Source organism: Sphingomonas sp. CFBP8993 (assembly GCF_034044895.1).
GTDB lineage: Bacteria > Pseudomonadota > Alphaproteobacteria > Sphingomonadales > Sphingomonadaceae > Sphingomonas.
In genome coordinates, this window is sequence record NZ_JAXCWU010000012.1 from 1 (window position 1) to 44528 (window position 44528).

General features: G+C 63.5%; 37 protein-coding genes, 1 tRNA gene and 2 pseudogenes. 18 read left to right on the forward strand and 22 right to left on the reverse strand.

Going from position 1 to position 44528, the window contains the following annotated elements; translation table 11 throughout:
* Positions 1 to 15: 15 nt before the first annotated feature.
* Positions 16 to 92, forward strand: a tRNA-Met gene (locus tag SOM26_RS17325).
* A 189-nt stretch (positions 93 to 281) separates the two neighbouring features.
* Complete coding sequence (locus SOM26_RS17330; RefSeq protein ID WP_320453958.1) at positions 282 to 1325, forward strand: tyrosine-type recombinase/integrase; 1044 nt, start codon at positions 282 to 284, stop codon at positions 1323 to 1325.
* 217 nt (positions 1326 to 1542) lie between these two features.
* Here SOM26_RS17330 and SOM26_RS17335 read toward each other — a convergent pair whose 3' ends face one another.
* The 12 genes and pseudogenes from SOM26_RS17335 to SOM26_RS17390 form a co-directional block, all read right to left on the reverse strand.
* Positions 1543 to 2055 carry a Ros/MucR family transcriptional regulator gene (locus SOM26_RS17335; RefSeq protein WP_320453959.1) on the reverse strand — a complete coding sequence of 171 codons (513 nt, stop codon included), beginning with the start codon at positions 2053 to 2055 and terminating at the stop codon, positions 1543 to 1545.
* 194 nt (positions 2056 to 2249) lie between these two features.
* Positions 2250 to 2831 (reverse strand): cell wall hydrolase, encoded by a 582-nt coding sequence (locus SOM26_RS17340; RefSeq protein WP_320453960.1) that lies wholly within the window; start codon positions 2829 to 2831, stop codon positions 2250 to 2252.
* 316 nt (positions 2832 to 3147) lie between these two features.
* Positions 3148 to 3399 (reverse strand): annotated as a pseudogene (locus SOM26_RS17345) (IS481 family transposase); the annotation flags it as partial.
* Between the two features lie 154 nt (positions 3400 to 3553).
* On the reverse strand, positions 3554 to 4273 hold the full coding sequence (locus SOM26_RS17350) for a DUF6796 family protein (RefSeq protein WP_320453961.1): 720 nt from the start codon (positions 4271 to 4273) through the stop codon (positions 3554 to 3556).
* Positions 4274 to 4282: 9 nt separating this feature from the next.
* The gene (locus SOM26_RS17355) at positions 4283 to 5881 is read right to left on the reverse strand and encodes a PepSY-associated TM helix domain-containing protein (protein WP_320453962.1); all 1599 of its coding nucleotides are present in this window, start codon (positions 5879 to 5881) and stop codon (positions 4283 to 4285) included.
* Positions 5882 to 5887: 6 nt separating this feature from the next.
* Positions 5888 to 6184 carry a hypothetical protein gene (locus SOM26_RS17360; RefSeq protein ID WP_320453963.1) on the reverse strand — a complete coding sequence of 99 codons (297 nt, stop codon included), beginning with the start codon at positions 6182 to 6184 and terminating at the stop codon, positions 5888 to 5890.
* Positions 6181 to 6456, reverse strand: a complete 276-nt coding sequence (locus SOM26_RS17365) for a hypothetical protein (protein ID WP_320453964.1) — start codon at positions 6454 to 6456, stop codon at positions 6181 to 6183. Before SOM26_RS17365 ends, SOM26_RS17360 begins: the two co-directional genes overlap by 4 nt.
* Entirely contained in the window at positions 6453 to 7271 is an 819-nt protein-coding gene (locus SOM26_RS17370; RefSeq protein ID WP_320453965.1) for an alpha/beta hydrolase, read from the reverse strand. The genes SOM26_RS17365 and SOM26_RS17370 overlap by 4 nt, the downstream gene beginning before the upstream one ends.
* Positions 7272 to 7273: 2 nt before the next feature.
* Complete coding sequence (locus tag SOM26_RS17375) at positions 7274 to 9436, reverse strand: TonB-dependent siderophore receptor (protein ID WP_320453966.1); 2163 nt, start codon at positions 9434 to 9436, stop codon at positions 7274 to 7276.
* Positions 9437 to 9746: 310 nt separating this feature from the next.
* Positions 9747 to 9998 (reverse strand): helix-turn-helix transcriptional regulator, encoded by a 252-nt coding sequence (locus tag SOM26_RS17380; protein ID WP_320453967.1) that lies wholly within the window; start codon positions 9996 to 9998, stop codon positions 9747 to 9749.
* Positions 9999 to 10621: 623 nt separating this feature from the next.
* Complete coding sequence (locus SOM26_RS17385) at positions 10622 to 10873, reverse strand: hypothetical protein (RefSeq protein WP_320453968.1); 252 nt, start codon at positions 10871 to 10873, stop codon at positions 10622 to 10624.
* Positions 10874 to 10928: 55 nt separating this feature from the next.
* The gene (locus SOM26_RS17390; protein ID WP_320453969.1) at positions 10929 to 12020 is read right to left on the reverse strand and encodes an alpha/beta hydrolase; all 1092 of its coding nucleotides are present in this window, start codon (positions 12018 to 12020) and stop codon (positions 10929 to 10931) included.
* 209 nt (positions 12021 to 12229) lie between these two features.
* Between SOM26_RS17390 and SOM26_RS17395 the strand changes: the two genes are divergently transcribed.
* Positions 12230 to 12895 carry a Crp/Fnr family transcriptional regulator gene (locus tag SOM26_RS17395; RefSeq protein WP_320453970.1) on the forward strand — a complete coding sequence of 222 codons (666 nt, stop codon included), beginning with the start codon at positions 12230 to 12232 and terminating at the stop codon, positions 12893 to 12895.
* Between the two features lie 228 nt (positions 12896 to 13123).
* On the opposite strand, the gene SOM26_RS17400 is transcribed toward SOM26_RS17395, so the two are convergent.
* Positions 13124 to 14020 (reverse strand): AraC family transcriptional regulator, encoded by an 897-nt coding sequence (locus tag SOM26_RS17400; RefSeq protein ID WP_320453971.1) that lies wholly within the window; start codon positions 14018 to 14020, stop codon positions 13124 to 13126.
* 148 nt (positions 14021 to 14168) lie between these two features.
* Between SOM26_RS17400 and SOM26_RS17405 the strand changes: the two are divergent.
* Positions 14169 to 14881: pseudogene (locus SOM26_RS17405) on the forward strand (SDR family oxidoreductase).
* 270 nt (positions 14882 to 15151) lie between these two features.
* Complete coding sequence (locus SOM26_RS17410) at positions 15152 to 16261, forward strand: alkene reductase (RefSeq protein WP_320453972.1); 1110 nt, start codon at positions 15152 to 15154, stop codon at positions 16259 to 16261.
* An 837-nt stretch (positions 16262 to 17098) separates the two neighbouring features.
* Here SOM26_RS17410 and SOM26_RS17415 read toward each other — a convergent pair.
* Positions 17099 to 19426: a S9 family peptidase gene (locus SOM26_RS17415; protein ID WP_320453973.1), complete on the reverse strand. Its 2328-nt coding sequence runs from the start codon at positions 19424 to 19426 to the stop codon at positions 17099 to 17101.
* Positions 19427 to 19653: 227 nt separating this feature from the next.
* Between SOM26_RS17415 and SOM26_RS17420 the strand changes: the two genes are divergently transcribed.
* A complete protein-coding gene (locus SOM26_RS17420) occupies positions 19654 to 22500 on the forward strand; it encodes a TonB-dependent receptor plug domain-containing protein (protein ID WP_320453974.1) in 2847 nt (948 codons plus the stop codon).
* A 247-nt stretch (positions 22501 to 22747) separates the two neighbouring features.
* A complete protein-coding gene (locus tag SOM26_RS17425) occupies positions 22748 to 23068 on the forward strand; it encodes a hypothetical protein (protein ID WP_320453975.1) in 321 nt (106 codons plus the stop codon).
* A 605-nt stretch (positions 23069 to 23673) separates the two neighbouring features.
* Here SOM26_RS17425 and SOM26_RS17430 read toward each other — a convergent pair.
* The gene (locus SOM26_RS17430; RefSeq protein ID WP_320453976.1) at positions 23674 to 24252 is read right to left on the reverse strand and encodes an NAD(P)H-dependent oxidoreductase; all 579 of its coding nucleotides are present in this window, start codon (positions 24250 to 24252) and stop codon (positions 23674 to 23676) included.
* A 15-nt stretch (positions 24253 to 24267) separates the two neighbouring features.
* A complete protein-coding gene (locus SOM26_RS17435) occupies positions 24268 to 25446 on the reverse strand; it encodes an epoxide hydrolase family protein (RefSeq protein WP_320453977.1) in 1179 nt (392 codons plus the stop codon).
* A gap of 92 nt (positions 25447 to 25538) precedes the next feature.
* On the opposite strand from SOM26_RS17435, the gene SOM26_RS17440 reads away from it, so the two are divergent.
* Positions 25539 to 26429: a LysR family transcriptional regulator gene (locus SOM26_RS17440; protein ID WP_076715707.1), complete on the forward strand. Its 891-nt coding sequence runs from the start codon at positions 25539 to 25541 to the stop codon at positions 26427 to 26429.
* A 167-nt stretch (positions 26430 to 26596) separates the two neighbouring features.
* Here SOM26_RS17440 and SOM26_RS17445 read toward each other — a convergent pair whose 3' ends face one another.
* Positions 26597 to 27691, reverse strand: coding sequence for a Gfo/Idh/MocA family protein (locus SOM26_RS17445; RefSeq protein WP_320453978.1), 1095 nt, complete (start codon positions 27689 to 27691; stop codon positions 26597 to 26599).
* A 31-nt stretch (positions 27692 to 27722) separates the two neighbouring features.
* On the opposite strand from SOM26_RS17445, the gene SOM26_RS17450 reads away from it, so the two are divergent.
* From SOM26_RS17450 to glsA, 6 genes are all read left to right on the forward strand, one after another.
* The gene (locus tag SOM26_RS17450) at positions 27723 to 28616 is read left to right on the forward strand and encodes an aldo/keto reductase (protein ID WP_320453979.1); all 894 of its coding nucleotides are present in this window, start codon (positions 27723 to 27725) and stop codon (positions 28614 to 28616) included.
* Positions 28613 to 29683: an LLM class flavin-dependent oxidoreductase gene (locus SOM26_RS17455; protein ID WP_320453980.1), complete on the forward strand. Its 1071-nt coding sequence runs from the start codon at positions 28613 to 28615 to the stop codon at positions 29681 to 29683. The genes SOM26_RS17450 and SOM26_RS17455 overlap by 4 nt, the downstream gene beginning before the upstream one ends.
* A gap of 66 nt (positions 29684 to 29749) precedes the next feature.
* Positions 29750 to 30982, forward strand: a complete 1233-nt coding sequence (locus tag SOM26_RS17460) for an MFS transporter (protein ID WP_320453981.1) — start codon at positions 29750 to 29752, stop codon at positions 30980 to 30982.
* Positions 30983 to 31070: 88 nt separating this feature from the next.
* Positions 31071 to 33368 carry a TonB-dependent receptor gene (locus SOM26_RS17465; protein WP_320453982.1) on the forward strand — a complete coding sequence of 766 codons (2298 nt, stop codon included), beginning with the start codon at positions 31071 to 31073 and terminating at the stop codon, positions 33366 to 33368.
* Positions 33368 to 34915 carry a sulfatase family protein gene (locus SOM26_RS17470; RefSeq protein ID WP_320453983.1) on the forward strand — a complete coding sequence of 516 codons (1548 nt, stop codon included), beginning with the start codon at positions 33368 to 33370 and terminating at the stop codon, positions 34913 to 34915. The genes SOM26_RS17465 and SOM26_RS17470 overlap by 1 nt, the downstream gene beginning before the upstream one ends.
* Before the next feature lie 370 nt (positions 34916 to 35285).
* On the forward strand, positions 35286 to 36194 hold the full coding sequence (glsA, locus tag SOM26_RS17475) for a glutaminase A (RefSeq protein WP_320453984.1): 909 nt from the start codon (positions 35286 to 35288) through the stop codon (positions 36192 to 36194).
* An 804-nt stretch (positions 36195 to 36998) separates the two neighbouring features.
* On the opposite strand, the gene SOM26_RS17480 is transcribed toward glsA, so the two are convergent.
* The gene (locus tag SOM26_RS17480) at positions 36999 to 38102 is read right to left on the reverse strand and encodes a S8 family peptidase (RefSeq protein ID WP_320453985.1); all 1104 of its coding nucleotides are present in this window, start codon (positions 38100 to 38102) and stop codon (positions 36999 to 37001) included.
* Positions 38103 to 38195: 93 nt separating this feature from the next.
* Between SOM26_RS17480 and SOM26_RS17485 the strand changes: the two genes are divergently transcribed.
* Together SOM26_RS17485 and SOM26_RS17490 are read left to right on the forward strand one after the other, a co-directional pair.
* Entirely contained in the window at positions 38196 to 38891 is a 696-nt protein-coding gene (locus SOM26_RS17485; RefSeq protein WP_320453986.1) for a hypothetical protein, read from the forward strand.
* Positions 38891 to 39127, forward strand: a complete 237-nt coding sequence (locus tag SOM26_RS17490) for a helix-turn-helix domain-containing protein (RefSeq protein ID WP_320453987.1) — start codon at positions 38891 to 38893, stop codon at positions 39125 to 39127. Before SOM26_RS17485 ends, SOM26_RS17490 begins: the two co-directional genes overlap by 1 nt.
* 295 nt (positions 39128 to 39422) lie before the next feature.
* Here SOM26_RS17490 and SOM26_RS17495 read toward each other — a convergent pair whose 3' ends face one another.
* Both SOM26_RS17495 and hchA read right to left on the reverse strand, forming a co-directional pair.
* Positions 39423 to 40142, reverse strand: coding sequence for a PA1136 family autoinducer-binding transcriptional regulator (locus SOM26_RS17495; protein WP_320453988.1), 720 nt, complete (start codon positions 40140 to 40142; stop codon positions 39423 to 39425).
* A 2-nt stretch (positions 40143 to 40144) separates the two neighbouring features.
* The gene (gene hchA / locus SOM26_RS17500; protein ID WP_320453989.1) at positions 40145 to 41014 is read right to left on the reverse strand and encodes a glyoxalase III HchA; all 870 of its coding nucleotides are present in this window, start codon (positions 41012 to 41014) and stop codon (positions 40145 to 40147) included.
* A gap of 221 nt (positions 41015 to 41235) precedes the next feature.
* Here hchA and SOM26_RS17505 point away from each other — a divergent pair, with 221 nt between their 5' ends.
* The gene (locus tag SOM26_RS17505) at positions 41236 to 41955 is read left to right on the forward strand and encodes a carbon-nitrogen hydrolase family protein (RefSeq protein WP_320453990.1); all 720 of its coding nucleotides are present in this window, start codon (positions 41236 to 41238) and stop codon (positions 41953 to 41955) included.
* Positions 41956 to 41999: 44 nt separating this feature from the next.
* Here SOM26_RS17505 and SOM26_RS17510 read toward each other — a convergent pair whose 3' ends face one another.
* Positions 42000 to 42728 (reverse strand): 3-keto-5-aminohexanoate cleavage protein, encoded by a 729-nt coding sequence (locus SOM26_RS17510; protein WP_320453991.1) that lies wholly within the window; start codon positions 42726 to 42728, stop codon positions 42000 to 42002.
* A gap of 192 nt (positions 42729 to 42920) precedes the next feature.
* On the opposite strand from SOM26_RS17510, the gene SOM26_RS17515 reads away from it, so the two are divergent.
* Positions 42921 to 43616, forward strand: coding sequence for an aspartate/glutamate racemase family protein (locus SOM26_RS17515; RefSeq protein WP_320453992.1), 696 nt, complete (start codon positions 42921 to 42923; stop codon positions 43614 to 43616).
* Positions 43617 to 44376: 760 nt separating this feature from the next.
* On the opposite strand, the gene SOM26_RS17520 is transcribed toward SOM26_RS17515, so the two are convergent.
* On the reverse strand, positions 44377 to 44528 hold a 152-nt coding region (locus SOM26_RS17520; RefSeq protein ID WP_320453993.1), incomplete at its 5' end, for an integrase core domain-containing protein.

A 44528-nucleotide genomic window follows, 5' to 3' on the forward strand; every position in this document is an offset into this window, starting at 1 on the left:
CAATTTCCCCCTTCTCGCGGGGTGGAGCAGCCCGGTAGCTCGTCAGGCTCATAACCTGAAGGCCGCAGGTTCAAATCCTGCCCCCGCAACCATTACGCCGCATATACCATACGCCGCCCGGATAACCCCGTGGCGGCTTTTTTGTGTCTTTTTTTCGTGGCTTAGCCCTCGTTCAGGGTCTCTCATCGTGTCCCAGTCGAGGCCTCCCGATGCCAGGACGTCGATTTGCCTTTGGGGGTATTTTCGTGGGTATCATCCCAGCCTCGGCAGGAGATACCCCCATGGCCCTCAAGGAGCTCGAAGTCCGCTACGCCACCAAGCGGGCAAAAGACTATAAACTCACCGATGGCGAAGGCCTCTACCTTCTCGTCCGCCCCAACGGCTCCAAGCTGTGGCGGATGAAGTACCGGTTCGGCGGCAAGGAAAAGCTCTTGAGCTTTGGTGCCTATCCCGGCGTGTCGTTGGCGGAGGCGCGGCTGCGCCGCGCCAAGGCGCGCGTGGTACTGGGCGAGGGGGGTGATCCAGGGGCGGCCAGTAAGCCCAGGACCCAGATGACCTTTGAGGAAGCGGCGCGCAAATGGCATGGCCACCGCCTCGACGCGCTCGATGCCGGGCATGCCACGAGGCTGCTGACCCGACTCGAGCGTGACGCCTTTCCCGTGCTCGGCAAGCTGGGGTTGTCCGTCATCACTCCGGCCGATGTGCTGGCGATGGTGCGGCGGGTCGAGGCGCGCGGCGCGCTCGACGTCAGCCGCCGCCTCAAGCAGCATGTCAGCCAGGTCTACCGTTTTGCCATCGCCCATGACTGGGCCGAGCGTGATCCGGCCGAGCATCTCGGCCAACTGCTCAAGCCCAAACCGCGCACCCGGCATATGCCGCGTATTGGCCGCAGCGATGGGCTGGCGCAGATCCGGGCGATTGACGGCTATGATGGCGAGGAGACGCCGCGGCGTCGCGCGGTGACCCGCGCAGCGCTGCTATTCACGCTGCTGACCTGGGCGCGGACCAACGAGACGCGTCATGCCCGTTGGGCGGAGTTCGAGGATTTCGATGGGCCTGCGCCGCTGTGGCGGGTGCCAGCCGAGCGCATGAAGATGGCGCGCGAGCATGTCGTGCCGCTGGCGCCGGCGGTTGTCGCGCTGCTCAAGGACGTGCTGGTCTATAGCTCGCCGCACTATGTCTTTGCCGGGGAAAAGCCCGGCCAGCCCATCTCGCAGAACACGATGATCTATGCCTGCTACCGGATGGACTATCGCGGCCGCCAGACCGTGCACGGCTTTCGCGGGCTCGCCTCGACCTGGGTCAATGAGGCCGAATGCTATTAGGCCGACTGGATTGAGATGGCGCTCGCCCATGTCGAACGCGATGAGGTGAGGGGGGCCTATAACGTCGCGCTCTATCTTTCTCCGCGTCGGCGCATGCTCGAGGACTGGGCCCGGTTCATCCAAAGCCATCTGAACGCCGTGCCAGCAGTCGATGAGGCCTTGGGCCTAGTGGAGAGTGATAGGCAGGGCTGTCTTGAAGGCAGCCCTGCCTGACCAGTTATTCGCCCGACAGATGCGCCTGAGCGGCGCTCTTGGCGGCGCGGGCGCCCATGGGCTTGGCGGTCGTTGCCACCTTGGCACCCGGCTTGCGGCCGAGGCCGATCTTCTTGGCCATCGCCCGGCGGCTCTCCGAATAGCTCTCGGCGACCATCGGATAGTCGGCCTTGAGGTTATAGCGCTCGCGATATTCCTCCGGCGTCAGGCCGTTGGTCGCGAGGTGGCGGCGCAGCGTCTTGTAGGGCTTGCCGTCGATCATCGAGATGATGTGGTCCTTCGAGGCCAGCGACTTCCGCACCGACACCGCAGGCGTGTATTCGGTGGTGTCTACGGCATCCGTTGCCGCCGCCTCGCCGCCGCCGGCCAGCTTCAGGATGGCGCTGTGCATGCTGCCCAGAAAGGTCGGGACCTGCTCGGCATCGATGCGCGTGTTGGGATTGCCCAGCCAGGCAATGGTCAGTTCGGTCGCGAGTTCGACCGCATGCGCGGGATCGGTGATGGTTTCGTCAGCCATGGTTAATCCAGATGGGAGTGGCAGGAGTGTTAAACGCTGCGCGGTTCCGGAGAACCGTAAACGGCCATGTCACAGCATACGGTCTTGCAGCAGCAATAACGACGCGGCGTCAAGCAGTGATTTCTTTCGATAGACGGCAGATGTGTTTCATCATGTCCCCACGTAAAATGATGGCACAGAAATAGCCAAGCCGCTCAGAGGCGTACGTAGAAGAGGTGGGTGTCGACCTTTGCCACCTTGGTCATTGTGTCGCGCCAATACGGCACCATCCAGTCGGCATGATAGTGCGTGGCGCGGCCAACATCGGTGAAGACGTGGCCGGCAAGCGCTTCGCTTGCCACGCGTCGCGCCGCGGACCAGCCCAAATGTTTCGTGCGCCGCTTGATCGAGCCATCGCAGGTAAACGAGAATTGGCAGCCCGTGGTCCGGTCGAAACCTTGGTAGACGACGCCGCAAATGGTGCGCGGAAAGCCAGGGGCTCGCGCGCGGTTGAGAATGACCTGAATGACGGCGCGCTGGCCCCGCGGGTCATCACCCACTTCATAGAGGGCTGAGGTGGCCAAGCAGTCGACGGCTTGTGCGCGTTCGGCGGGGCCGCCACGAAAGCGATAGGGCGCTGAGCGGACACGCGCAGCAACGACGGGAACCCTGGCGTTCGAGGCGCGGGCCTGCGCCATCGTCATCCTCCCGGGCGGCTTCGTCTCCGGAGCAACGCCGACCTTATCTAGAAGGCCAGCAGCGATTGCGATGGCTGCCACGACGAAGAGCAGCAGCAACCAGCGCTCCGCGGCAACGTCGCGCCGTACCGGGCGGCTCCTGGAGGCATATGGGGTTCGTCGGGATGCCATCACCGACATGCTAGCGCAGCGCGCGGTGCAAGGCAGCGTCGATCGCGCTCGCTGCGCTTGATAACGTACCCAGGCTTCGGCGGGAGCGAACGCTGGCAGAGGAACGAGCTTGACCCATTCCACCAAGCCGCTGCACGGCAGTGGTGTTAACGGTGAGATAGTGAGGCAACTCCCGACCAAAATGTGTCGTTCGCGTTCACCCCGGCGAACGTCTGGTCTCAACGGTAGCTGCCGTTCGCACTGATTAGGTGTTCAGGCCCGGCATCTGATGGATCGGGTTGACTATGTACCGGTCCGGCTCTGACGTCCAGATTTTGCGATGTGCTCGTGGGGCGTGAGGCCGCTGAGCGTCTTCAGCCACGGGCGAAGCATAGGCGGCGATGAAGTCGGCGAGGTGCGTCCGCAGCTGGTCATGGCTGCCGTGGTGGAAGCGCTTGACGGTCGCCTCCTTGATCATCCGGTTCATCCGCTCGAACTGGCCGTTGGTCCACGGGTGGTTCGGTTTGGTGACCTACAAGGAGCGACGCTCCGCCGCACTAACTGAGTGGAAGTCGCTCGTCAGCTGAGCGGCGACATCATAGACCGAACTGCGGCGACCCGAGATCCGTCCGCCTTTGTTTGACAGTTCCCTCAGTAGCGATCCTCTTTCATCATCGCGCAACAGTCCTGCCGCCATTCCACAGCAGGACCGTCGACAGGGCATAGACGATGAAGAACCCGACATTGAGGACGGCGGCGAAGACCCATGGCCCGACCGGGGGCGGTAACGCCGCGCCGATAGCGGCGAGCAGCAGCGGCGCGACCGGGTTGAGGATCACCGCTGACCAGCGGGGATAACGGGTCCGGCGAGCCAGGATCGTCGCACATAGCAGTGCCATGCCGAGTCCAAGCGGGATCACCGCCAGAAACCATGCGGTCGATTGCATCCAGCTGAACTGCGCACCCAGTGTCAGCAGCGCTGGATGGGCAGCGGCGGGAAGCGTCGGGATCGTCTTGTACACCATGGCGGGGTAGTAAAAGGACGCATGGCCGAGCGGCGACCAGGCATTGGCGCAGAAGAGCAGCAAGAACGCGGCGAAGGGCAGGATGCCTCCGGCCGGTTTCACGCCTTGATACAGATGCCAGCTCCCGGCCAGATATAGCGGAATCGACAGGTCGGCGATCATCGCCCCCGCGGCGAGCCTTGGCTCGTCGAATGGCAGCATCCACGCCAGCGCCTTGAACGGAATGCGGTCGGCATAGTCGCGCAACAACAGCGGGAATTGATCGGGTGACGCCGTGCCGCCCACCAGCAGGACATCGCCGATCGCCCAGCAGATCGCACCGAGAATGCCGGCAATCCCGGCGGCCCGGATCGCAAAAAGGTTCATGTCGCGCTCCTATATCGTTGCAGTGGCAGGATCGGCCCAGACGCTGTCGCGCGGCCCAGCCACGGACCGCCGCCAGGCGGCGCGCGCCATCATGGCGAAACCGCTCGCGCCGAGAATCGCGACCAGGTCGACCAGTCGGCTCGCGCCGGCATGGCTCCAGCCTTGGGCCAGCACAGGCGACAATAGCGTGGTAAGCGGAATGGCGGCGGTCGCCGCCGCAGCTAGCCACAGCAACTCCGACCCGCTGCGCGCCGCACCGCGTACCAAGGCCCATATAACGGCGGCGACAAACACCAGATGATAGATGCGGCTATGCCATGCGGCGAGATCGCCCTCGTCGGCGGGAAGCCATTTGGCGGCAGCGATCGTCAGCGAGATGCCGGCGATACAGCCCAGCGGCACGCCTACCGTCAGGCTCCCCAAAACGCGGGTGGCGCGGGTCTGCGTCACTGCACCCGCCTTGCGCTCCTTGCGGCGGCGGCTCTCGATCCAGAGAAGATTGCCCGAGTAGAACAGGAACGCACCGGCCAGACCCAGCAGGAAATAGGACCAGCGCACGGGCGCGCCACCGAAGCTGCCGAAATGCAGCGTGAAGAACGATGTCACCGCCGCGAACCACGGCCCCTGACGCCCCGGCATATAGTCCGCCCCGGTTATCGCGCCGGTGCGGGTGTCGATCTCCGCCCGACCATAGGTCGGCGCACGCATCCCATAGCGGGGATCGACCCCGGTGATGTCGCCGTGCGCGCCGTTCTTCGCATCGTAACGATAAGTGATCGAGCGGAGCGCGAAGCCGGGCGCCTGCGTCTCGATGCGTCGCTGCAGTTCGGCGGGCGACAGCGTGCCGTGCACCGCTTCGAACGCTGGCGGCTTCGGTGGACCGGGCGGTGGCGGCGCTCGCCGCTCGACCTTGGCCGCACCGACCTGATGCACCGCGCCCTGAGCCTCGTAGATTTGGTCGTGAAAGGCGAAGATGACGGCGGTAATCGCCATCACGATGTGGAACGGCAGGCTGAACAACCCGAGCAGATTGTGCAGGTCGAGCCACATCCGCTTGACGTTCTTGCCGAAGCGCAGCGCGAACAGGTCCTTCACCAGACTGGGCAGCAGACAGATGACGCCGGAGATGATCGCCACGGCATAGAGCAGCGCAATCACGCCCATGACCGGCATTGCCGCGCTGCGACCGAGCGGGAGGCCGACCTTCTGGTGGAGTACATCGACGAACTCCGCGACCGGTGACGCGTCTTGCCGCACCACTTGTACCGTCCCATCGGGCGCCAGCGCGGCGAGGAAGGTCGGGCCCGGCGCGCGGCGGTTGCCGGTGGCCCAGCTCAGCCGCGCGGGCTCATCGGGCCCGGTTTCGAAATGCACCGTATAGGCCGCGCGCGCGTCGGGCCGCGCGCGCAACACTTTCTCGATCAACTCGGGCGTGCGATCGAGCGCCGGCGGGGTTGAGATGTTGGTCGGCGCGGACGCCCAGCGGTTCAGCGGCTCGGCGAACATCGTGATCGCCCCCGCATAGAAGGCGATGAACAGCGCCAGCCCCGCGATGATCCCGACCCAGCTATGCACGTCCTTATAGGTCTTTATGACATCGGTCCGCATCGGCGATCATCCGAGAAGAAGGCGAGTGGCGACGTAAAGCGCCCAGGCCAGCAGATTGGCGAACGCGAGCCAGCCCCATGCCCGCGCGCCGCTGCGGAACAGGAAACAGAGGCCGAGGATCGCGCACCAGATCGGTGACGCCAGCCACATGGCAAGCTGTCGCTGCGCGCTGAAGACATCATCGTCGGTCGCGCATAGCGCCGCGAAGGTGCAGGTCAGCGCCATGGTCAGGGTGAAGCCGAGAATGGTTGCGGCGGAGGCCTTGCCGAGCCAGTCGCGACTGGTGAGCGGCGCGCGGCTCATCGCACCGCCTCCCGCCGTAACCGCCACCAGCGGACGATGGCGGGCACGATGCTCCACACCAGCATTGTGCCGGTCGCCCAGGTGAAGACGGCGGTCGCCGGTCCTTCTATCGTCAGCAGCAGGACCAGCGCGATCAGCACGAGCAGCGCTCCGGCCATCCGATAAGGACGTCTGTCGACATGGTGACGTACCAACGCCTGATGCGGGGTACCGACATAGAGGCTCAATGCCCCACCGACCGTCGCAAACGCCGCGCACCACGCCACGATCATCGTTCCACTCCCGAGAAGGCGAAGCGGATCGCCGGAGCCATCGCCGCCAACATGGTCGTCCCGTGCGACTGACCCGGCAGTGACAGGAAATGCACCCGGCCAGGGTTCTCACCGCCATCCAGCGATCGGGCCAGTTCAGCCGGAGAGGCGGCGGCTCCGTCGCCTTCGGCGATCAGTATCCGGGGCGATCTCCTGGCGACCGCGGCCTCGTGCGCGATCAGACCATCACCGAACCACAGCGACGGACTGACCGCGACGACGCCACCGAACATCGCCGGTCGCGTCAGTGCCGCATGGAGAGCGAGCAGGCCGCCGAAACTATGCCCGAGCAACGTCTCCCGCGAGCGATCGACCCGCCAGCGCTGCCGGACCAGCGGCTGCACCTGCCGCTCGACGAAGTCGAGAAACGCTTCGGCCCCGCCCGTCGCCATGCCGCTGGCAGGCCGGTTCGCAGGGATCGTCCAGCCCGGCGTGGCGGGCGTATAGTCGCGGGTGCGGCGCGGCAAAGGCCCGGCCGCGATCCCGACGACGATGCCCTCGGATATGCCCGTCCGCGCACCGGCCCGCGCCAGCCGACGGGCAGTGAGCGCCGCGATCGCGAAATTGTCCTCGCCGTCCAGTACATACAGGACCGGGTAGCCAGCGGGCGGTGGAGGTCCCTCCGGCCAGGCGATCATGACGCGATAGGCCTCGCCGTTTTCGGCATGGACGACCTGCTCGACGCTGTTCGACAGCGTGTAAGGCGTCGCCGCCAAAGGCTCTTTCGTGACCGGCGCACCGGGCGCCCCCAAGGCGAGCATGATGGCCGCGAACATGCTCACCACCGGTATTGCAGTCGCAGGTTCAGCGTCCGCCCCGAACCATAGTAACAGGATGACGCCGACGAACAGAGCGCGACATAGCGATGATTGGTCAGGTTGCGTGCATTGACCGACAGGATGATGCCGCTGGCAAAGGCCTTGCGCAGGAACAGGTCGTATAAGGTGTAGCTGGGTACACGATACGCATTGGCGGTGTCGCCGTACGAGACGCCGACATAGCGCACCCCGCCGCCCAGTCCGACGCCGCCCAGCGGACCGTCCTCGGCAAAGCGATAGTCGGCGAACAGTGATCCCATCCATTCGGGCACCTGAGTCAGCCGGTTGCCCTGCTGCCCCGGCGCGGCGCGCGTGATCTCGCTATCCATATAGGTGCCGGTCGCGATCATGCTGAGCCCGCCTATCAGCGTCGCCTTGCCCTCCAGCTCGATCCCCCGGATGCGGCCCTGTCCGGTCTGGACCTGGCAGATCGTTCCCGCGCAGACATGGCTTTCGTCCGGGTCGGGACTGGCGAGGTTGTTCTGGGTGAGCTGGTATAGCGCGGCGGTGAGCAGCGCGTTGCTGCCGCGCGGCTGGTATTTGACGCCGACCTCATATTGCTCGCCGGTCGTCGGCTTGAACGGCGTGCCGTCGAAATACTGGCCGGTGGTCGGCTGGAACGAGGTGGAATAGCTGGCATAGGGCGCAAGGCCGCTTGGCGAGACCCAGGTCGCGCCCGCCCGCCATGTCAGTTTGTCCGCCTTGGTCAGCGTCACCGGATCGGTGCTGCCGGTCGCCAGTTCGTTGACCTGATGGTTCTTCGCCCAGTCATAGCGCGCACCCAGAGTGACATGAAGCTGGCCAAGCGTGATCTGGTCCTGGCCATAGGCGCCGACCTGCTCCAGTCGTGCATTCAGATGGACTTGCGGCGCAAGCGTCTGCAGCACTCTCCCGATGCCCTGCGACACGGGGTTGAAGATGTCGGGCATCGGCGGAACGTTCGTCGACAGGTCGCGCAGGTGCCGCCATTCGGTATCGAGCATGTCGACGCCGACCAGCACACGGTGCTCCAGCGCGCCAGTGTCGATGCGACCTTCGAGCCGCGTATCCAGGCCATAGCCATCGGAATGGCCGATGCCCTGTACCGCGCGACGATTGATCGTCTGCCCGTTGGCGAGCGTTCCCCCGCGCAGCACGGTTCCCCGGAACAGCGTCTCCACGCGGGTGTAGCGGCCATTCTGTCGCAGCTCGAGCCGACCGGAAAAGGCATGGCGCAATTCGTATCCGAGCAGATACTCGTTGCGATCATAGGTGTTGAATTGCGGCTCGCCCAGGAACGCGTCGAGGCGGATATGGCGGCCGCCCGCGCCCGGTTGCTGCGATCCGACATAGGGAAGGAACTGGAAAGTCGATCCGCCCTCGTCGCGCTGATACTGGCCCATGAGCGTGATGCTGGTGGCGGCATCGGGCACCCAGGAGAGGCTGGGCGCAATGTAATAGCGCCCGGTCTTGATATCATCGATCTGGGCATCGCCGTAGCGCGCAAGGCCGACGAGCCGCGCCCGGATCGTACCGTCGGCGGTGATCGGCCCCGACACGTCCGCCGCGCCCTGATATTGCCATTTGCCGAGGTTGGTGAATCCTGCCCCCTGCAGCATGATCTCCCCGCGCGGCTGCGCCGTCGGGCGCTTCGTCACCAGATTGACGATGCCGCCGGGCGCCACCTGCCCGAACAGCACCGCCGACGGGCCTTTCAGCACCTCGATCTGCTGGAGCGCAAAAGGATCGAAGGCGGTTCGCGTCCATTGCCCACCGGCAGGCAGGCGAATGCCGTCGAGGAACAGATTGTCGCTGAAGCTTCCCGCAGCAAAGCCGCGTACCGAAAAGCTGTCGGCGCGGCTGTCGATGCCGTCCTGCTCGGCCTGGACGCCGGCGGTATAGGCGAGCGCCTCGGTCACGCTGTGGACCGCGCGGACGTCCAGTTCCTCGCGCGTGATGACCGAGATCGACTGTGGCACCTCGATCAGCCGCGTGGCGGTCTTCGTGCCCGACGTCGCCTGGGTCTGTCCCGTCGCGGTCACGACGATATCCGTATCGCGCAACGCGTCGCCGTTATTCTCCTGCGCCGCCACCGGCGAAGCCGCCGACGACAGCAGCAATCCAAGGCCCCAATGTATCTTCATAGGTCTCCCGCCCCTGTCTCCGCCGTCCCCGACGGTGCCTTTCCTGAAAGATTTCGAGGGGCGTCTAATAGCACAAGATAATGCGAGTCAATCGCATCTGATAAGCAACTGCGATGACAGGGAAGTCTGATACAGCGCCCGCCTTGCTGAATCGCGACGCGACCGCCATTGCTTGACGGCTGCCTTGTGTCCGTTCCCTGCCGGAAGCCGTCCATCGCCGCCGAGCGCACGAATGACGGCTTTGTCCTACATCACGCCAGTTGGGGTAACAAAGCATCTTCGCGGTACAAGCGTCTCGGGGCGGCAGATTTTAGGTAATTTCTGAAACCAAGTTGGAACGCTGCGATGGTTCGCAAATGCGCTTATCCGGCGAAATGATGAACATAGGGTTGCGCAGCCAATCGTCGATCGCCGATGCCCGCCAGCCCACGCAGCGGGTGCTGAGCCGGATGTTCTTCGGAAAGGTGCCGTTGGCCATCTTGCGGTAGAGGGTGGATCGGCAAAGCCCGGTCTGGTCGAGGACGGCCTTCAAACGCAGGATGCGGTCGGGGTTGGTGGACATGACATCACCTCGCGGTTCTTGGGAAGGGAGCCGCCAAGGTCCTGCTTTTGCATGATTAGTAGTAGGGCTTCGCTGAGGTCCTGACGGCACTGTCGAGGGACATTCAGACAGTAGAGCGATGCCGTCTCCTGCGATGTCGCAGGACCGGGCTCTACGCCGCTGGCGCGGCGCCGAGCCGTGCCGTCTCGGCCCATGCGGGTTGCGATCCCTGACGGGTGACGGTGCGGCCTCCGCACCGTCAGCGGACAGCGCGGGGTGCCCCCACGCTGGCGTGACGCGCCGGGCGCGTCTGGCGAGGGTGACGCGCAACCCTTCCACGGCCAGAGCGGGTGCCACCTGATCCCACGTCGACGCGTCATCCGGCCAGCCATGGATGAGGAGCAGCGGCTGCCCCTCTTCCGCGCCGTAAAGCGACACCTCCATGTTGAGGTCGCCAGTGGTAATCATCGGCATTCGTCAGCCTCCTGGCGGTGCGACCTTTTGCGTGCGGTGGTGGACTCTGCCGTTCTATCAATGCTTTGGATGCGCCGACAGGACCACGGCCAGAACGGCCAGCGCACCGTTAATCTCCACGCCGACCTGCCAACGTTGAGTGTCCAAGGATCGCACGTCACCTTCGCCGGTCAGGCACGACCGCCAGCAGGCTCGTGGTAGGGGCAGCCGTTCACGCGAGCCCGGAAATCGGCGGAGCGTCGGTAGGTCCCCTCGAGGAAGCCGTGCGCCTTGGCGTGGACCGAACGGACCGCATGACCGTAATCCTCCGCCGTCGTCTCGAGGATCTTGTCGAACGTCTCGTTGAGCTTCGTGATCGTCTCGGCTTCGTCGGGTTTCACATCCTCGGCGTCGGGAGAATAAAGGACGGGGGTTTGGGTCATGGTCGGTGGTCCTCTCCAGCAAGGAGGCGGCGGCTCGGTGCCGCCGCCGTCACGTTCAGCGGCGGGATGCAGGCGCTTCGAACGCCGTCTTCAGCCGTGCGACTGCGAGATCGTTCGCCTGCCTGGCGCCGTTCACGACCTTGGCCATGCCAAAGAACTCATGCGTCACGCCGGGGAAGGTCTTCTGCTCGACCTTGTCACCGGCCGCCCGCATCGCCGCCGCCAGGGTCTCGCCATCCGAGCGCAGCGGATCGATCTGCGCGTTGATGATCGTCGTCGGCGGCAGACCACGCAGGTTGGCGGCGACCAGGTTGAGACGCGGATCCTGCGCATCGGCGTTGCTCGTCTGATAGTAGTAGCCGAACCACGGCAGCATCGCGGTGTTCAGCGGCTTCGCGTTCGCCGAATCCTTCCGCGAGGGCAGCGTCATGCTGCTGTTCGCGATCGGATAGACCGAGACGATGTGTCGCGGCACCGTCAGGCCGTTGTCACGCGCGTAGATCGCGGTCGCGATCGCAAGGTTGCCGCCGGCGCTCTCGCCGACTGTCGCGATCCGTGCGGAGTCGCCACCCCAGCTTGCCGCATTCTGCAGCGTCCAGCGATAGGCCGCGGCCGCATCGTCATGCTGCGCGGGGAACTTGAATTCGGGTGCATGGCGGTATTCGACCGAAACGACGATCGCGTTGAGCGCCTTGGCCATGGCCCGCGGCGCGGCATCGTAGGTGTTGACGTCGGCGATGACCCAGCCGCCGCCGTGATAGTAGACGATGACCGGCATCGGCTTGCCACCTGCGGGCGCACCGGTAGGCTTGTAGATGCGTGCGAACTGCTTGGGGGCGCTGCCGTACGGCAGGTCCTGCGTCGTCACCGACGGATCGGGCGCGGTCGACATACCCTTCTTCTGCATCGCCGCCTTGGCGCCGTCTGCGGCCGACGGCTGCATGCGAGCTTCCACAGGCGTGAGCGTCTCGATCGGCTTGCCGCCGAGCGACGCGAGCGCGTCTAGGACCGACTGCATTTCGGGTGCGGCCTTTGGGGGCTGCACGGATGTCGCGGGCGGCGGTGGCGGGGGAGGGGCGGTAATCGAGCGGGCTGACTGAGCCAGAGCTGGAACGCCTGCGATCACGGTCGACGCAGCGATCAGCATGGAAATGGTTCTGCGCAAATATCCCTCCCGTAACTATCCGTTTCACAACCATCGGGCGACCTTCAGCGTTTCGGTACGAAAGTAGACCCAAGCGTTTGGGCAGTGAGGTTGGGCAGTATGGGCGGCGGCATGGATGATCGGGCTTCGACGGCGGATGGTACGCACAGGCCAAATGCACTGCCGTGTGAGGCGAATGCACTGTTGCGTCTTTGGACGACGCTGACCGTGCCGCCCTTGCGCCGCATCTGGAACTGGTGCCGTTCCACAACGGCGACATGATTGCGCGCGCCGGCGATGCGGCTGACAGCATCTGCTTCCCGTTGACCGGGATCGCCGCGATACTTGACTCGCTTGAGGGTGACCGCCGCTACGCGGTCGCGCTGTTCGGGAATGAGGGGTTTATCGGTTGGCAGTTGCTGCTCGGCAACGGGCGCTGGTCGCATGACGTGGTGATGAGGGCCGAACACGGCACGGCGATGAGGCTATCGGCCGCAGCGTTGCACGGGATACTCGCCGAACGTCCCACGATCCGAACCGTCCTGCTCCGTTTCGTCGACGTGGTCATGACCCAGATGTCCAAGACGATCGTTTCGTCGCTCGCGCATTCGACTGAACGGCGGATGGCGCGATGGATTCTTCTCTACCACGACCGAGTACGCGAGGACGACATCTGCATGACGCATGAGGAGTTCAGGCTAATGCTCGGCGTCCGTCGCAGCAGCGTGACCGACGCACTCCACAAGCTTGAAGAGGATGAGGCTGTCCGCTCCGTACGCAGGCGCGTCATCGTGCGTGATAGGGAGCGGCTGCTGCGGCTTGCTGGCGACACCTATGGGTTCGCTGAGGCGGAATACCGACGCTTACTCAGCCTCTGATCCTATAGATTTGTGGACGATGGCGCCTGGGGCGACCTCAGTGGCTGCTTGCACAGTCCTCATCGCCAGCGGTTCGTCCTTAGAATTGGATGAGCAGTAGCGATTGAGATGAACGAATGACCGCAGCTGGGGAGCGATAAATATGTCGCGAACGGCCGGGATTGGATCGTCTTGCCAGCCTCAGCCGATCCCAGTAGTCCGCAGCACCGGTCGCCACCCAGGCCATCGTCACAGCGCCATGGCGGCTGCTGGCGCAGCGTGGAGCCGTTCGATGTCGGCACGTGGAGGCGCACCGAATAGTCGCCTGTATTCGCGGCTGAATTGCGATGGGCTCTCATAGCCGACAGCAAAGCCTGCCGTGCTCGCCGTGGCACCCTCGGACAGCATCAGGCGTCTGGCCTCCTGCAACCGCAGCTGCTTCTGATATTCCAGCGGCGTCATGCCGGTGATCGCCTTGAAGTGTGCGTGAAGAGAGGAGGAACTCATCCCGGCCTCGGTTGCGACGTCGTCGATGCGGATCGGCGCATCGAAACGGCGGCGGATGGCGGCGATCGCGCGGCTGACCTGATTGAGATGGCTGCCAGCGGTCGCAACGTGACGAAGCATCGGACCGTGCGGTCCGGTGAGCAGACGATAGAGGATCTCGCGCTCGATCAGCGGCGCTAACGCGCGGATCGTGTCGGGTCGGTCGAGCAGCCCGACCAGCCGGCATGCCGCGTCAATCAGGTCGGGATTGCCGGGGTAGACGCCGAGCACCGGCAAATCCGTACGGGCCACCCCGCCGCCTTCGCTCGCCATGAGATCGGCCAGCATCGCGGCATCGAGATCGATCTTGCAGCAGAGATAGGGTCGCTCGGGACTTGCATCGAGCACATGGCCGACCAACGGCAAGTCGACCGAGACCAAGAGGTAATGAGCCGCATCATAGACGACGCTGTGCTCGCCGATCGACACCCGTTTCGACCCCTGGGCTATTATGCAAAGGGAGGCCTCGTAGACGGCAGGCGTGGGGGTGCTCGGCGCGTCGGCTCGGATCAGCGACACATGCGGCATCGCCGTGTTGCAAATGCCTGTGTCCACGACGTGTCGATCGATGAGGGCGGAGAGTTCGGCGATCCGGTCCATGGTGACGATCCTTCCTGACTCGCGCGTCATGGGCAAGCACCCGGCGCTAATTCTGGAGGATCGTGCAAGCCATTCGGGCGATCGCTCTACCGCCCGACACGGGCGATAGACCATCTGCGTCCCGTCACCACAACGGAAGGACCCCATCATGGCAGGAAATATCGACAAGGTCGTCCTCATCACTGGCGCGTCGAGCGGGATTGGCGAGGCAACTGCGCGCGAACTGGCTGAGACCGGCGCCCGGCTGTTCATCGGCGCGCGTCGCGGAGAGCGTCTGAAGGCACTGGCGGAGAAACTGGGCGAGGCCGTCGCCTGGCGCGAACTCGACGTCACCGACGGCGCCGATTTCGACGCGTTCGTGGAGGCCGCTGAAGCGCGCTTCGGACGTGTTGACGTGCTGGTCAACAATGCGGGTGTGATGCCGCTTTCGCCGCTGGCTGCGAATGGAAGCGGATGGTCGACGTCAACATCCACGGCGTCCTTAACGGCATCGCCGCGGTCCTGCCGCGGTTCGTGGCTCAGCGAAGCGGCCATGTCGTCAATGTCGCCTCGGTCGCCGCGCACATGGTGATGCCGACCGCCGCGGTTTATTGCGCCACCAAACATGCCGTACGCGCCATCACTGAAGGGCTGCGGCAGGAGCATGACGAGGTCCGTTCGACGTTAATCACGCCGGGCGTAGTCGCCACCGAACTGGGTCATGATATCACCGATCCTGAGGTTGCGGTGGCCCTGACCGGATGGCGCAAGAAGTCGCTGACGCCGGATGCGATCGCGCGAGCCGTTCGCTATGCCATCGAGCAGCCGGATGGTGTCGACATCAATGAGGTGATCGTTCGCCCGACCGCAGCGGACATGTGATTGCTTGGGCGTGCCGGTGCCGAAGCGGGGACGCCCAAACGACGGGTTCGTACACATTGACGAGCGCTGAGATCAGGTAGCCAGGAGGGGATCGAAACGACTGGGGTTCGGTCATGATCGCATAGGAGGGCATTGCGACCGTCAACGCGCCACCAGCATCTCTTCCAGATCGGTTCAACCGACCATGAATGCGGCCGAACGCCGGACCGTAACGGCAGCTTGTCCGTTCAGCGTTTCTGATCTTGCACTGCTTGATGGATATCGCCGACCATGCCCGACCATTCCGCATCGCCCATATTGCAGCCCGTCCAGATCGGTGACCTGTCGCTGCGCAACCGCATCGTCATGGCGCCGTTGACGCGCAGCCGTTCGGACGACGACGGGCTTCCGCCCGCTTTCGCCGCAGACTATTACGCACAGCGCGCTGGCGCTGGGATCATAATAAGCGAGGCGACCAACATCTCGCCACAGGCAGTCGGCTACGCGCTGACACCGGGCATCTGGAACGACCAGCAAATCGAGGCATGGCGCCCGATCGTGCAGGCTGTCCATGATCGCGGCGGCGTGATGTTTCTTCAATTGTGGCATACTGGCCGCATCTCACATCCGGACCTACAGGGCGGAGAGCCGCCAGTCGCGCCATCTGCGATCAAGCCGGTCGGACAGGCTTTCACCAAAGAAGGGATGAAGGACCACGTCACGCCGCGCGCGCTCGAAACCGACGAGATTCTTGGCATCGTCGAGGATTATCGCCGCGCCGCCACCAACGCCAAGGCGGCAGGGTTCGATGGAGTCGAAGTCCATTCGGCGAACAACTATCTGCTTGAACAGTTCGTACGCGACAGCACCAACCGGCGAACCGACCGCTATGGCGGGTCAATCGAAAACCGTCTGCGCTTCCCCCTCAAGGTCGTCGACGCGGTCGTCGGCGTTTGGGGCGCAGAGCGTGTCGGCATCCGGTTGTCGCCAGCAACGACAATGCCCGGCGAGACGCCGATCGACAGCACCGTGATGGAAACCTTCGGCACCTATACTGATGCGCTGTCTCAGCGCGGCCTGCTCTATGTCCACGACATCGAGGGCGTGACGCAGCAGACACGTGACGCAGATGGCGTCGACTTTGCTGCGCTGCGCAAGCGCTTTAAAGGGGCTTATATCGCGAACAACCAGTACACGCTCAAGCTGGCCGAGGAGGTTCTTGAGTGTGGCGATGCTGACCTGTTCAGCATGGGGCGGCCCTTCATTGCCAACCCCGATCTCGTTGATCGCCTGCGCACAGGTGCGCCGCTTGCAGAGGCGCCAAAAGAATATTGGTATGGCGGCGGGTCGGTCGGCTATTCGGACTGGCCGACGATGCGCGGAAACCCGGATCGCGGCTGAGCCAGCCCCCCACATCAGAGCCAGCCGTAGGATCGAGCTCATACCGCAGGTTAATCGCGATGAGGACTCCGGGGGTCGGTGAGCGGGGTCGGGGTTGTGGCCACTGTCGGCGCAGGGGCGATCGCAAGTCCAGCCGCCGCGCCGACAGAGCTGCCATTGGCGCTGCTTCTCTAAATTTTTCCTCGGGAAGCTGCCGTGTGGTTCGCCGGGGAAAGCGCATATGACGCACTCCCCGCTTCGGACATTAATGGGGGTCCGAAGTTGGAGCTCCGAAGGTGACACCTGAATGTCCGGGATTGGGTCATCGCCGTGGAAGGGCGGGGTGGCCGCTCTAGCTAAAAACAGACGCTCAGGGATTTGGCGTGAGCGGACGTTTAGAGCCGTGCCCTCAGCCCCTTGCTTAGCAAAAAAAAGGGCCGGCGCAGGCCGACCCGAAGGCATTAGGAGAGGATGCCTGAAAGGCGTTGCCATGCTGCAACTGCGAACAGCATTGTGCAAGCGCAAAGCGCGCCGAGGCGGAGGTTTTTTACTCCGATGCCGCAGCCTCCGCTTTTCCCAAAGGCGAATGGCTAGCTCGACCTACCTTCGGCGCTCCGTGGCTGAGCCAAGCCTTCGCTGCCATGAAATATTTACATGAACGAATGTCGGAAATCGGGAAGCGGGTAGGGGGCGCTCGATGACCGCGACTGGGTCGTAGTTCGGCCGAATCCTATCATCATCTCGGTGGCGCACATTCATCACTGATGCCCGCCGCAAGCTTTCACATCTGCTCAAAACGTCGCGCTACATGAAGCCTGTTGCGTGCTACGGTGCAGTGATAAATCCCGAAAAATTGCCTCAATGCTGGGCGTTACTGGACGGTAAGGCGGCTAATTGCGGCGGATTCTCGTCCAGCAGATTACGCGTGAAATAGTCGCGGAATTTTCTCCAGAAGAAGGGCTGATAGACCGAATGGCGTGTGTTCGGTAGGATCACCAAGTCAACATCGCGGCCCGCATCAATGATCGCCTTGGCCAACCTAAGGCTTTCGGTTACGGGCACATTGTCGTCGATATCGCCGTGAACGAGCAGCAGCTTGCCCCGCAACTGTCCTGCCACCGCCATATTGGAATTGCGTTCCCAGGTAGCGTTGTCGGCATTACCCATTGATGCCTCCGGCCACCATGCCTTGTCGAGCCGCAGGTCGTGATTGCCCGACCAGGCAAGTCCGACCGTGAAGAATTCCGGCCGCCGCAACATGAAGCGCGCTGCGTCATAGCCGCCCGCCGAACCGCCATAAACGCCGACCCGGCTCGCATCGATAGAGGGATATCGTGCCGCCATTTGGCGGATCATCGCGATATGATCGTCCAGCCCGACCTCGCCCAGATTCTGGTAGGACGGCGCGCGAAACGCCTTGCCCCGCCGGGACGTGCCGCGCCCGTCGATCATGACCACCACGGCCCCGATCTGCGCCACGCTGGACGAGCTGGCGGAGATCGTGTCGCGCCAGCCGACCGGGACCTGGGTGGTCGTTGGGCCGGTATAGACATTGTCGATCACCGGATAACGCTGGTTCGGATCGAAGCCGATCGGGCGGTAGATCATGGCGCGCAGCGGCGTGACGCCATCCGCCGCGACACCGTAGAAGGGCTCAGTTGCCTGATAGCCAATCGCCCGCAGCGCGCTGTTGTCCGCCTTGCCCAGCTCCGCGACGATCCGGCCGTCGGCAGCATCGCGCAGGACGGTCCGGGTCGGCTGGGTCGGGCTGGACATCGCATCGACGAACCAGCGGCCGTCTTCCGACACCGTGACCTCGTGGTCGAGCGGCTCGGGCGTCAGCAGCCGGGGGGGCTCGCCGTCCATCGTCACGCGGTAGAGCGCGCGGTAATAACGGTCCCGGTCCGCCTCCCGCCCGACGCCGGTCAGCAGGATCGTCCGCGAGGGGGCATCGACATGCTCGATCCCCGTTACTTCCCATGCGCCACGGGTGAGGGGATAGCCCTGGCCCGGCGCATCCGGACGCACAAGATAAAGCTGCGCCCAACCGCTGCGCTCCGACACGTCCAGTTCGCCGCCGAGCGCTGGCGCTGCCCGGAAGAAGCTGGATGTCACGAAGACGAGCGGATCGCCTTTCTCCCGCGCGACCATTTTTGCCGCGCCCGTGACCGGATCGGCATTGTAGACGCGCAGTTCGCCATAGCCGCGCTGAGTCCAGACCGACCGGACATGATCCCCCTCCCAATAAAAGTCGGGATCCTGCGGATAGAGGATCGATTCCGATGGAATATCGAGCATCACTGGCTTGGCATGGCGATGGCGAACCGCCTGCTCGACATCGAACACCAGTCGTTGCGCCCGAGGCAGCTTCGTGCCGCCCGCCAGCGGATAGATGTAATGGAAGGATCGCGGATAGAGGCTGCCCGGCGGGTTGGCCTGCGTGATTGACAGGCGCGGCACGTCGCGCGTGTCGAGCCGCCACGTCGCGATCCGGCGGCTGTCGGCCGACCATTTGACCGAGACCGGCATGGGCGGCTCCTCGCTGCCGGCCTTCAATATGTCGGGCAGCAGCGCTATGCCGCGGCCGTAGGGCTGGTTGCGGGTGCCGTCGCTGGTAAGCCGTACCTCTCGTCCCGATTTCCGCTCGCGCGCATGCAGGTCGTAGCCGTGCGCGACGACCTCGAACCGGCCATCGGGCGAGACGACGCCTTCCCCGTCCGGCGGTCCCTTGGCGGCCTCGGTCAGCGTTCCGTCGGGGCCGAGCGTCCAGCGGCGATCCATTTCGGTGAAGCTGAGCACACCGGTCGCGGTATCGAAGGCGGGCTGTTCGACCGATAGCGCCAGCGGGTCGACCGGCATGCTGATCCTCGCCGCCAGCAACGTCGCCAGTCGCGCCTCGTCGATGATCTCGCGTCCGGCCCGACTGCCCAGATCGAGATAGCGCAGCATGCGATGGCCCTGAATACCGGTCCGGTAGAGCACGCCCTTGTCGCCCTCGGTAAACACCGCCCGCAGGGAGGCATTGGGGAGCAGGGTCGCCAGTTGCGGCCAGAGCAGCCGATCGGCACGGGCATAGCGGTCGGCGATGGGCACGGCGGGAGGACGTGCGGCTGCTGCTGCCACCCCGGGCGACGGTTGACCCTGTGACCACACCGGGCCCGTGGGCAGCACCAGCGACAGCGCCATGGATAGTCCGAATGCGCGAGAATCCCGTCCGGCTTTCCACTGTGGCATAAACGTAACACGGCCCCTTTTTGAATGGCGCGTCCTTGACACCTTTGCGTCCACCATATCTGGTATACGAAATACATTAGAAGGGGGCAAGAAACATGATCGATCGGAAAAGGGCTTTTCGCATTGGTTTGATGCTGGGCTGCGCGTGTTTTGCACAGCAATTGTGCGCCCAAACTGAAATGCGTTCGCAGAACGAACCGCAGGTACAAGACAAGGACGACGACACCAACGGCGACGTCCTGGTCACGGGGTCGCGCATTCGTCGCGACGCCAAGGACAGCCCGTCGCCGGTCGCGGTCGTCACTGCTGCGGAAATCCGCTCGGTCGGATCGCAGCAGATCACCGACGTCGTGAACCAGCTTCCGGCTCTTGCCATCACCCAGACCAACCAGACCAGCAATCTGGCGGGCAATGCGGGCATCAACGCACTCGACCTGCGTGGGATGGGGACACAGCGCACGCTGGTGCTGGTCGACGGCCATCGCCAAGTGCCCGCCATTCCTGGCACCTCGGCGGTCGATCTCAGCAACATTCCGTCCAGTCTGGTCGAGCGGGTCGAGGTCGTGACCGGTGGCGCCTCGGCGCTCTACGGAGCGGACGCGGTGGCGGGTGTTGCTAACTTCATCCTAAAGAAGAATTATCAGGGGCTGGAATCGAACGTCCGCTACAATGCCTCGACCCGCAACGACATGAGCCAATACGGGTTCGATCTGCTGGCAGGCACCAATTTCGCAGACAATCGTGGTAATGTCACCTTCTATACATTTTACGACAATCAGCCGGAGGGGATCAATGGCGCGGACCGTCCCTGGACGGCGCAGGGCTATCCCTATTACGGCAAGACGAAGAGTGCGCCAAAATACACCATCTATGATGGCAACTATAACATCTACTCGTCCAACTCGGCGCAGCTGATCCTCAACAAGCAGCTCTACGCCGTGGCCGCCGACGGCTCGCTGCGGGCGCCCAATCTCGGCCCGCAGGGTTTCCTGAACCCGCAATCGGTCAATATGAGCAATACCAGCGAGGCGCTGGGTACGCTGTTGGCAGGGGAAGGCAGCGAATATCACGGACGCTATGACGGCTGGCTGCTCTCGGTCCCGTCGGAGCGCTTTTCCACCCGCCTCGCCAGCCATTACGACTTCAGCGAGGTGTTCAAGCTGTTCGGCAATGTCAGCTTCGCGCGCAATTTCTCGACCGCTGCCTACGCCCCGCTGACCGCCTTCGGTTATGACGCGGTTCCGGCCGACAGCCCGTATATCACCGCGCAGATGCGCGCGGCGGCAGGCGGGACGATCCCGGCGGGCGGGGTCAACTTCGCGCGGCGGGTCATTGAGGTCGGCACGCCCGAAACTCAGTATCGCCGCAAGATGGTGCAGGCGGTCGCGGGCGCTGAGGGTGATTTCCGCCTGCTGGCGCACAACTGGAACTACACCGCCTATTACTCCTATGGCCGGTCCGAGCAACAGGTTCGCGACTTCAACGCGACGTCCTATGCGCGCTGGTATCAGGGGCTCGATTCCACCACCGACGCGGGGGGTAATCCGATCTGCCGTAGCACGCTGACCAGCCCGAACAACGGATGCGTGCCGATCAATCCGTTCGTCACGCTGACCCAGCCGATGATCAACTATATCCAGTACACGTCGAGCTGGGCGAAGTCGGTCATGACCCAGCAGGTCGCTTCCGGCTATATCTCGGGCGGGCTGTTCGATCTGCCGGGCGGCGCGCTGCAAGCGGTGATCGGTGCCGAATATCGCAAGGAACGCAACGATATCGGCGTGGCGGCCGAATATAATGCCGACAGTTCGAGATATGACCCGACGCTGGGCGTGACGCAGATGCCGCTGATCGGTAATTACAGCGTCAAGGAAGCTTATGGTGAACTCCATGCGCCGATCCTGCGTGCGACGCCCTTCTTCGACAGCCTGTCGGTCGACGGTGCGGTGCGCCTGTCGGATTACAGCACGGCGGGCCGCACCACCACCTGGAAGGTCGGCGGCGAATGGGCCCCGATCCGCGACATTCGTTTCCGCGCCACGTACGGCCAGGCGGTGCGCGCACCCAATATCGGCGAGTTGTTCACTGCGAGCAGCGTCGGCGGCATGTGGGTCACCGACCCCTGCAACGCCTATAACCTCGCCAACCGCATCACCCGGACGCAATATACCGCAGTCAATTGTGCGGCGATCAAGCCGACCGACCTGAGCAACTACTGGATTTATCGCGACATCATTTCGAAGGGCAATCTGGCGCTGAAGCCGGAAACCGCCCGGACGCTGACCGTTGGCGCGGTGCTCCAGCCGCGCTTCATCCCCGGCCTGTCGCTGACGGTCGATTATTACAATATCGACCTGCGCAACGCGATCGATGCCTTTGGCGCGCAGACTCTCATCGACAAATGCGTCGACCAGCCCAGCCTGACCAACGTCTTCTGTTCGCTGGTCACGCGCGATGCAGGCAACAACATCAAGTCTGTCGTCACGCAGAAGCTGAACCTGGCGCAGTATCTGACGCGCGGCATCGACTTCGGCTTGGCCTATGCGACCGACCTGGAGCGGTTCGGTCTGGGCGCGGGTAACCTGTCGATCAACGCCAACTATACCCGCCTGCTCAATCGCCGCTATACGCTGGACCCCAGCGATCCGAACACCATTACCGAATATCGCGGCGTGTTCGGCAGCCCGACCTGGAAGGGCGTGATCCGCACCACCTATTCCCAGCCGAGCTGGGGCACGACCTGGACGCTGCGCCACTTCTCGCCAATGAAGGCGGCCACCACGATCACCTCAGCGAAATATGATCCGGTCTTCACGCCCAACGTCTTCTACAACGACTTCTTTGGTTGGGTGAAGCTGACCAGGAATATCGAGCTGTCCGGTGGACTCAACAACGCCTTCGACCGCAAGCCTCCGCGTATTCCGGGCGCCGAAGCTGGCGGTGCCAATTTCGAGCTGAGCTATCAGGCAGGCGTCTATGACGTGATCGGGCGGACCTTCTTCGTCGGGCTGCGCTTCACGCGATAATTTTTCCTACATATTCGGCGGTTTTCGATAATCTTTGAGGGCCGCCGCTACTGTGTCCTGTATATGTTTTTGTTCCGGTATCAGAATTGTCAGGCGGTACTCAGTCTATTGAAATGTTACGATTCAATTGGCGTACCAGAATTAGGCTCGCGTCCCGTTAATCACAGCCAGACGCCGTTTCCCGTGGCTATCGGCCAGCCTGATACCTGCCATTGCGAACCGCCCGCCCATCGAGCACATTGCCAATATGGTAGTTTCGATCATCTTCGATGCGGCTTTTGAGCGCCACGCCGCAGGGGCTGTGTGGATCGTAGATACTGCCGAAAACCGCCGATGGTTTGACAAGCAGGACGATCTTGATGCCGGAAGTGCCGTATTCATCCCGGAAGGCGGGAAGGTCGGGCGTGAAGCAATATTGCGGTCGATCTGGAACGTCCAAGAGCACTATCCAGATTGGTCGCAGATTTTCGTTATCGGCGTGCCCACCGGTATCGAATTATCGGACGACCTGCGCGACGAGGATAATGTGATGGCGACGAAACAAGGGTTTGCGCTCGCCCGCGTATAGTTGGCTTGTCGGCCGCGGCGCTCCAAAAGCTGCCTGTCGCTTCAACACGCCGAGCAGACATGCCGCGATCGCCGACTTGCGGGCGTCCGATGTCGAGCATAGGTTTCCGCGATGCACGAACGACTTGCTTTGTTGCCGCTTCTTCTTGTGGTTCCAACTACGGCACAAGCTGACTGTCCTTCTGCTTTCACTCCGGCTAATCTCAAGGTGGTGCGGCCTACAATGCCCCCGCTGCCACAAAGGGATCGGTATCCATATCCCCAAGCCAAAGTCCGGGTAACCTGCAGGATCAAGGTAGACGGCCACTTAAGCGCGTGTTCGTCTGACCTGTATGATGAAAGAGGGCCTGTGCTCGCGGCCTATGTGGCACACTGGCAGGTGTCAGCGCCTCGTCAACGTCGCTGTCCGCTTCGCGGGCGGCAGTTCATCGCTAAGTTCAGGCTGTGGAACGGCGATTAACCACCCATGCCGGACCTTCATTGGTGAAGCGAGACGGTGGATGATGCGCTGTTTTCGATATGAACGAATGGCAGAATACGAGAAGCTGGTGACGCACACTCAATGACCGATTTTGGGTCTGTCAGGCAGCGCAGCTGCATCGGCCGTCACGCAAGGTGGCAGCCAATAAGGCTGGCAACCCTTGCTGGCACCGAGGCGAGATCGTCCGTTTGCCCATCGACGAGTTCCGACGTGACCACCGTCGCGCCGCAGAAGTCAAAGATGCCATGATCGATTTGGGCGCGCATTGCATCGCGATAGCCGTGCTTGGCATAGGTCGCGGCGCTGGCACCTGCCAGCGCGATCAGATGGACGTTCAACCGTCCAAGTTTCTTGACGATGCCTCCATCGACACCTTCCTCGAATGCCCACCCAGACACGAACACACGATCGATCCAGCCCTTGAGCACCGCCGGCAATGACCACCAGTAGACCGGGTAGACAAGAATGAGATGATCCGCCCGATCGATCCGCTGCTGTTCCCGGCGCACATCTGGCGACGTCGGGCCAGCTGCGGTGAACGCTGCATGGTCAGCAGGTCCGAAGACCGGATCGAACCCTTCCGCCACCAGATCGGCAAGCTCGACGGTGTGTCCGAGCGCTGCTCCAGCATCGAGAAATGAAGACGCAACGGAGCGGGTCAGCGACGGGCCGGCAGGATGCGCCATGACGACGAGGATGTGCACTAATACTACTCCAGTTTATCGGACTGTGCGGCAGGTTGAACGGATATGCTCGACCAGCATCTGCGGGTTCTCCATCGCTGCGAAGTGTCCGCCTCGATCCGCTTCAGCGAAGAAGCGCAGATCCGCGAAGCGCGCTTCAGCCCAGCGCCGCGAGAGCCGAACCTGCTCGCCGGGAAACATGCTGACCCCGGCCGGTAACGGGATCGGACCGTGTGGCATTCGCTGCGCCATCTCCTGCGCGGCCTCCCAGTAGAAGCGCGCTGAACTCGGCCCGGAGTTTGGTAGCCAGTAGAGCATCACGTCGTCGATGAGATGGTCGAGCGAAATCACGCGCTCGGGCTCACCATCGCTGTCGGATACGTCCTGAAACAGCGCGTAGATCCAGCTCGCCAGACCTACAGGGGAGTCGGCCAGCGCGAATGCGACCGATTGCGGACGGGTGCATTGCAGCTTCATGTAGCCCGAGTATTCCCGGTCATAGCGCCGGGCGTCGTCAAGCATCCGCTGTTCGTCGGGCGTTGCGTCGGCGATTTCTGCGTGCGTTGGCTGAAACATCACCATGTTGAGGTGGATGCCAACCAGACCGGGCGCGCGCATATGGGCGAGCGCTGTCGTCACCGCAGCCCCCCAGTCGCCGCCCTGCGCCATCCAGCGGTCGCCGTAGCCCAGCCGTTGCATCAGCTGCCCCAATGCCGCGGCGGTGCGGCCCACGCCCCAGCCGGGCCCGGTGGGCTTGTCCGAGAAGCCGAAGCCCGGCAGCGCCGGGATCACGAGATGGAAGGCGTCCGCGGCATCGCCGCCATGCGATTGCGGATCGGTGAGCGGCCCGATCAGGTCGCGGAACTCGAGGATCGAGCCGGGCCAGCCGTGCGTCAGCAGCAGTGGAGTGGCATTCGCGTGTGGCGACCGGATGTGTAGGAAGTGGATGCCCAGTCCGTCGATTACGGTCCTGCTGCTGCCCCATCCGTTGAGCATGGCCTCCGTAGACCGCCAATCGTAGCCGTCCCGCCAGTGCTCGACCAATCGCCGGATCGTCGGCAAAGCGGGCCCCTGACGCCCATCCGTGGTCGGGCCGGGGTCGGGCCAACGCACACGATCGAGCCGGTCGGCGAGGTCGCTGAGGTCGGCGTCGGGTATGTGGATCGGGAACGCCGTCACCGCATCGGGTTGTGCCTGATTGATCGTGGGGCTCATGGTGCATCCTTTCGTGTCGGGGAAAGGATAGTCGTTGCATGGCGACCTGATTAGATGGCCTATACGCGACAGGTGTTGCATACGGTGCAACAATGATGGACCTGTCTGATCTTCGCGCTTTCGTGCGCATCACCGACCTGATGAGCGTTTCGGCCGCAGCAAGGTCATTGGGCTTACCAAAATCAGGGGTCAGTCGCGCATTGGCCAGGCTTGAGCAGCAGGTCGGTGCCGTCCTCCTCGATCGCTCGACCCGGCATATGCGCCTGACCGACGCTGGCACCCTGTTCCGGCCGCACGCCCTTCGCATCCTCGCCGATGTCGACGAGGCGGGGGCGGCGCTCGAAGGTCTTGCCGCCGTGCCTAGCGGCACATTGCGGATCAGTCTGCCGTTCACGATCGCGAGCGCGCTTGTCGCGCCGATGCTCCCGTCCTTCATGGCGGCTTATCCGCAAGTACGCGTCGACCTGAAGATCGAGGACCGCATCATCGACATGCCAGCCGAACTTGTGGACATGGTTGTCCGGGTTGGCCCGTTGGCCGACAGCGATCTGATCGCGAAGCACCTACTGACATCGAAGACATGGCTGTGTGCGAGCCCTGACTATCTCGCGGTGCGCGGCACGCCGCTTCGCGCCTCCGATCTCCAGGCCCATACGCTGCTCGACTATGCGGATCGGCCAGTGGCCTATCACGACGGCGCAGCTGAACAAGCGGGCATCGCCGAATTCCGCCCGCACGCCGTGATCTCCGACGCCGCAGCGATCCTGCCCGCCGTCCTTGGCGGCTGCGGCATCGCACGGCTTCCGGACTTCCTCGTCAAAGCTCCTGTCGAGGAGGGCCGACTGGTCAGGTTGTGGCCTGCCGGTCGTACCCACGAGGTTGCCATCCACGCGCTCTATCCAAGCCACCGGGCCTTGTCGGCGAAGGTTCGGGTCTTCATCGACGCCTTGGTCGAAGCTGCGAAGAGCCACGCAGATGGATGAGGATTTCGGTTGGCTGCGGCGACATGAGGAATACTCGCGGTATCGGCTACCTCCAACCTGAACGAATGTCGGATCCTGGTAAGCTGGCGGGAAGCTGCGAGTGTCCGCTTCTGGGTCAATGCCCGATGTGATCATGGTAAGCGCCTAACCACGCCAAGGCCGCGACATTACACTATCTCCTCGACCTCATGCATTTCGACCACACGGTGTTCGCGGGCGCTGATTTCCGCTGCGACACCCATCGCCACCGCGCGAAGACCGTCCTCGGCGGACACCTGGACGGGGCCCTCGCCGCGCACCGCATCGGCAAAGGCAAGGTGCTGGTAATAGGTCGCGCCCTCATGGCTGCCCGCCGCATGCGCCATCGGGTCGATCGCGATGCGGGTCCGCTCGACGCGCTTTTTCCCGCCGAAGCCGACGCGCGGGCTGTACACCAGTTCGCCGGGCGGGATCAGGACGTCGAGGCGGGCGATGTCGCCGGTCGCGCTCATCTCCTCCTGATGCTCGGCCCCGTCCGCGAACATCGACAGGTCGAGCATGGCGCGTACGCCATTAGCAAAGTCGATGGTAGTGAAGCTGTTATCGATGATGTCGGGCGTGCGGCCGTCATACCGTTCGTCGAGATGGTTTACGTCCATCGCGCCCGAACAATAGACACGCACCGGTTCCGCCTGGATGATCAGCCGCATCAGGTCGAAGAAATGGCAGCATTTCTCAACCATTGTGCCGCCGCTATTCGCCGCGAAACGGTTCCAGTCGCCGACCTTGGGCAGGAAGGGGAAGCGATGCTCGCGGATCGAAAGCATCTGCAAACGGCCGACACGCCCGCTATGGATGGCATCGATAAAGGCGGCAGCGGGGGGCATGAAGCGATATTCCATGCCGGTCCAGAACGGCCGGACATGATCGGCAGCGCGCTCGACGATCCAGCGGGCATCGGCCATGGTGGTGGCGAGCGGCTTTTCGCACAGGATCGCCGCATCCATTCCGAACAACGGTTCCAGCACCGCGCGGTGAGTGTGATTGGGGGAGGCGATGACGATCGCGTCGACGCGCGCATCGCGGGCAAAGGCCTCGACGCTGTCGTAGGCGGTGACGCCGGCCACTGCCGCCCCGAGCGCGTCACGCGCCCAGTCGAGCGACTGTGGCACCGGGTCGACGATCGCCACGATTTGCGCCCCCGGCACCAGCGCGATGTTGCGCAGATGCTCGACGCCCATCATGCCCGTCCCGACGATCCCGTATCGAATTGCGGCTACCATTGCCCGTGTCCCTATGCCATTCCGACGCCCGATGACGACGATCCGCCTTTCCCGCGAAGCACGGCTGCTCGGCAACAGTGCAATCCTTGTGTCCCCAATAGCTTGGGGCATGTGGCGTTTCACCGGCGACGATGTCTCCGCGGCGCGTGTCCGTGTCGAGGCGGCGCTCGATGCGGGGATCACCCTGTTCGACACCGCCGACATCTACGGCGTCGACGATGGCGGGTTCGGATCGTCGGAAGCGCTGTTAGGCCGGGTACTTGCCGAGGCGCCGGAACTGCGCGAGCGGATGGTGCTCGCGACCAAGGGCGGCATCTGGCCCGGCCGTCCCTATGACTCGAGCGCGACCTATCTGACAGGGGCGCTGGACGCGTCGCTGGCGCGCATGGGCGTCGAACGGGTCGAACTGTACCAGATTCATCGTCGCGATTTCCTGACCCATCCGCAGGAGGTCGCCACCGCGTTGACCCGGATGGTGGAGGCGGGCAAGATCGCCGGGATCGGCGTGTCGAACCACAGCCCGGCCGAGATCGATGCGCTCTCCGCATTTCTGGACCTGCCGATCCTGACCACCCAGCCTGAGTTTTCGCCTCTGCATTCGACACCGCTGTTCGATGGCACGCTGGATCAGGCGATGGCGCGAGACATGGCGGTGCTCGCCTGGTCGCCGCTGGCGGGCGGGCGGCTGGTCGCAGGCGATCAACTGGCAGGTGCGCTGCTGGCAGAGCACGCCCAGCGCTGGGGTGTCGATGCTGCTACGGCTGCGTTGGCCTGGGTCATGGCGCATCCAGCGCGGATCATTCCAATCATCGGATCGCAAAATCCCGATCGCATCCGTGCGGCGGCAGACGTGTACCGCGTGGAGTGGACACGCGCCGAATGGTATGCGGTGCTTCAAGCCGGAATGGGGGAGCACCTGCCATGACCGATACGCTTGGCCCTTGCGAGATCAGCTGGTTCTCGGCGTTGTGCGACGACGATTACGAGTTTCTGGGCGTCCCCGATCCGGCGCTGCGCTCCAGTTGGGAGCATTGCCGCGACATCGTGTTGCAGGCGGAAACGGCGGGTTATGATAATTGCCTGCTGCCCTCCGGCTTTGCACTGGGCATCGACACCACCGCCTTTGCCGCCGGGATCGCCCCATTGCTCCGGCGGATGCGGTTGCTGATGGCGGTGCGGATTGGCGAGAGCTGGCCGCCGCAACTGGCGCGGCAGATCGCGACGATTGACCGGATGCTGGGCGGCCGGTTGACGGTCAATATCATCTCCAGCGACCTGCCCGGCGAGACGCTGGACAGCGCGCCACGCTACGCCCGCACGGTCGAGGCGATGCAGATCCTGCGTACCCTGCTGGACGGAAAGCCGCTCGATCATGACGGCGAGTTCTGGAAGCTGAAGCTCGACCCGCCTCGTGTGACTACCGTCTCGGGGCAGTGCTCGCCCTTTTATTTTGGCGGCTTGTCGGAGGCTGCTCGTGAGGCAGCGGCCGAGGGTGCGGACGTCTATCTGATGTGGCCCGACACGATGGAGGGGGTGCGCGCTATCGTCGCCGACCTGCGCGCGCGGGCAGCACGGCGCGGCCGCAGCTTGCGCTTTGGCTACCGTGTCCATGTCGTGGTTCGTGAAACCGAAGCGGAGGCGCGTGCCGCTGCCGACCGATTGCTATCCAAGCTGGACGACGCCACCGGCGCGGCGATCCGGTCGCGTTCGCTAGACTCGCAATCGGCGGGCGTCCGGCGGCAGGCCGAACTGCGCGAGGGCAGCGACGACGGCTATGTCGAGGCGAATCTGTGGACCGGCATCGGTCGAGCGCGTTCGGGTTGCGGCGCGGCGATCGTCGGCGATCCCGATCAGGTTCTCGCCAAGCTGCAGGCCTATCGCGAAGCAGGCATCGATGCGTTCATCCTGTCGGGCTATCCGCACGCGGCGGAGGCCGATCTGTTCGCCCGCCATGTCCTGCCCCGGATCGAGCATGCCCCGCTGACGCTGTGACCGGCTTGGCAGGGCGATAGAGAAACTGTCTCGCCGCCATGCCCGGCGTCTCGCCATGATGCGGGCATGAGACATGTCGGGGAATTGAGTGCGCGCCATCGCGGGCTGTTATTTGCGCTGGTCATCACCGCCGGCGTGCTGAACCTGGTCGACCGACAGGTCATCGCGGTACTCAAACCCGTGATCGCTGCCGATCTCGGCTGGAGCGATGACGATTACGGCACGCTGGCCGCCTGGTTTCAGGGCGGCGCGGCGGTCGGGTTCCTGTTCAGCGGATGGATCGTCGACCGCTTGGGCGTGCGCTGGGCCAATCCGATCGGGGTGGCGGCGTGGAGCGTCGCGGCCTTGCTCCATGGCTGGGCGCGGTCGATGGGCGCGTTCATCGCGGTGCGCATAGCTTTGGGGGCGACCGAGTCGATGGGGACGCCCACGGGCATCAAGACGGTCGCGGCCGTTCTGCCGCCGCGCTGGCGGTCCGCCGGGTTCGGTGCGGGCAATGCCGCCAACAGCCTGGGTGCGATCCTGGCGCCGCTCGCCATTCCGGTTCTAGGCCTGACCTTCGGCTGGCGGGGCACGTTCATCGCGGTCGGACTGATCGGGTTGGGTTGGGCGTTGACCTGGCTGATCGCGGCGCGGGGGATCGTCTTTGCCGCGCCCAGAGCGAGCGACGCAGCAGTGCCGCTGCCCGACGCACCGCTGCTGCGCGACCGGCGAACCTGGGCTGTGGCGGGGGCCAAGCTGTTGTCCGATGCGACCTGGTGGCTGTTGCTCTTCTGGCTGCCCGACTTTTTCCACCGGCAGTTCGGGCTGTCGGGCGTCGCACTCGGCGTGCCGCTGGCGCTGGCCTATGGCGGTGCAGCGATCGGCTCGCTGGTCGGCGGTGTTGTGCCGACCCGGCTGCTCGGTCGTGGCTGGTCGGTGAATGCCGCGCGCAAGGCCGTACTGCTTAGCGGTGCACTGGCCGTCGTCCCGATCCCGCTGGCGCTGCTGACGCACAACTATGCGGTCGCGGTGTCACTTATGGCGTTGGCGCTGGCCGGGCATCAGGCCTTTTCCACCAACATCTTTGCGATGATTGCCGATATCGTGCCGCAGCACCGGGTCGGCCGGGTGACGGCGTTTGGGTCGTTCTGCGGCAATATGGGCGGGGTGGCGATCGCCAAGATCGCCGGGCTGACCCTGGCGGCGGGGCTGGGCTATTTGCCACTGCTGCTGTTCGCGGCGATCGCCTATATGGGGGCGTTCGGCTGGGTGCAGTTGCTGCTGCCCCGGCTGTCGCTGATTGAGGCCGAACGCTAAAGTCCGGCTGCTGACCGGCAAGGTCCTTCTTTATTCCCTAGTAGATGAGTGGGTATTAGCCTCCGCGTCGATCTGAAAAGGGGACCAGATGATCGATCGACGCCTGTCCGTGCTGCTCGTTGGCACCGCCTTCACGCTAATCGCTACGTCCGCTGCCGCGCAGGATGCACCTGCCACGAAGACCGAGACCAAGCCCGCCCACGGCGAAGTGGTCGTGACCGCGCGTTATCGCAACGAGACGCTGCAACAGGTGCCGATTGCTATAACCGCGCTGGAGGGCGGTGCGCTGGCGGAGCGGCAACTCAACAACCTCGAGCGGATCGCAGCCTCGATCCCGTCGGTCGGTTTTCGCAGTGGCGCGTCCAACAAGGATCGCACCGTCTTCATCCGCGGGATCGGCACGATCACGACGTCACCGGGTGTCGAGCCATCGGTATCGACCGTGCTCGACGGCGTGGTGCTGACCCGTCCGGGTCAGTCGACGCTCGACCTGGGTGAGGTCGAGCGTATCGAAGTATTGCGCGGGCCGCAGGGCACCCTGTTCGGCAAGAACGCGTCGGCGGGCGTGGTCAATATCGTCACGCGCAATCCCACCGACGAATTCCACGCCTTTGGCGAGGCCGGGGCAACGACCGATCAGGAATATCGGATCAAGGCGGGCGTGTCGGGCGCGATCGTGCCGGGTAGGGTCCAGGCGCTGATCGGCGGCCTCTATAGCGATTTCGACGGCAATCTGCGCAATGTCGTGACCGGCCATGATGCCAATGGCTCGCGCCGTTACGGGGCGCGCGGCAAGCTGGTGGTGACGCCGTTCAACACGCTGAAGATCACTGCGATCGGCGACTATCTGAACACGCGCGAGACGGTGGCGGGGGTCTATAGCTCGACCCGCCAGATCGCCTATCCGACGAACGTCATTTCGGATTCGGCTGCCCTGGCCACCGCGCTGGCCGGACAGGGGATCGTCGCGTCGCCGTCGAACCGTCAGCTGGCGACCGATATCGATACCAATGTCCGTGATGAAAATTATGGTGGCTCGTTGACCGGCGAACTGACGCTGGGCAACTATCACGTCACGTCGATCACCGCTTGGCGGCAATGGCTGAACAAGCAACGTCAGGATTATGATGGCCTCGCCCAGCTGACGGCTGCCTTTCCCTCGGGCGCGGATGACGGCATGGTCAACAGCCGCCAATTCTCGCAGGAGCTTCGGCTGACCTCGCCCAAGGGCGAGCTGATCGATTATGTGCTGGGCGCCTATTATCTGCGGGCGCGGACCGACGAGCGATACCAGCGGGCGCTCACCACCCTGTCGGGCGCGACGCGGACCAGCACCACCGGCGTCGCCAATTACGGCATCACCAACCACAATTACGCGCTGTTCGGCGAGGCGAACATCAACTTCACCCCGCATTTCCGGGGTATCGCGGGCTATCGTTCGACTTGGGATACGCTGGACTTCTACCATGTCCGCACCTCGACCAACGACCCGACGAACAGCGGTGCGGCGTCGCTCGATCGGCCCGGCATTCGTGCCTATCACAATGCGACGGGCCACACCGATGCGCGCGGCGACAGCTATCGCCTCGGCCTCCAGCTCGATCTGGGCGACCATGCCCAGACCTATTTCACCTATTCGCGCGGCTATAAGGGCCCTGCCTACAACGTCTATTTTAACATGCGTTCGCTCAATGCGACGACCCTGCTCGACGAAGTGCCGCTGAACCCGGAGACGTCCAATTCCTTTGAGGCCGGGATCAAGGGCAGCACCGCCAACCGCGCGCTCAGCTATGCACTGGCAGTCTATACGACCGATTTCGACGGCTATCAGGCGAACTTCACGGACTCGGTTGGCGGCGCGCCAGTCACGCGGCTGATCAACGCCGGATGGGTCCGCTCGCGCGGAGTCGAGGCGGACGTGACTTTACGTCCGACCAAGGGCTTCACCGTCGACTTGTCCGGCGCATTCACCGACGCCACCGTTCGCAACTTCAACTGCCCGGTCGGCGCGCCGGTCAGCTGCAACATCAATGGCCAGCCGCTACCCTTCGCGCCGCGCGTTCGGCTGTTCGAGAATGCGGCCTATCGCTTCGCGCTCTCGGACGCCCTCTCGCTTGAGCTACAGAGCGACGTCTCCTTCAGCAGCAAGGTGCAATATTCGCTGGCCGAGACGCCCAACACCGTCCAGCCCGCCTACTCCATCTGGAACGCCAGCATGGCGCTGATCCGGCCCGGCGACGGGTGGCAGTTGCGCGCCTATGTGAAGAACATCGCCAATACTCCTTATGCCAGCTTCCTGAGCAACGGCACATTTGGCGGGACCGTCCGCTTCGTGCCGCGCGACGACCGGCGTTACGCGGGCCTTCTGCTGCGAAAGGACTTCTAATGAACGGCGACATGACGCGGCGCGGGGTGCTGCTCGCCGGGACCGGCGGTGCGTTCGGCCTCTATTCGATGGCGGCGGGCGCCGCGCCCGAGCCGCGTCGGTCGCGCCGCCTACCGCGTCTGCCGGGCGTCAGGCCGCGCAACATCCTGGTCGTACTGACCGACGATCATCGGTACGACGCGATGGGTTTCATGAACGCGCAGGATTTCGGTGACACGCCCACGCTCGACCGGCTGGCGCGCGAGGGAACGCATTTTCGCAACGCGTTCGTCACCACCGCACTCTGTTCGCCCAGCCGGGCATCGATCTTCACCGGGCTCTATGCGCATCAGCACAAGGTGGTTGACAACAACCATCCGATCCCGCCGGGCCTCATATTCTATCCCGAATATCTCCAGGCCGCCGGGTACGACACCGCCTTCATCGGCAAATGGCATATGGGCGACGAGGGTGATGGCCCGCAGCCCGGCTTCGACCATTGGGTCAGCTTCAAGGGGCAGGGGAGCTATCTGCCAAGCGCCGACGGACTGAACGTCGATGGTCGCCGCGTACCGCAAAAGGGCTATATCACCGACGAACTGACCGATTACGCGATCGACTGGATTGGCAAACGTTCCAAGGGCCGCCCCTGGATGTTGCATCTGGCCCATAAGGCGGTGCATTCCGAGTTCGTCCCGGCCGAGCGTCACAAGGGGCGGTACGACAAGGAGACGTTCCGCTATCCCGCCTCGATGGCGCCGAACGCGCCGGGGCGGCCGATGTGGGTGGAGAACCAGCGCAACAGCTGGCACGGCGTCGGCTATCCCTATCACGGCACGCTCGACATCGGCGACTATTACAAGCGTTATATGGAAACGCTGCTCGCGGTCGACGAGGGGGTGGCGCGGATCATGGACCTGCTCGAACAGCGCGGCGAGCTGGACGACACGCTGATCCTCTATCTTGGCGACAATGGCTTCATGTTCGGTGAGCATGGGTTGATCGACAAGCGCACCGCCTATGAGGAATCGATGCGCATCCCGATGCTGGCGCGCTGCCCGGGGCTGTTCCCGGCCGGCAGCGTGGTGGAACAGGTGGTCGCCAATATCGACATCGCTCCCACGCTGCTCGCTGCTGCTGGACTTCGCGCGCCGGACGGCATGGCTGGGGCCAACGCGCTGCCGCTGTTGCACGACGTGAACGCGCCGTGGCGAGACGAACTTCTCTACGAATATTATTGGGAACGGAATTTCCCGCAGACCCCAACCGTCTACGCCCTGCGCGAGGACCGGTACAAATATATGCATTTCCACGGCATCTGGGACATCGACGAACTATACGATCTTGCCGAGGATCCGCATGAAACGAACAATCTCATTGCTAGCCCCGGTCATGAGGATCTCGCCGCGCGAATGAGTGGGAAGCTTTTCACACTACTCGAGCAAAGCCACGGCATGGCGATCCCATTAAGTGCTGATGCGGGACAGCGAAATGAACTCCGCGATCCAAAAGGGCCGTCACAGGCCCCGTTCCCGCCACAATTCTATCGATCGGGCAAGCCGGCATGATCGTTAACCGCGAGCTTCTATGCCGTACGAGCAACTTCGATTGTCGGATAAATTGCACAAGATGCATATCCCGACACCGTGATTTCTACCTAAATGAATGTCTGTAAATGGGCCACTGATAATGCGCCTTGAATGACCGGATATGGGTCGTTGCGGTTGCGGCGCGACCGATCACCGGCGGTGCAACTCAGGCATCGAGAATATAGCGTAGGGGTAAGCCGCTGCATCTCGTTGTGCGAGCGATTGAGGTCTACTTCGTAGGGAGCGTCTAACGCCGCCCCAGTTCGCGGTCAAATAGCGCACCCGATTTCACGCGAGGCTCGTTCCGCTGACAGCATTCTGGAGTGACCGCATGGACTTGACCGGCATCGTGACCGCCATCGCCGACGAAATTGACGCCAAGGCGCTGGAGATCGAGGGCTCGGCAGACGCGAAGAACCCGGACGCGGAGCCGGGCCGCTTCGGCATGGCGATCGTGCCAGTCGACGGCCCGGTCGTTCAAGTGGGTGCAATCGACACCTTCCCGATCCAGAGCATCTCGAAGGTGCTGGCGCTGAACCTTGCTCTGTGCGAGCGGGGGGATGCCGTATTCGAGCGGGTAGGACGCGAGCCATCCGGCGATCCCTTTAACTCGATCGTGGATTTAGAGCGGACGGGTGGCCTACCGCGCAACCCCTTCATCAATGGCGGCGCGCTCGTCATCGCCGACATGCTGGTAGAGCAAACCGGTGGCCCTGACTCGGTGGTTAACTTCGTCAGCGAGCAACTCGACGGCAATAACGTCCCGCTCGATGACGATGTGTTGCACGAAGGCGGCGACCTCAATCGGGCAATGCTCAGCTTCATGCGCCACCACGGCAACGTCCGCTCGGACAGCGACTCGGTGATGGACGCCTATGTGCGGCAGTGCGCGATTATGGTCGACTGCGAAGGACTGGCAAAGGCTGGTCAATTTTTAGCCCAGACTCGGCTTACCGGAAAGGACGACGCCGGTCAGGTTGAGGCGAAACGCATGCGCACGGTTCTCGCGCTGATGATGACTTGCGGGCACTACGACGGCTCGGGCGACTTCGCGGTGCGGGTGGGGCTACCGGCCAAGAGTGGCGTAGGCGGCGGGATTTTGGCGGTTGCTCCCGAGGTCGCGTCCATTGCCGCATGGTCGCCCAACCTGGACCAGCACGGCAACTCGATCCTCGGGGTTCGCGCGCTCGAGATGCTGGCGTCGCGCACCGGGTGGTCGGTGTTTGGATCGCCGCTCAGTTCGAATTGTCGACCATAGCCTAGCGATGGAACTTGACGCCCATCGCCCTGAACGAATGTCCGAACCTGGGCACGCGAGCATCGCCCCCTAACGACCGGAATTGGGTCGTGGCGGCAGTAGGGCAGGGCGGCCCCTTTCGCCCTCTTGTGGCCGTTCAGAGGCGCCGATACCCTGCCCGATAGCAGACGTTGAGAAGGCACTGGCGAATGATCCCGGCCGTCAAGATTGGCTTAGTCGTTGCGCTTCTCTGGGCTGGCTGGCGCGCATCTCGCATGCTTCGAACCGGACGCATCAGGGTTTTCGACACGGATGGGCCGGTTCTGATGATAGCGCGGCAAGATAGGCCGTTCGCCTATTGGTCGTTTGTTATGTTGTTCTACGCGGTACTGATCGCAATAGCCGTGGGCGCTACGTCGTTTTGAGCAGGCAGGCGAACAGCCGATTTTCACTATAGACTGCGCTTAAGCGGACGGACCGTTCGCCATCAATCTTCGCCGTTCCGAGGGGCCGATCGGGCTCGCTCAAGCAGCCGGTCCGCTTATATGAACGAGCGGCAGCTTTCGGGAAGCGAGAAGGCACCAGCGAACGGCCGGAATTGGGTCCTGGCCGCCTTCCCGGAATGCCGCCGTTAGCGGACGCTCTACGATCCCGTAACTCCGTCTATGTGGTGCAATTTTAGGAGGGAGCATTTGGGAACGGGTTTTGAGAATCTGAGCTCCTGAGAGGGAATCAGCGTGGTCCAGGCCCGCAGGCTTGCCACCTTCGGTTCGTTTATGAGAAAGTAAACGTCGATTGGCTTGATTATGTGCGCCGCCAGGATTTTCATCCAGCCGGTGGTAGGGCGGTGAAGATAGCGGCAATGTTGAGAATGCCTCTGCCGAATACGTTATCGGGACCCGGCGTCCCGGCGTCCGTGGTGTTAGCGAGCAGCAACGTGACGATCTGCGCGCCCGTCAGGTTGGGCCGCGCCTGCGCGACCAGAGCCACTGCACCACTGATCGCAGCGGCGGCCGGCGAGGTGCCGCTGTAGCGGACGAGGCTACCGTTGCGATCGGTCATCACGACGTCCCGCGACAAGGCCGTCAAATACCAGGCGGCCGCCGGACTGCCCCCCGCCCGATTTGCGAGCTGATAGTCGAAGGCTCCGGACGTGTCGTGCCCGCCTGCGATGATCACCCACCCCGGAGCCGCTTCGGCGAAGGAACGCGAGAGGAGCAGCGGCTGACGTGCGTCGCCGTTGTTGTTACCAGCGCTGATCACCGTGACGATGCCGGCGGCCGCGGCACGGCGGACGGCTGCTATGAGGGTCTCGTGAGTGATGTCCGTCGTCGCCGAGATGTTGATGACCCGGACCTTCGCGTCGATGGCAGCATCGATCGCGCGGATGAGCAACTCGGCCGAAGCCGGGCAATCGTCGGCGGAACGACAGGTCGCCGGGTTTGAGGCGTTTAAGGACACAAGCGTCGCTTCGGGGGCGACCCCATGCATGCCGCGACTGTCGCGTGCCGCAAGCGCTACGGACGCCATCAGCGTGCCGTGACCACTGGGATCGGTCAAACCGCGCGTCCCGGCCATGTCGGCGCTGGCAGGATCGATCCGGCTGCTGAACTCGGTGAGACCTGGGGTGATGCCGGTGTCGATGATCGCAATCTTGACGCCGCGGCCGGTCGCGCCCGCACGATAGGCGGCGTCGGCGTTCGCTGCGGCTGCGGAGCTCGATTGTTGGTCCTCGATCTGTTGAGCGGTGAGGGGCGACGTAGATGAGGGGGTAGGCGTCGGCGATGTGCCGGAGGATGAAGGGCCAGGCACTACCAGGACCGTCCCGCTGGCTCCTTCGCCGCCTCCGCCGCACGCGGCGAGCAGCGCCGCCGGAATCAATGCAGAGACATGAAGCCATCTTGCCCGGAAAAGGAACAGACGGCGCACGCGACGGTGACGGGATGCCGCCGAAGAAGTTCCTTTCCCTGTCGTTGCCTCGCCGTCACTGCGGTCCCGCATCATCACATTCGCCCCCGTCGCATGACGCTGTTAAAAGCAATGCATGCCCCGTATGATGATGATAAATTTTCGTCAAACAGAAAGTCATCCATGCCTTCTGGTTATTTTCTTCCTCCGCGCAAGGCGCGTCTGTGCCGGTTGGCAGGCGTACTATTCCTCCTGAGTGCAGCCGTCATGCCGGTCGTGATCGCGGCCGCAGGCTTGACGCCAGGCGCCGGGCCGATCTGCGGCGGAGGCTATGGCTGCGTCTGGAACGCCCGGGCTGCGACGTTATTACCGGAGGAAAGCCGGATGGAGATCGAGATGTCGCCGCCCGCTCGCGCCCAGTTTGACGCTCATGTTGCGCGAACCGATGTTCGCATCGGGCTAACTGCCATCGCGGCGATCGACCTTTTGCCCTTCATGGCGTTGCTCGGCAGCGTCGGGGTCGCGCTACGGCGCCTGGGCGGTAGCGGCGCCGATACGCTCGAAGGGGCGCTGCCGTGGCTCCGCCGCGCCTCGCTGGCGGCGATCGTCTGGACGCTCGCCGGTCCGGTTCACCAAAGTGCACTGGAGACATGGCTGTCGCCTGGCATGCCCTACGGCTTCCAGATCATCACAACGATCCTGCTCGCCCCGATTGCCGGCGGCCTTCTGCTCGCCTTTGCCGCTTACGCGGCGATCTGGGCGGTCGAGGCGGCGTTGAAGGCACGGCGCGACCTGGACCGTTTCGTCTGATGCCGATGATCGTCCAACTCGACGTCATGCTCGCGAAGCGGAAGGTGCGGTCGAAGCGACTGGCAGAAGCGATCGGCATTACCGAATCGAACCTGTCCTTGCTCAAGTCGGGCAAGGTCAAGGGCGTGCGATTCTCCACCTTGTCCGCCATCTGCCGCTACCTCGATTGCCAGCCGGGCGATATCCTCTCCTATGAAGCGTCCGACGACGACCTTCGCCCGGATGCTAGCGATTGACGCCGTGCATTCCTCCGCACCCCTCGTCTCGGCCGGCACGCTGCGAACGCCTGCATCTCGCGTCGCATCGGTTCGCTGGTGTCCGCCGCACTCAAAGCCCTTTTCGTCATGAAAGTCCTATGCGTCGATACCTCACCGTCTTTAACTTCTCCGGGGCCGTTCGAACCTAACGTTACGAATGGCGTCTCAATTCCCGGATTTCCATCGATTCCGAGAGCGCGCCGGCCGTCTCACCGGCCGTTCGTTTGCGGGAAGCAACATACAGCGCACTTAGCTATGTGTCCTTGCAGCGTAATCATGCGTCCAGGTTGCTGGCGCGCATCAGCAAGTGGACGGCCTGCGCGGTGCTGGCGGCGCCCAGCCGGTTGCGGATGCGGCGCAGATGGTTCTCGATAGTGCGCTCTGACAGACCGAGCAGCAGGGCCACATCGGCCTGTCGGCGCCCCGAGGCAATCCAGCGGATCACCTCGCGCTCGCGCTTCGATAGTTGCGGTACGACCTTCACTCCGATCGGCCCTACCAGCCGTTCGGCCGCGTGGAACGCCGCGGTGCCGATCAGGGTCAATGCCAGTCGTGCCTCGATCGAGCTGTCGATGGATCGGCCGCCGAAGCTAACCGCGCCGATCAGTCCGGCATGGCCGAATACCGGCACCTGCAAGCCATGCAGGCCGGTGCCGTGCGGATGCGTTACGACGCGGTAAGTTTCATGATCCGCCCCGCCGCTTTTCGTCCAGAAGAACGGCTGATCCGTTTCCAGCACATGTCGGTTCACCGGGCAGCGTGCCAGATAGGTCGCGGGACTGACTTCCTGGCCCGCCCCGAACCAGTCGCCCTCAATCCACAAGATGCGATCGACCGCGCCGTCGCCTGGCGGTGGAGCGGTGTAGATGACGAAGCGATCGTACCCTATTGGGGCAACGAAGGCGCGCACCGCGTCGTGGAGCGCGCCTTCGTCTACGCTTGCCTCGATAGCGGCGACGACTGTCGCTGCACCAGCCAGCGCCGCGCCGCGCATGGTCAGGCGGTCGCCATCTCGGCCAGCAGCGTCTCGGCCGCCAGCTTGCCGAGGTTGTTGGCGGCGAACGGACTGGAGCCGGTCAACAGCTTACGGTCCTGGTGGGTAGACTTGTCCACCTCGGTATTGAGGATGGTGACGCCGAGCGCCTTCAGCTTCTCGCCGAAGTGCCATGCGAGCTGCCCCGGCATGTAGCCGACCTCGGGGGTTTGGCGATCGGCGGAGTCCGGGAAAGCCGTGATGCTGTAGCCCGCCAGCGGGAACGGCTCGCCATCGACCTTGGGCGTGCAGGCGAGGAGGGCGGCCGGGCCATGGCAGATCGAGATGATGTGCCGGTCGTTGTCCAGTGCCCAGCGCAGCACCGCACCCACCTCCTCGCTGAACGGCAGGCCGGCGAGTGGGCCGTGACCGCCGGGGATGAACACGGCGGCATAGTCGCTGTCCGGCCCCAGTCCGGCCACCACGTCGGCGAGTTTCAAGGGCTGCTGGAACCCTTCCAGATACGCCTCGTGCAGGCCGGTGATCGCCTCGTCTTCCTTGGGCATCGCCCAGAACTCGAACTTGACCGGATTGCCCGACACGGTGGCGATGTCGAACTCGAACCCGGCCTTGTGCAGGTGATACATCGGCACCAGCGTCTCGACCGGATGGTTTCCGGTCGAGAACAGGGTGCCGTTCTCCATCTTCAGGTAACGCTCGTCGGTGCCGATCAACAAAATGCGCCGGGTGCCCGTGTAGGGCTGTGGATAGTCGGCGCCTTCAAGGTCGCTCTTCGCGCTGGTGAACTGGCTCAATGAGAACTTGGATGGGAAGAAGGCGTTGAACTCCGCATCATCCGGTTGCGGGTTTTTGCTTAGTGGCAGGATGCTCATTGTCGGTTCTCCTCTGGCTGCCATTGATAACGATCCTGACCACCCTTTGAATGCGGGATATCCCTCAATCTCTGCAAGGGGGTACCCTTCTCGGAACCGTTGTTCTGTGAGTTTTGAGAAGCGCCCTCCATTCCCATTTCACCATCCCAATGGGAAAACCCTGGCCGTCTCGACTGCCGTTCCCTTTCGGGAATGCGCGATTGAGGGCAAAGCTGCCGTCGATGCGTATCGCCGTTGTTCAATGCTCCTCGATCCTCGATGACCCGCGCCGCGCCGGTAACGTGATCGTGGATCGACTTCGCTGGGCCGACCGGGAAGGCGTCGATCTCATCGTCTTCCCAGAGGCGTTCCTGCTTGGCCACTCCTATGACCCGGAGACGATCCGGTCGCGCGCGAACAAAGGCACCCCGGTTATCGCTGCCTTATGTGAGCGGGTGGAGGCGTTCCGCGCGACGCTGGTGGTCGGAGCGTTCGACCTCATGGACGGGCAGGTCTTCAATAGCGCGTTCGTCGTCGAAGGTGGTCAGGTTGTCGGCCGATACGCGAAAGCGCATCCGAACGAGCCGGGCGTGACCGCCGGCAGGGACTTTCCCATCTTTCGGCGGTCCGCCGTCAGCTATGGCGTGAACATCTGCAACGACGCCAACCATCCCGGCGCGGCTCAGCGCATAGCCGATCAGGGCGGTCGATTAATCCTCTATCCCCTCAACAACATGCTTCGCTCCGAAACGGCAGATCGCTGGCGGGAAAAGAGCTTGGCGAACCTGATCGACCGGGCGCGCCAGACGGGGTGCTGGGTGGCATCATCCGATGTAACCGGCACCTCGGGCGGCCTTATGAGCTGGGGATGCACTGCAATCGTGATGCCGGAGGGCAGCGTTGTGGGCCGCGTGCAGGAGTTGAATGAGGGCGTGGCGGTCTATGATATACCCGCTGGCTAAGCTGGCGGCATTCCTGTTTCACCATCCCATTGGGGATGCGCCTGTCAGCTACGCTTCGCTATGCCGTCGATCAGCGTGCGCGCAGATATGACGAGATGGGCATTGTCGCGCGCGGGCTGCCCGTCCGGCAATACAACCACATCCTCCATGCCGGTCCTGATGCCGTGTCCGCGCTCCAGAGCTCGTAGGTTCACCGCCCAGCACGAACCGTCAAAGCCATGATGAATTTGCGGGAGCGTGATCCCCCCATCGGCCAGGATCGCTTCCATCGCGGCCGCGTCCCGCGAGGCCGTCTCTGGATCAGGATCAAGGGGTTCGATCAAGACCCGATGACACCGACCGGGCAAGGCAGACGCCACGAAGCGATATGCGTCGTCCGGGCACAGCAATCCGGCTTCGATCCCCACGCCGCGCGAGAGCAGATATTCGGCCAGCTCTACGATCCCGGCTTCACCCTGATTGGCGGTCACGAGATCGGGCAGAACCTTCCATTCCTTGACCATCGCGAGACGGCGCAAGGGATCGGAGACGATGCTGGCCGAAGTCGTGAGCGAGACAGGAACGCCGGGGCAGCGCCTGCGGATGGCCGCAACGACTGCATCGCATTCCACAGCGTTCAGCGTTTCCCGCCCGGCTGCATCATAAGCGTGGACATGGACGGAATGCGCTCCGGCTCTCACCACCGCTTCCGCGTCGGCCGCGATGGCATCGGGAGAATGGGGAACGGCGTCGTGCTGTCGATCCCCGTTCAGCGCTGCTTGTAAAAACGTCACGACTTCCCCTGCACGTCACGATCATTGCCGTGTGATCCTAAACCGGCGTGCAAGGCCGGTGAAGGCCGATCGAGCGTGGCTATTCGATGGCTCGCGCTTTCCCATTTCACCATGGTGAAAAGAGAACGTGACAGGGTTCTTGAAACTCATAGGTGTGGTCGAACGGCGGATGAGAGCGGAGCATATTGAGGCATGAAGATGATCGGCCTGATCGGCGGCATGAGCTGGGAGAGTTCCGCCGAGTATTACCGTATCCTCAACGAGGGGGTGCGGGACCGGCTCGGCCCGACCGCATCGGCCCGGTGCCTCCTGTGGTCGTTCAACTTCGCGGAAATCGAGGATTTGCAGCATAGGGGCGATTGGCCGGGCCTGACGACGCGCATGGTCGATGCGGCACGGCGCCTTGAAGCGGGCGGTGCGGACGTGCTGCTGATCTGCACCAACACCATGCACCGCATGGCGTCCGACGTGCAGGCGGCGGTGGGCGTGACCCTGCTTCATATCGCCGATCCCACGGCCGAACGCATCAAGGCGGCCGGCTTCAGGAAGGTCGGGCTGCTCGGCACCGCGTTCACAATGGAGCACGCCTTTTACAAAGGACGGCTCACCGATCAGCACGGTCTTGATGTCATCATTCCGAACGATGAGGATCGCGCTACCGTACATCGCATCATCTATGAGGAACTGGTCGCGGGTAAGGTCCTGCCGGCATCGCGTGATGCTTACCGCGCTATCATTGCCCGACTGGTCGAGAACGGCGCGGAGGCGGTGATCTTGGGATGCACCGAAATCATGCTTCTGGTCCGGCCGGAAGACAGTCAGGTGCCGATCTTCGACACGACCGCTCTCCATGCGGCAGCGGCGATTGAGATGGCGTTGTCCGGCTAAACGCCACGTTCCCACAAAGGAACGGCCAGCGAGATGGCCCAATCTTTCCCAGGGGATCGGGCAATGGGAATGCGCTCGATCCCGCCCGGCTTAGGCTCGCCATGTATCGGATCGCAAACTCCACAGATCCACAGCGACGCTCACGCTCAAAAGAGCAGCGGCGAAAACATAATCATGCCGGTTCAGTGGCCATCTGCTCCAGCCCAACAGCCGATCTGCCAGCCAGGCCGATCCTATCACGACGATATTGAGTGGCGTTCGCCACCGAGGCCGACGCATCGCTGCGCGACGCAAACGCGAGAGGACGGATGACATTCCGCGATGCTGATCGCTAGTGTTCCATCCGTCAAACGGGAAATGCCGCCCGACGAAACGCTCACGGGACAAGGGCGAGCCATTCCCGCAGAGATCGAATTGCGGGAATCTGGTCGCGAAGCTAGCGCTAGGCCACTTGCAGGTCAGATTGATTGAGAGCAGACAGACGCATCCTCTCGGAAGAAGTAAACGATGCGCTACGTCGCCACCGTGCTTACGCTAATGGTTTCATCAGCGGCAATGTCGGCACCGCAGCCTCGCACGATCACTACTTCACTGCCCGCCAATCGGCCGATTGGCGTGGAAGCAAGCGCATTTGTACGTTCGGTGAAGGGGGGGGCGTTTCAGAACATTCGAATTACAAGGATCACGACCTGCTTTTGGTAGGGAAGCTGCTCGCACTGCGATCTGGCAAGCAAGTGGATATAGCCGTTGTTGTTGCCCCCTAAATGGCTGACAGGACCTCGCGTGTTGTCGCGATGAACTCGCGGGGTGACCTGTGGCCGAGGGCGCGGTGTGGATGCACCTCATTATAGTGGTCGAGCCAAGCTGGTAGCTGCGCGATGACGGTCTGCGCGTCGGGCTTGGGGTTCACGC

What these genes read in the sequence shown, in the direction of transcription:
- SOM26_RS17330 (WP_320453958.1), top strand. Translation starts at nt 282, where the DNA reads ATGGCCCTCAAGGAGCTCGAAGTCCGCTACGCCACCAAGCGGGCAAAA.
- SOM26_RS17335 (WP_320453959.1), bottom strand. Translation starts at nt 2,055, where the DNA reads ATGGCTGACGAAACCATCACCGATCCCGCGCATGCGGTCGAACTCGCG.
- SOM26_RS17350 (WP_320453961.1), bottom strand. Translation starts at nt 4,273, where the DNA reads ATGAACCTTTTTGCGATCCGGGCCGCCGGGATTGCCGGCATTCTCGGT.
- SOM26_RS17355 (WP_320453962.1), bottom strand. Translation starts at nt 5,881, where the DNA reads ATGCGGACCGATGTCATAAAGACCTATAAGGACGTGCATAGCTGGGTC.
- SOM26_RS17360 (WP_320453963.1), bottom strand. Translation starts at nt 6,184, where the DNA reads ATGAGCCGCGCGCCGCTCACCAGTCGCGACTGGCTCGGCAAGGCCTCC.
- SOM26_RS17365 (WP_320453964.1), bottom strand. Translation starts at nt 6,456, where the DNA reads ATGATCGTGGCGTGGTGCGCGGCGTTTGCGACGGTCGGTGGGGCATTG.
- SOM26_RS17370 (WP_320453965.1), bottom strand. Translation starts at nt 7,271, where the DNA reads ATGTTCGCGGCCATCATGCTCGCCTTGGGGGCGCCCGGTGCGCCGGTC.
- SOM26_RS17375 (WP_320453966.1), bottom strand. Translation starts at nt 9,436, where the DNA reads ATGAAGATACATTGGGGCCTTGGATTGCTGCTGTCGTCGGCGGCTTCG.
- SOM26_RS17380 (WP_320453967.1), bottom strand. Translation starts at nt 9,998, where the DNA reads ATGTCCACCAACCCCGACCGCATCCTGCGTTTGAAGGCCGTCCTCGAC.
- SOM26_RS17385 (WP_320453968.1), bottom strand. Translation starts at nt 10,873, where the DNA reads ATGACCCAAACCCCCGTCCTTTATTCTCCCGACGCCGAGGATGTGAAA.
- SOM26_RS17390 (WP_320453969.1), bottom strand. Translation starts at nt 12,020, where the DNA reads ATGCTGATCGCTGCGTCGACCGTGATCGCAGGCGTTCCAGCTCTGGCT.
- SOM26_RS17400 (WP_320453971.1), bottom strand. Translation starts at nt 14,020, where the DNA reads ATGGACCGGATCGCCGAACTCTCCGCCCTCATCGATCGACACGTCGTG.
- SOM26_RS17410 (WP_320453972.1), top strand. Translation starts at nt 15,152, where the DNA reads ATGCCCGACCATTCCGCATCGCCCATATTGCAGCCCGTCCAGATCGGT.
- SOM26_RS17415 (WP_320453973.1), bottom strand. Translation starts at nt 19,426, where the DNA reads ATGGCGCTGTCGCTGGTGCTGCCCACGGGCCCGGTGTGGTCACAGGGT.
- SOM26_RS17420 (WP_320453974.1), top strand. Translation starts at nt 19,654, where the DNA reads ATGCGTTCGCAGAACGAACCGCAGGTACAAGACAAGGACGACGACACC.
- SOM26_RS17425 (WP_320453975.1), top strand. Translation starts at nt 22,748, where the DNA reads ATGGTAGTTTCGATCATCTTCGATGCGGCTTTTGAGCGCCACGCCGCA.
- SOM26_RS17435 (WP_320453977.1), bottom strand. Translation starts at nt 25,446, where the DNA reads ATGAGCCCCACGATCAATCAGGCACAACCCGATGCGGTGACGGCGTTC.
- SOM26_RS17440 (WP_076715707.1), top strand. Translation starts at nt 25,539, where the DNA reads ATGATGGACCTGTCTGATCTTCGCGCTTTCGTGCGCATCACCGACCTG.
- SOM26_RS17445 (WP_320453978.1), bottom strand. Translation starts at nt 27,691, where the DNA reads ATGGTAGCCGCAATTCGATACGGGATCGTCGGGACGGGCATGATGGGC.
- SOM26_RS17450 (WP_320453979.1), top strand. Translation starts at nt 27,723, where the DNA reads ATGACGACGATCCGCCTTTCCCGCGAAGCACGGCTGCTCGGCAACAGT.
- SOM26_RS17455 (WP_320453980.1), top strand. Translation starts at nt 28,613, where the DNA reads ATGACCGATACGCTTGGCCCTTGCGAGATCAGCTGGTTCTCGGCGTTG.
- SOM26_RS17460 (WP_320453981.1), top strand. Translation starts at nt 29,750, where the DNA reads ATGAGACATGTCGGGGAATTGAGTGCGCGCCATCGCGGGCTGTTATTT.
- SOM26_RS17465 (WP_320453982.1), top strand. Translation starts at nt 31,071, where the DNA reads ATGATCGATCGACGCCTGTCCGTGCTGCTCGTTGGCACCGCCTTCACG.
- SOM26_RS17470 (WP_320453983.1), top strand. Translation starts at nt 33,368, where the DNA reads ATGAACGGCGACATGACGCGGCGCGGGGTGCTGCTCGCCGGGACCGGC.
- SOM26_RS17485 (WP_320453986.1), top strand. Translation starts at nt 38,196, where the DNA reads ATGACGCTGTTAAAAGCAATGCATGCCCCGTATGATGATGATAAATTT.
- SOM26_RS17490 (WP_320453987.1), top strand. Translation starts at nt 38,891, where the DNA reads ATGCCGATGATCGTCCAACTCGACGTCATGCTCGCGAAGCGGAAGGTG.
- SOM26_RS17495 (WP_320453988.1), bottom strand. Translation starts at nt 40,142, where the DNA reads ATGCGCGGCGCGGCGCTGGCTGGTGCAGCGACAGTCGTCGCCGCTATC.
- hchA (WP_320453989.1), bottom strand. Translation starts at nt 41,014, where the DNA reads ATGAGCATCCTGCCACTAAGCAAAAACCCGCAACCGGATGATGCGGAG.
- SOM26_RS17505 (WP_320453990.1), top strand. Translation starts at nt 41,236, where the DNA reads ATGCGTATCGCCGTTGTTCAATGCTCCTCGATCCTCGATGACCCGCGC.
- SOM26_RS17515 (WP_320453992.1), top strand. Translation starts at nt 42,921, where the DNA reads ATGAAGATGATCGGCCTGATCGGCGGCATGAGCTGGGAGAGTTCCGCC.